This is a genomic window from Frigoribacterium sp. PvP121, from assembly GCF_017833115.1.
Taxonomy (GTDB): domain Bacteria; phylum Actinomycetota; class Actinomycetes; order Actinomycetales; family Microbacteriaceae; genus Frigoribacterium; species Frigoribacterium endophyticum.
On record NZ_JAFIBR010000001.1, the window covers coordinates 3,019,208 to 3,076,451 of the forward strand.

The 57,244-nt window shown below is 73.6% G+C and carries 48 protein-coding genes and 1 tRNA gene (2 of these 49 cut by a window edge); 18 read left to right on the forward strand and 31 right to left on the reverse strand.

Features of this window, described 5'->3' with window-relative positions:
- Nucleotides 1-399 carry the beginning of a S1C family serine protease gene (locus JOE43_RS14095; protein WP_209518572.1) on the reverse strand. Its footprint begins 1,380 nt before the window's first position, so 399 of the gene's 1,779 nt are visible here — the first part of the coding sequence; its start codon is at nt 397-399; its stop codon lies off the left edge, out of view.
- 178 nt (nt 400-577) lie between these two features.
- On the opposite strand from JOE43_RS14095, the gene JOE43_RS14100 reads away from it, so the two are divergent.
- Complete coding sequence (locus JOE43_RS14100) at nt 578-1,777, forward strand: aminotransferase class I/II-fold pyridoxal phosphate-dependent enzyme (protein WP_209518574.1); 1,200 nt, start codon at nt 578-580, stop codon at nt 1,775-1,777.
- Here JOE43_RS14100 and JOE43_RS14105 read toward each other — a convergent pair.
- From JOE43_RS14105 to JOE43_RS14120, 4 genes are all read right to left on the reverse strand, one after another.
- Nucleotides 1,774-2,904, reverse strand: a complete 1,131-nt coding sequence (locus JOE43_RS14105; RefSeq protein WP_209518575.1) for a glycerate kinase — start codon at nt 2,902-2,904, stop codon at nt 1,774-1,776. The two genes, JOE43_RS14100 and JOE43_RS14105, sit on opposite strands and share 4 nt — an antisense overlap.
- Nucleotides 2,905-3,086: 182 nt before the next feature.
- Nucleotides 3,087-3,160 (reverse strand) — tRNA-Met (locus JOE43_RS14110).
- A gap of 140 nt (nt 3,161-3,300) precedes the next feature.
- The gene (locus tag JOE43_RS14115; protein ID WP_245187164.1) at nt 3,301-6,240 is read right to left on the reverse strand and encodes a UPF0182 family protein; all 2,940 of its coding nucleotides are present in this window, start codon (nt 6,238-6,240) and stop codon (nt 3,301-3,303) included.
- A 102-nt stretch (nt 6,241-6,342) separates the two neighbouring features.
- Nucleotides 6,343-7,446 carry a PDZ domain-containing protein gene (locus JOE43_RS14120; RefSeq protein ID WP_209519263.1) on the reverse strand — a complete coding sequence of 368 codons (1,104 nt, stop codon included), beginning with the start codon at nt 7,444-7,446 and terminating at the stop codon, nt 6,343-6,345.
- 105 nt (nt 7,447-7,551) lie between these two features.
- On the opposite strand from JOE43_RS14120, the gene JOE43_RS14125 reads away from it, so the two are divergent.
- Entirely contained in the window at nt 7,552-8,961 is a 1,410-nt protein-coding gene (locus tag JOE43_RS14125; RefSeq protein ID WP_209518577.1) for a zinc-dependent metalloprotease, read from the forward strand.
- Between the two features lie 847 nt (nt 8,962-9,808).
- Here JOE43_RS14125 and JOE43_RS14130 read toward each other — a convergent pair.
- Together JOE43_RS14130 and nudC are read right to left on the reverse strand one after the other, a co-directional pair.
- Nucleotides 9,809-11,521 (reverse strand): ATP-dependent helicase, encoded by a 1,713-nt coding sequence (locus tag JOE43_RS14130; protein ID WP_209518579.1) that lies wholly within the window; start codon nt 11,519-11,521, stop codon nt 9,809-9,811.
- Nucleotides 11,518-12,450: an NAD(+) diphosphatase gene (gene nudC, locus JOE43_RS14135; RefSeq protein ID WP_209518581.1), complete on the reverse strand. Its 933-nt coding sequence runs from the start codon at nt 12,448-12,450 to the stop codon at nt 11,518-11,520. Before nudC ends, JOE43_RS14130 begins: the two co-directional genes overlap by 4 nt.
- A 74-nt stretch (nt 12,451-12,524) precedes the next feature.
- Here nudC and JOE43_RS14140 point away from each other — a divergent pair, with 74 nt between their 5' ends.
- Nucleotides 12,525-13,526 carry a phosphotransferase gene (locus JOE43_RS14140; RefSeq protein ID WP_209518583.1) on the forward strand — a complete coding sequence of 334 codons (1,002 nt, stop codon included), beginning with the start codon at nt 12,525-12,527 and terminating at the stop codon, nt 13,524-13,526.
- A gap of 15 nt (nt 13,527-13,541) precedes the next feature.
- On the opposite strand, the gene JOE43_RS14145 is transcribed toward JOE43_RS14140, so the two are convergent.
- Nucleotides 13,542-16,844, reverse strand: coding sequence for an ATP-dependent DNA helicase (locus JOE43_RS14145; RefSeq protein ID WP_209518585.1), 3,303 nt, complete (start codon nt 16,842-16,844; stop codon nt 13,542-13,544).
- Complete coding sequence (locus tag JOE43_RS14150; RefSeq protein ID WP_209518587.1) at nt 16,841-20,005, reverse strand: ATP-dependent DNA helicase; 3,165 nt, start codon at nt 20,003-20,005, stop codon at nt 16,841-16,843. Before JOE43_RS14150 ends, JOE43_RS14145 begins: the two co-directional genes overlap by 4 nt.
- A gap of 106 nt (nt 20,006-20,111) precedes the next feature.
- Between JOE43_RS14150 and JOE43_RS14155 the strand changes: the two genes are divergently transcribed.
- Complete coding sequence (locus JOE43_RS14155; RefSeq protein ID WP_209518589.1) at nt 20,112-20,336, forward strand: DUF3107 domain-containing protein; 225 nt, start codon at nt 20,112-20,114, stop codon at nt 20,334-20,336.
- Nucleotides 20,337-20,339: 3 nt separating this feature from the next.
- A complete protein-coding gene (locus tag JOE43_RS14160; protein WP_209518591.1) occupies nt 20,340-20,633 on the forward strand; it encodes a hypothetical protein in 294 nt (97 codons plus the stop codon).
- Between the two features lie 46 nt (nt 20,634-20,679).
- Here JOE43_RS14160 and JOE43_RS14165 read toward each other — a convergent pair whose 3' ends face one another.
- A complete protein-coding gene (locus JOE43_RS14165) occupies nt 20,680-21,399 on the reverse strand; it encodes a ferritin-like fold-containing protein (protein ID WP_307803384.1) in 720 nt (239 codons plus the stop codon).
- Nucleotides 21,400-21,483: 84 nt separating this feature from the next.
- Here JOE43_RS14165 and JOE43_RS14170 point away from each other — a divergent pair, with 84 nt between their 5' ends.
- Entirely contained in the window at nt 21,484-22,977 is a 1,494-nt protein-coding gene (locus JOE43_RS14170; RefSeq protein ID WP_209518593.1) for a DEAD/DEAH box helicase, read from the forward strand.
- An 86-nt stretch (nt 22,978-23,063) separates the two neighbouring features.
- On the opposite strand, the gene JOE43_RS14175 is transcribed toward JOE43_RS14170, so the two are convergent.
- Nucleotides 23,064-23,918, reverse strand: a complete 855-nt coding sequence (locus tag JOE43_RS14175) for a PHP domain-containing protein (RefSeq protein ID WP_209518595.1) — start codon at nt 23,916-23,918, stop codon at nt 23,064-23,066.
- Between the two features lie 68 nt (nt 23,919-23,986).
- Here JOE43_RS14175 and JOE43_RS14180 point away from each other — a divergent pair, with 68 nt between their 5' ends.
- Nucleotides 23,987-25,015 carry an endonuclease/exonuclease/phosphatase family protein gene (locus JOE43_RS14180; RefSeq protein WP_245187165.1) on the forward strand — a complete coding sequence of 343 codons (1,029 nt, stop codon included), beginning with the start codon at nt 23,987-23,989 and terminating at the stop codon, nt 25,013-25,015.
- A gap of 41 nt (nt 25,016-25,056) precedes the next feature.
- Nucleotides 25,057-26,544 carry an aminopeptidase P family protein gene (locus tag JOE43_RS14185; RefSeq protein ID WP_209518599.1) on the forward strand — a complete coding sequence of 496 codons (1,488 nt, stop codon included), beginning with the start codon at nt 25,057-25,059 and terminating at the stop codon, nt 26,542-26,544.
- Between the two features lie 97 nt (nt 26,545-26,641).
- On the opposite strand, the gene JOE43_RS14190 is transcribed toward JOE43_RS14185, so the two are convergent.
- The 4 genes from JOE43_RS14190 to JOE43_RS14205 all read right to left on the reverse strand — a co-directional run bounded on the left by JOE43_RS14190 (nt 26,642) and on the right by JOE43_RS14205 (nt 29,638).
- Complete coding sequence (locus JOE43_RS14190; protein ID WP_245187166.1) at nt 26,642-27,439, reverse strand: copper resistance CopC family protein; 798 nt, start codon at nt 27,437-27,439, stop codon at nt 26,642-26,644.
- Complete coding sequence (locus JOE43_RS14195) at nt 27,436-28,242, reverse strand: YcnI family protein (protein WP_209518601.1); 807 nt, start codon at nt 28,240-28,242, stop codon at nt 27,436-27,438. Before JOE43_RS14195 ends, JOE43_RS14190 begins: the two co-directional genes overlap by 4 nt.
- A 114-nt stretch (nt 28,243-28,356) precedes the next feature.
- Nucleotides 28,357-28,986, reverse strand: a complete 630-nt coding sequence (locus tag JOE43_RS14200) for a hypothetical protein (protein ID WP_209518603.1) — start codon at nt 28,984-28,986, stop codon at nt 28,357-28,359.
- 154 nt (nt 28,987-29,140) lie between these two features.
- A complete protein-coding gene (locus JOE43_RS14205; protein WP_056056548.1) occupies nt 29,141-29,638 on the reverse strand; it encodes a general stress protein in 498 nt (165 codons plus the stop codon).
- Nucleotides 29,639-29,686: 48 nt separating this feature from the next.
- On the opposite strand from JOE43_RS14205, the gene JOE43_RS14210 reads away from it, so the two are divergent.
- The 3 genes from JOE43_RS14210 to JOE43_RS14220 are packed head-to-tail and all read left to right on the forward strand — an operon-like array spanning nt 29,687 to nt 32,688.
- On the forward strand, nt 29,687-31,006 hold the full coding sequence (locus JOE43_RS14210; protein ID WP_056056549.1) for a magnesium transporter MgtE N-terminal domain-containing protein: 1,320 nt from the start codon (nt 29,687-29,689) through the stop codon (nt 31,004-31,006).
- Entirely contained in the window at nt 30,993-31,544 is a 552-nt protein-coding gene (locus tag JOE43_RS14215; protein WP_209518605.1) for a DUF1003 domain-containing protein, read from the forward strand. The genes JOE43_RS14210 and JOE43_RS14215 overlap by 14 nt, the downstream gene beginning before the upstream one ends.
- Entirely contained in the window at nt 31,537-32,688 is a 1,152-nt protein-coding gene (locus tag JOE43_RS14220; RefSeq protein ID WP_307803385.1) for a P-loop NTPase, read from the forward strand. The genes JOE43_RS14215 and JOE43_RS14220 overlap by 8 nt, the downstream gene beginning before the upstream one ends.
- Before the next feature lie 154 nt (nt 32,689-32,842).
- On the opposite strand, the gene JOE43_RS16005 is transcribed toward JOE43_RS14220, so the two are convergent.
- Nucleotides 32,843-32,965 (reverse strand): hypothetical protein, encoded by a 123-nt coding sequence (locus JOE43_RS16005; RefSeq protein ID WP_255354162.1) that lies wholly within the window; start codon nt 32,963-32,965, stop codon nt 32,843-32,845.
- A gap of 280 nt (nt 32,966-33,245) precedes the next feature.
- On the opposite strand from JOE43_RS16005, the gene JOE43_RS14225 reads away from it, so the two are divergent.
- Nucleotides 33,246-34,160: a LysR family transcriptional regulator gene (locus JOE43_RS14225; RefSeq protein WP_056056551.1), complete on the forward strand. Its 915-nt coding sequence runs from the start codon at nt 33,246-33,248 to the stop codon at nt 34,158-34,160.
- 45 nt (nt 34,161-34,205) lie between these two features.
- On the opposite strand, the gene JOE43_RS14230 is transcribed toward JOE43_RS14225, so the two are convergent.
- The gene (locus tag JOE43_RS14230) at nt 34,206-34,610 is read right to left on the reverse strand and encodes a Sec-independent protein translocase TatB (RefSeq protein WP_209519267.1); all 405 of its coding nucleotides are present in this window, start codon (nt 34,608-34,610) and stop codon (nt 34,206-34,208) included.
- A 70-nt stretch (nt 34,611-34,680) separates the two neighbouring features.
- On the opposite strand from JOE43_RS14230, the gene JOE43_RS14235 reads away from it, so the two are divergent.
- The gene (locus JOE43_RS14235; protein WP_056056553.1) at nt 34,681-35,307 is read left to right on the forward strand and encodes an O-methyltransferase; all 627 of its coding nucleotides are present in this window, start codon (nt 34,681-34,683) and stop codon (nt 35,305-35,307) included.
- A gap of 205 nt (nt 35,308-35,512) precedes the next feature.
- On the opposite strand, the gene JOE43_RS14240 is transcribed toward JOE43_RS14235, so the two are convergent.
- The 3 genes from JOE43_RS14240 to dapE all read right to left on the reverse strand — a co-directional run bounded on the left by JOE43_RS14240 (nt 35,513) and on the right by dapE (nt 38,110).
- Complete coding sequence (locus JOE43_RS14240) at nt 35,513-35,683, reverse strand: DUF3117 domain-containing protein (RefSeq protein ID WP_082514530.1); 171 nt, start codon at nt 35,681-35,683, stop codon at nt 35,513-35,515.
- An 85-nt stretch (nt 35,684-35,768) separates the two neighbouring features.
- A complete protein-coding gene (locus JOE43_RS14245) occupies nt 35,769-37,049 on the reverse strand; it encodes a hypothetical protein (protein WP_307803386.1) in 1,281 nt (426 codons plus the stop codon).
- The gene (gene dapE, locus JOE43_RS14250; RefSeq protein WP_209518607.1) at nt 37,034-38,110 is read right to left on the reverse strand and encodes a succinyl-diaminopimelate desuccinylase; all 1,077 of its coding nucleotides are present in this window, start codon (nt 38,108-38,110) and stop codon (nt 37,034-37,036) included. Before dapE ends, JOE43_RS14245 begins: the two co-directional genes overlap by 16 nt.
- 49 nt (nt 38,111-38,159) lie before the next feature.
- Here dapE and dapD point away from each other — a divergent pair, with 49 nt between their 5' ends.
- Nucleotides 38,160-39,128: a 2,3,4,5-tetrahydropyridine-2,6-dicarboxylate N-succinyltransferase gene (dapD, locus tag JOE43_RS14255; protein WP_167259754.1), complete on the forward strand. Its 969-nt coding sequence runs from the start codon at nt 38,160-38,162 to the stop codon at nt 39,126-39,128.
- A 103-nt stretch (nt 39,129-39,231) separates the two neighbouring features.
- Here dapD and JOE43_RS14260 read toward each other — a convergent pair whose 3' ends face one another.
- Genes JOE43_RS14260 through JOE43_RS14275 form a run of 4 tightly spaced genes read right to left on the reverse strand, consistent with a single transcriptional unit; the run spans nt 39,232 to nt 43,371 of the window.
- The gene (locus tag JOE43_RS14260) at nt 39,232-40,524 is read right to left on the reverse strand and encodes a citrate synthase (protein WP_082514531.1); all 1,293 of its coding nucleotides are present in this window, start codon (nt 40,522-40,524) and stop codon (nt 39,232-39,234) included.
- 45 nt (nt 40,525-40,569) lie between these two features.
- Entirely contained in the window at nt 40,570-41,670 is a 1,101-nt protein-coding gene (gene dapC, locus JOE43_RS14265) for a succinyldiaminopimelate transaminase (RefSeq protein WP_209518609.1), read from the reverse strand.
- Between the two features lie 10 nt (nt 41,671-41,680).
- Nucleotides 41,681-42,007: a ferredoxin gene (gene fdxA / locus JOE43_RS14270; protein WP_056056561.1), complete on the reverse strand. Its 327-nt coding sequence runs from the start codon at nt 42,005-42,007 to the stop codon at nt 41,681-41,683.
- The gene (locus JOE43_RS14275; RefSeq protein ID WP_209518611.1) at nt 42,004-43,371 is read right to left on the reverse strand and encodes a PIG-L family deacetylase; all 1,368 of its coding nucleotides are present in this window, start codon (nt 43,369-43,371) and stop codon (nt 42,004-42,006) included. Before JOE43_RS14275 ends, fdxA begins: the two co-directional genes overlap by 4 nt.
- Before the next feature lie 166 nt (nt 43,372-43,537).
- Between JOE43_RS14275 and efeU the strand changes: the two genes are divergently transcribed.
- Genes efeU through efeB form a run of 3 tightly spaced genes read left to right on the forward strand, consistent with a single transcriptional unit; the run spans nt 43,538 to nt 47,011 of the window.
- Nucleotides 43,538-44,443: an iron uptake transporter permease EfeU gene (efeU, locus tag JOE43_RS14280; protein WP_209518612.1), complete on the forward strand. Its 906-nt coding sequence runs from the start codon at nt 43,538-43,540 to the stop codon at nt 44,441-44,443.
- Entirely contained in the window at nt 44,440-45,633 is a 1,194-nt protein-coding gene (gene efeO, locus JOE43_RS14285) for an iron uptake system protein EfeO (protein WP_209518615.1), read from the forward strand. Before efeU ends, efeO begins: the two co-directional genes overlap by 4 nt.
- Nucleotides 45,634-45,646: 13 nt before the next feature.
- Nucleotides 45,647-47,011, forward strand: coding sequence for an iron uptake transporter deferrochelatase/peroxidase subunit (gene efeB / locus JOE43_RS14290; protein ID WP_209518617.1), 1,365 nt, complete (start codon nt 45,647-45,649; stop codon nt 47,009-47,011).
- Nucleotides 47,012-47,033: 22 nt separating this feature from the next.
- On the opposite strand, the gene JOE43_RS14295 is transcribed toward efeB, so the two are convergent.
- The 6 genes from JOE43_RS14295 to JOE43_RS14320 form a co-directional block, all read right to left on the reverse strand.
- Nucleotides 47,034-47,549: a hypothetical protein gene (locus JOE43_RS14295; protein WP_209518619.1), complete on the reverse strand. Its 516-nt coding sequence runs from the start codon at nt 47,547-47,549 to the stop codon at nt 47,034-47,036.
- A gap of 131 nt (nt 47,550-47,680) precedes the next feature.
- Nucleotides 47,681-49,591 (reverse strand): translational GTPase TypA, encoded by a 1,911-nt coding sequence (gene typA, locus JOE43_RS14300; protein WP_056056572.1) that lies wholly within the window; start codon nt 49,589-49,591, stop codon nt 47,681-47,683.
- Between the two features lie 142 nt (nt 49,592-49,733).
- On the reverse strand, nt 49,734-51,491 hold the full coding sequence (locus JOE43_RS14305) for an ABC transporter ATP-binding protein (protein WP_209518621.1): 1,758 nt from the start codon (nt 51,489-51,491) through the stop codon (nt 49,734-49,736).
- On the reverse strand, nt 51,488-52,444 hold the full coding sequence (locus tag JOE43_RS14310) for an ABC transporter permease (protein WP_185233319.1): 957 nt from the start codon (nt 52,442-52,444) through the stop codon (nt 51,488-51,490). Before JOE43_RS14310 ends, JOE43_RS14305 begins: the two co-directional genes overlap by 4 nt.
- On the reverse strand, nt 52,434-53,363 hold the full coding sequence (locus JOE43_RS14315; RefSeq protein WP_185233321.1) for an ABC transporter permease: 930 nt from the start codon (nt 53,361-53,363) through the stop codon (nt 52,434-52,436). Before JOE43_RS14315 ends, JOE43_RS14310 begins: the two co-directional genes overlap by 11 nt.
- 149 nt (nt 53,364-53,512) lie before the next feature.
- On the reverse strand, nt 53,513-55,135 hold the full coding sequence (locus JOE43_RS14320) for an ABC transporter substrate-binding protein (protein ID WP_209518624.1): 1,623 nt from the start codon (nt 55,133-55,135) through the stop codon (nt 53,513-53,515).
- A 264-nt stretch (nt 55,136-55,399) separates the two neighbouring features.
- On the opposite strand from JOE43_RS14320, the gene JOE43_RS14325 reads away from it, so the two are divergent.
- Entirely contained in the window at nt 55,400-56,212 is an 813-nt protein-coding gene (locus tag JOE43_RS14325) for a CPBP family intramembrane glutamic endopeptidase (protein ID WP_374073176.1), read from the forward strand.
- A 67-nt stretch (nt 56,213-56,279) separates the two neighbouring features.
- Here JOE43_RS14325 and gcvP read toward each other — a convergent pair whose 3' ends face one another.
- Nucleotides 56,280-57,244: the final stretch of an aminomethyl-transferring glycine dehydrogenase gene (gene gcvP, locus JOE43_RS14330; protein ID WP_245187723.1), read on the reverse strand. Its footprint extends 1,864 nt past the window's final position; the window shows 965 of its 2,829 coding nt (coding positions 1,865-2,829); the start codon falls outside the window, past its right edge — the gene reads right to left on this strand; it ends in the stop codon at nt 56,280-56,282.

Genomic DNA, 57,244 nt, shown 5'->3' on the forward strand with positions numbered 1-57,244 from the left:
GGGCTGCTGGTACGACGCGGGCTGCTGGTACGAGGCCGGCTGCTGGTACGAGGCCGGCTGCTGGTACGACGCGGGCTGCTGGTAGGAGGCCGGCTGCTGGTAGCCGCCGGGCTCCTGGTACGACGCGGGCTGCTGGTACGAGGCCGGCTGCTGATGGGCACCGGCCTGGTCGTGCCCGGCCTGCGGGTACGAGGGCTGCTGCCCGCCTGCCTGCTGCCGTGACGCCTCCTCCTCGGCCAGCGACCTCGGGGCGCTGCCCGGCAGGGGCGGGGCGCCGAAGCTGACGCGCGGCCCGTCGGCCTGCCCGTGCGGGGCCTCGGCCGGGTCGCGCTGCGTGACCGGCTCCGTCGGGCGGGTGGCGTCGTCGGCGTCGTCGGTGCCTCGGGGGGTGTCGTTCATGGTCGCGGTGCTCCTTCCAAGCTCCGTCAGCCTGGTCCCTCTGCCTGTGGGGAACATATGGCGAGCCTGAGCGGGCCCTGCGGCCACGGTATGCGCCTGCCGGGCGTCGGGCCCGCCCCCGTCACGGGACGACCCGGGGCTGGTCGGTCGGGCGGGCGGCGGCTACGGTGTCGGGACCATGACTGCACCAGCCCCCTGGCAGCGCGTCGCCCGCGGCGCCCGGCTGCTCGACGACGACGGCCGCCTCGCCACCACGATCTTCGCCGAGATGTCAGCCCTCGCCGCCGCCACGGGGTCGATCAACCTCGGGCAGGGCTTCCCCGACGAGGACGGCCCGCGCGAGGTGCTCGACGCTGCGCACGCGGCCCTCGACGGCGGCCTCAACCAGTACCCGCCCGGCCGCGGCGTGCCCGTGCTGCTCGAGGCGGTCGCGGCGCACCAGGCGCGGTTCTACGGGCTGCAGCTCGACCCCGCCCGCGAGGTCCTCGTGACGGCCGGTGCGACGGAGGCCCTGGCCGCGACGCTGCTCGCCCTCGTCGACGAGGGCGACGAGGTGCTCACCCTCGAGCCGTTCTACGACGCCTACGGCGCCGTCGTCGGCCTGACCCGGGCCACGCACCGGACGATCCCGCTCCGGGGCGCGGACTTCCGCGTCGACCACGACGAGCTGCGCGCCGCCTTCTCCGACGCCACGGCGGTCGTGCTCGTGAACGACCCGCACAACCCCACGGGCAGCGTGCTCGACGACGAGACCCGTCAGCTCCTGGTCGACCTCGCCGTCCGCCACGACGCGGTGATCGTCACCGACGAGGTCTACGAGCACATGCTCTTCGACGGCCGCCGTCACGTCCCGATCGCGACGCTGCCGGGGGCCGCCGACCGCACGGTGACCATCTCCAGCGCGGGCAAGACGTTCAGCGTCACGGGCTGGAAGATCGGCTGGGCGACCGGCCCCGCCGAGCTGCTGACGCGCATCCTCACCGTCAAGCAGTACCTCACCTACGTCAACGGCTCGGTGTTCCAGCCGGCCGTGGCCGTCGGCCTCGGCCTGCCCGACTCCTACTTCGCCGGCCTCGCCGACAGCCTGCAGCGACGCCGCGACCTCCTCACGGCGGGGCTGACGGCCGCGGGGTTCGGGGTGTCGCCGTCGAGCGGCTCGTACTTCGTCGTGGCCGACTCCCGCCCGCTGGGCTTCGACGACGCGGCGCAGCTCGCGCGTCGGCTGCCCGAGCTCGCCGGCGTCGTCGCCGTGCCCGTGAGCGCCTTCTGCGGCCCGGAGCTCGCCCGCGAGCACTCCTCCCTGTTGCGGTTCGCCTTCTGCAAGACGACCGCGGTGCTGGAGCGCGCCGGCGACCAGCTGGCGCGCCTGAGGACCTAGTCGACCGGAGAGCTCGCGTCTCCCTCCCGGAGGACGGTCTCCCGGCGCGCGAGCTCGCGGCCGGCCTCGCGCAGCCACGGCTCCGGCCGGGCGGACGGCTCGGCTGCTCCGCCGGCGAGCCCGGCGAGCTCCACGACGGCGTCGAACGAGCCGGTCTCCGCGGCCACGGAGCCCGCGACGAGGGCGGTGCGGACCCCGGCGCGTGCGGCCTCCGAGCAGACCCAGGCGACGACCTTGCCCTCGGCGGTCTGGGCGTCGTACCGGCCCTCCCCCGTGACCACGACGTCCGCCGTCTCGACGAAGGAGCGGGCGTCGACGGCCTCTGCGACGGCTTCGGCACCGGACTCGAGCACGGCTCCCCAGACCAGCAGGCCGAAGCCCGTGCCCCCGGCCGCCCCCGCGCCCGGGGCGGCGGGGTCGACGTCGACCAACGACGAGAACGAGGCCAACGCCGCCTCGAGCGCGAGCACGTCGTCGGGGCCGGCGCCCTTCTGCGGCCCGAAGACGGCGGCCGCGCCCCGCGGGCCGAGGAGCGGGCTGCGGACGTCGGTCAGGCCGACGACGCCGTCGACCGGCAGGGGGCGGAGCCCGCTGAGGTCGAGCCGAGACGCCGCGGCGAGGCCGTGGGCCCCGTCGACGACGGGCTCCCCCAGGGAGTCGAGGAGGCGCGCGCCGAGCTCGGTCAGCATCCCCACGCCGCCGTCGGTGGAGGCGCTGCCGCCGAGCGCGACGAGCACACGTCGCGCCCCGGCGTCGAGGGCGGCAGCGATCAGCCGGCCCAGCCCGCGGGTGTGGGCGTCGTATGGCTGCGGACGCGTCAGCAGGCCGAGCCCGCTCGCCGCGGCGAGCTCCACCACGGCCACGGCCCCCGGCAGGAGCAGCCAGGGCGCCGTGACGGGCCGCCCGTCAGGCCCGGGGACGGAGAGCTCGTGCCGCACCGCACCCGGCACGGCCGACTCGAACGCGTCGAGGGTGCCCTCGCCCCCGTCGGCGAGGGGCAGGAGGCGCACGACGTCGTCGGGGCGGACCTCCCGCCAGCCCTCCGCCAGGGCGGCGGCGGCGGGCGCCGCGGCGATCGTGCCCTTGAACGAGTCCGGGGCGACGACGACGGAGAGGGGCGACTGCATGTGGACACAGTGACACGTCGCGGCTTCCTCGGCGAGGGCGGCCCTCGTCCGGACCACGACGAAGGCGACGAAGGGGGGCCGAGATCTGCCCCACCGACCTCCGGCCCGTCGCGTGCCGCACGCCGGGAACGACGAAAGCCCTGGTCAGGAGACCAGGGCTTTCGTGTGTGTCGCGTTCTCTGTTGCGGGGGCAGGATTTGAACCTACGACCTCTGGGTTATGAGCCCAGCGAGCTACCGAACTGCTCCACCCCGCGGCACAAGAAGAAACACTACCAGGCGATCTGCGACCTGTCCAATCGGCACGGCCGTCGACCCCGAGCGGCCTCCCGGACGACCGCCCGCCCCTCGACCTGGGTCGAGGGGCGGGCGGGCGGTGCCGGTGACGCGGTCGGTGCTACTGGCCGGCGGTCGCGGCCTCGCTGGCGGCGACAGCGGCCTCGAGCGCGGTCTGGAGTCGCTCGTCGGCCTCCGCCGCGGCCACCAGGTCGTTCGACTGGTACGCCGCACTGCGGTCCTCGAGGGCCGACTGGGCGTCGGCCAGGGCCTGGTCGAGCTGCGAGTTGCCGGTCGCGCCGGTGCCGGTGCCGGCGTCGGGCGCGTCGCCCGAGCCCGCGTCGCCGGTGTCGCCCGTGCCCGTGTCGCCCTCCGGTACGCCCTCGTCGCCCGCCTGGGCACCCGAGTTGCCGCCGAAGAGCGAGTCGAGGGCTCCGTTCAGGGTGTCCTCGAAGGCGATCTTCTCGCCGAACGAGACGAGCACCTTCTGCAGCACGGGATACGACGTCTCGCTGTTCGACTTCACGTAGATCGGCTGCACGTACAGCAGGCCGCCTCCCACCGGCAGCGTGAGCAGGTTGCCCCGCACGACGCTGGTGTCGCCGCGGGTGAGCAGCGCCAGCTGGTTCGCCACGGCCGTGTCGGTGTTGAAGTTGTTCTGCACCTGGCCCGGGCCGGGCACGGTGTCCGTCTTGGGCAGGGTGAGCAGCGAGAGCTTGCCGTAGTCGGGCGAGATCTCGCCGGGCGTCGTGCCCGCGTCGGCGTTCGCGGCGAGGTACCCGGTCAGCACGTTCCGTGCGTTCTCCCCCGACTGCTGGGGGATGTACGTCGAGTAGATCGAGAACGCCGGGTCCTGGTCGGGCAGCTGCAGGGTCAGGTAGTACGGCGGCTGCAGCGGCGGGTTGGCCGTGTTGCTCGTCGGCTCGTTCGGGGTCACCCACGCGTCGTCGCTCGAGTAGAACGAGTCGGCGTCGGTCACGTGGTACGTCCCGAGGATGGCGCGCTGCACCTTGAACATGTCCTGCGGGTACCGGACGTGCTGCATGAGGTCGACGGACATGTCGCTCAGCGGCTTCGTCGTGGACGGGAAGATCTTCTGCCACGTCTTGAGGATCGGGTCCTCGGTGTCCCACGCGAAGAGGTCGACCGACCCGTCGTAGGCGTCGACGGTCGCCTTGACCGAGTTGCGGATGTAGTTGATCTCGTTCGACGCGTACACCGGTCGCTCGGTGTACGTGTCGGCGATGGCGTCCGACAGGGCCTGCGGCTTCGAGTAGGGGTACTCCGGGGTCGTCGTGTAGGCGTCGACGATCCACTTCACCCGCCCGTCGACGACGGCCGGGTACGGCGCGCTGTCGATCGTGAGGTACGGAGCGACCTTCTGCACACGCTCGGCCGGGTCGCGGTCGTAGAGGATCTGCGACTGGTCGTTGACCGCGTCGGAGAGGAACACCTGCTCCGACTGGAACTTGATCGCGTAGATGAGCTTCTTGAAGGCGCTGTCGAGCTTCGGCCCGCCGTCGCCCTCGAAGGTCGTGGTCTGGTTCGTGCCGTTGTCGTTCGCGCCCGAGGGGTAGTCGAGCTCGACGTCGTCGCCGCCGTCACCGCCGACGATCGAGTACGCGGGCGACTCCTGGCCGAAGTAGATGCGCGGCTCGTAGGTGTCGGAGTCGCCGAGGGCGCCCGTCACCGGGATGCCCGACTCGAGGAAGACGGGCTGGCCGTCGGCGGAGCGCTGGTTGCCGTAGGCCGCGACGACGCCGTAGCCGTGCGTGTAGACGAAGGTCGTGTTGTACGGGGTCGCCGAGTTGCCGAGCTGGTCCGTGTTGAGCTCACGGACCGCGATGACGGTGTCCTGCTGCTGGCCGTCGATCGTGTAGCGGTCGACGGAGAGCTGCTCGGGGAAGCTGTAGTACTGGCGGTACTGCTGCAGCTGCGCGAAGGCGTCGGTGACGAGCGCCGGGTCGATGATGCGGATGTTCGCGGTCGTGACCGCGTCGCCGGCGAGCGCCCCGGCCTCGGCGTCGCTCTGGGCGTCGTAGGACTGCTCCTCGACGTCGGCCACGCCGTACGCCTCCCGGGTCGCGTCGATGTTCCGCTCGATGTAGGTCGACTCGACCGTCCGCTCGCTCGGCTCGACCTGGAACCGCTGGACGATCCAGGGGTAGATGCCGCCGACGATGATGCTGATGATGATCAGCGCCGCGGTGCCGATGACGGAGAGGCGCCACTTGCCCACGACCGCCGTGACGATGAAGAGGATCGCCACGACCGCCGCGGCGAGCGCGAGGATCTGCTTGCCGGGGATGCCAGCGGCGACGTCGGTGTAGGTGGCGCCGGTGACGAGCTTGTTCGTGCCGTCGGTCAGGGTCGCGTACTGGTCGAGCCACAGGCTGAGGCCCTGGAGGGCGAGGTAGAGCGCGGCGGTGACGGCCAGCTGGATGCGCGCCACGCGCGAGATGCGCACGTCGCGGCCCGAGAAGCGCAGCGCCCCGTACAGGTAGCTCGTGGCGAGGGCCGCGAGGCCCGCGATGAGGACGACGGCCGACGCGAAGCCGACGGCGCCCTGGTAGAAGGGCAGCTCGAAGACGTAGAAGCCCACGTCGAGGCCGAACTGGGGGTCGGTCTCACCGAAGGAGGTGCGGTTCAGCCACTGCAGGGTGACCTGCCAGCGCGTCGAGGTCGCGATGCCCGCGAACAGCCCGAGCACGATCGGCACGCCGAGCACCACGACGCGGCGGAGGGGCTCGATGACCTGCTGGTAGCGGTCGAGCTGCGAGTTGAGCTTCGCGTAGACGGGGCGGAACCGGAACGCCACGTCGATGCTGACCCAGACAGGGACGGCCATGGCGACGAAGCCCACGAGGAACATCACCGCGCCCGCGATCCACTGCGTCGTCAGCACGTTCGCGAACCCGAGCTGGTCGTACCAGAGGTAGTCCGTCAGCAGCGACGAGAAGATGAAGAACGCGATGACGAGGGCGGCGAGGATCGCCACCGTCACGAGGACCGGCGCTCGGGGCGAACGTCGCGGGGTGCGCGACGATGCAGGTGACGTCAAGAGGGTGCTCCTGGCTCAGGGGACGTGGACGGCCATCCTACGTGTCGAGCCTGACCGTTCCACCGTGCCCGCGCCTCCTCGCAGGGAGCTGTGCAGGGGCCCTCAGCCGGCCGTGCAGGTGGGCAGCGACGCGGTGTCTCCGCCGTCGGCGACGGCCTCGAGCGCGGTCACCGCGTCGTCGAGGGTGGCGACCGCGTAGACGTCGAGGCCGGAGGGCACATGGCCGACGACCTCGTCGCAGTTGCTGGCCGGCGCGAGGAAGACGGACGCCCCGGCGTCTCGGGCGCCGTACAGCTTCTGGCGGATGCCCCCGATCGGCCCGACGGTGCCCGAGGCCGTGATGGTGCCCGTGCCCGCGACCGCCTCGCCGCCGTTGAGCTCGCCGGGCGTCGTCTTGTCGATGATCCCGAGGGCGAACATCATGCCCGCGCTCGGGCCGCCGACCTTGTCGAGGCGGAGGGTCACGTCGAACGGGAACTCGTAGTCGACGCTCACGCCGACGCCCAGGAGCGGCGTGCCCTGCACCTCCTTCGGGGTGACCTGCTCGGTCACCTGCTGCCCGTCGCGCTCGACGACGACGTCGGCGGGGCCGTCGGCCCCGTGGTCGGCGACCACGGCGCGCAGGGCATCGACGTCGCCGTTGGTGGTGAGGTCGACGCCGTCCACGCTGACGACGACGTCGCCCTCGCGGAGCACGCCCGCCGAGGGGCCGTCGTCGGAGACCTGGCTGACCGTGACGGTGCTGGGCACCTGGTACCCCTCGTGCACGAGGGCGGCCGCGACGGCGGACTTCTGGGAGTTCTGCATGTCGACGGCGTTCTGCTCGTCGACCTGCTCGTTCGAGACGCCGGAGGGGTAGATGGCCTCGACCGGCACGACGGCCCGGCTCGGCGAGAACCAGGCCTGGACGACGTCGAGCCAGCTGGGCCGGTTCGCGACGTCGCCGCGCACGCTGACGGTCAGCAGGTCGAGCGACCCGGCCGTGGGGTAGGTCTCCGCGCCCTCGACGGTGATGAGCGGCTCGCTCTCGCCCTCGTAGTCGGCGCTGCCGAGGGTGTCGAAGACGGGGCCCGGCTGCTCGATCAGGTAGGGCGACGGGAGGAAGGTGAGCGCGAGCCCGGCGACCAGGGCCACGACCAGCAGCCACCACCCGAGGGCGGCACGGCGACGGGGCTGCTCGACGGGTCGAGCCGGGGGCGTGAACATGGCCACGGACGGTCCTTTCGGTGTTCGCCACGGGCGCAGCGGCGGACCGGGAGGCGTCGGCCGGAACCCAGGCTGTTCCTGCGGCCAGCAGCTAGCGTAGTCAGCATGACTGATGAACCGCAGCGCGGCCCGGAGGACGAGTTCCGAGAGATGCTGCGCCAGTTCCTGGCGGGCGGCTCCGACATCGATCCGTCGAAGCTCGCGGGCGCCGCGGGGCTGCCGTCCGACCCGGCCTTCGTCGCCCGGCTGATGAGCCAGCTGCAGGACGCCGTTAGCCGCAGCGGCGACGGCATCGACTGGAGCGTCGCGACCCAGCAGGCGACCGCCGTCGGCACGGCGTCCGCCGTCGCCGCCGACCCGGCCGCCACCGCGGCCCTCGAGCAGGCCTTCACCCTCGCGGCGCTCTGGCTCGACGAGGTCACCTACGTCGCCGAGCTCACCGTCCCCCCGAGGCTCGTCAGCCGGGCCGAGTGGGCGCGCCTGACCATGCCGGTCTGGACGCAGCTGGCGGAGCCCGTCGCCGAGTCCATCGCCGACTCCCTCACCCGCGTGCTCTCCGAGCAGGCCCCCGACGAGATGCAGGCCCTCCTGGCCGGCGCCGGCCAGGTCATGCGCAGCGTGGGCGGCACCCTCTTCGCGCTCCAGCTCGGCCAGGTCGTCGGCCAGCTCTCGACCGAGGTCGTCTCCGGGGGCGACGTCGGCATCCCCCTCCTCGACGACCAGCAGGCCGCGATCGTGCCGCAGAACGTCGACGCCTTCGGCGAGGGCCTCGACATCGAGCGCGACCAGGTGCAGCTCTACCTCGCCGTCCGCGAGCTCGCCCACGCACGCTTGTTCCGGCACGCACGCTGGCTGCGCCTCCACCTCATCTCGTCCATCCGCGAGTTCGCCCAGGGCATCCGCATCGACACGAGCCGCCTCGAGGAGCTCGCGGTCGACTTCGACCCCGAGTCGCCCGAGCAGCTGCAGGACGCCCTCGCGAGCGGCGCGCTGATCCCGCCGAAGACCGACGAGCAGCTGGCCGCGCTGGCCCGCCTCGAGACGACGCTCGCCCTCATCGAGGGCTGGGTCGACGTCGTCACCGCCGAGGCGACCGCGCGCCTGCCGAAGGCCGGCGCGATCGCCGAGACCGTCCGCCGGCGCCGTGCGGCCGGCGGGCCCGCCGAGTCCGCGTTCTCGACGCTCGTCGGGCTCGAGCTCCGCCCGCGACGCCTCCGTGAGGCCGCGGCGATGTGGTCGGCCGTCAGCGCTGCCGTCGGGGCCGAGCAGCGCGACGCGCTGTGGGCGCACCCCGACATCGTCCCCACCGACGCCGACATCGACGACCCCCAGGCCCTCGTCGCCCGGCTGACCGCCTCGGAGCCCGCCTTCGACGACGTCGACCAGGCCATCGCTGACCTCCTCGCCGACACCGGCGACGACCGCCCCCGCGAGTCCACGGACGGCAGCGCGGTCGAGGCCGACGGCGACGACGGCGACGGTTCTCCCGACGCCGGTCCCTCCCCCGCTCGCTGACCTCGCGCCCGCCCGGGCGCTCCTGTGGACAACGCGGGGCGCACGTCCCCGCTGCAGCAAGCTCGGGGCGTGCCCGCTCCTCGCTCCCTCCGCCTGCCCGACCACGTGCCCGTCGTCTGGCGTGACCCCGACACCCTCCAGATCGGGGTCGAACGCGCGCTCGTCGTGCTCCGCGGGGTGAGCCGGGTCGAGGAGGCGGTGGTCGCCGCCCTCGTGGCCGGTCGCGGCGACGGCGGGGTCACCGCGCTCGCCGCTCAGCTCGGCGCCGACGCCGGGTCCGTCGCCGCCGCGGTGCAGCGGCTCGAGCCGGCCCTGCTCGACCGCGGGCCCCGGTCGGCGGCTCCTCTCCTGCGCCTCGCGGGGGCGGGGCCCCTCGCCGACGCCGTCGGGCGGCTCGCCCAGGCGGAGGGCCTCGGGGTGCTGCGGGTCGACGCCGAGAGCGTCGCGGGCTCCCCCGGCGACCCGCGGAGCGCCTCCTCGACGCCCGCCGGGCTCGGCCTGGTCGTCTCGGGGCTCGTGCCCGACCCGTGCGTGACGGCGGAGTGGGTGCGGCACGACGTCGTCCACCTCGTCGTCCGCTCGGGCGACCGCTCGGTGCGGGTGGGGCCGGTCGTCGTGCCGGGCGTGACGGCCTGCGTCCGGTGCCTGCACCTCCACGACGGAGAGACGGACCCGGCGTGGCCCGCCCTCGCGGGTCAGCTCGTGACGGCCTCGCCGGCGCCCCTCTCGTCGCTGGTGGTGCACGAGGCGGCCGCGGCGGCGGTGCGACGGCTGCTCCGCCTGGCCGACCACGGCCCCGGCGACGACGCCGCGGCCGTCGACCGGATCGACCGGGCGACCGGCGAGGTCACGCGGTCGTGGACGACGCCGCGTCGCGACTGCGGATGCGGAGCTCCTCCAGGAACCTGCTCGGTCGACGCTCGCCGCCCCGGCCCTGGCCCGCCGCGCCCCACGACAGCCGGAGGCGCTCCCGGGCCCGCGTGACGCCGACGTAGAGCAGTCGCCGTTCTTCGTCGATCGCCTCGAGGCCCTGCGCGTAGCTGATCGGCACGAGGCCCTCGCTCAGGCCGACCAGGTAGACGCTCCGCCACTCGAGGCCCTTGGCCGAGTGCAGGGTCGCGAGGGTGACGGCGGCCATCGTCGGCTCGTGCTGCCCCTGCTGCCGGGCGAAGAGCTCGTCGACGAACTGCCGCAGCGTGGTGTCCGGGGGCGAGGCCTCCGCGAGTCCCATCAGCGCGTTCAGCGACTCCCACCGGTCACGCACGGCGCCCCGCTGCTCAGGCGCCTCCTGCGTCCAGCCCAGGGAGCGCAGAACGTCGCTGACCGTCTTGAAGAGCGGCTCGCCCACGATGCTGACGGCTGCTCCCTTGAGCATCATCAGCGCCTCCTTGACCTCGCGCAGCTCGAAGAACCGCGTCGCGCCCTGCACCCGCGTCGAGACGCCGACGTCGGAGAGCGCGCGCTCGAGCGCCGCCGCCTGGACGTTGACGCGGTAGAGCACGGCGATCTCCTCCGGCGCGACCCCCGACGCGATCTCGTCGGCGATCGTCTGGGCCACGCCCCGCGCCTCCGCCATGTCGGTCGGGTACTGCGTCACCGGGGGCACCGGCCCGGTCGTCTCGACCGCGGGGTGCAGGTGCAGGGCGCCGGGCCGGCCCCGCATGAGCTGGTTGGCGGTGTCGACGATCTGCCGCGACGAGCGGTAGTTCTGCTCGAGGCGCACCACCGTCGCGTCGTCGTACCGGGAGCCGAACCCCAGCAGGTAGTCGGCGGAGGCCCCGGCGAACGAGTAGATCGTCTGGCTGGCGTCACCGACCACGCAGAGGTCGTTGCGGTCGCCGAGCCACAGCTCGAGGAGGTGCTGCTGCAGGGGCGAGACGTCCTGGTACTCGTCGACGACGAAGAAGCGGTACTGCTCACGGACCTGCTGCGCGACCCGGGGCTCGAGCTCGAGCATGCCCACCGTGGCCAGCAGGACGTCCTCGAAGTCGAGCTGGCGCCGCTCGTCCTTGATGTCCTCGTAGGCGGCGTGCAGGTCGAGCGCGGCCTCCACCGACACCGACTGCGGCAGCGAGCGCGACGGCACCTTCAGGGCGTACTCGTCCATCGTGAGCCGGGAGACCTTGCGCCACTCGATCTCGCCGGCCATGTCGCGCAGCGAGGCGGTGTCGAGCTTGAGCCGGAGCCGCTCGGCGGCGTGCGCCAGCAGCTTGCCCTTGCCGTCGAGGAGGCGCGGCATCTGCCCGCCCATGGTCTGCGGCCAGAAGTACGACAGCTGCGAGAGGGCGGAGGCGTGGAAGGTACGCGCCGAGACGCCCCCGGCCCCGAGGTGGCGGAGGCGCCCGCGGAGCTCCGCCGCCGCCCGGGAGGTGAAGGTGAGGGCCATCACGCGGTTCGGGGCGTACACGCCGGTCGCGACGCCGTAGGCGATCCGGTGCGTGATGGCCCGGGTCTTGCCGGTGCCCGCCCCGGCGAGCAGGCAGACGGGGCCGAGCAGCCGACGAGCCGCCTCGCGCTGCTGCTCGTCGAGCCCGGCGATGAGCTCAGCGGCCTCCGTCACTGGTCGAGCTCGCCGCCGAACCAGTCCTCGATGATGGCGCGGGCGATCGACGTGCGGCCGGGCAGGAGGACGTCGCCGAGGCTCGCCGCGAGCTCGTCGCGGCTGAACCAGCGCAGGTCGAGGATCTCGGCGCCGTCGGGCTCGAGCACCCCCGGGTCGGCGACGTCGACGACGGCCCGGAAGCCGAGCATGAGGCTCGCGGGGAAGGGCCAGGGCTGCGAACCGAGGTACTGCGGGTCGACGACCTTCACCCCGCTCTCCTCGAAGACCTCGCGCTGCACGGCCTGCTCGAGCGACTCGCCGGGCTCGACGAAGCCCGCGAGGAGCGACCACCGGTTGGACTCCCACAGGGCGTTCGAGCCGAGGAGCAGCCGGTCGTCGGCGTCGGTGACGCCGACGATGATCGCGGGGTCGGTGCGCGGGAACACCTCGTGGCCGTCGTCGGGGTCGCGCCGGACCCAGCCGGCCTTGTCGCTGACGAGCTCTCGGCCGGTGCGCGGGGCGAAGCGGTGCGAGTCGTGCCAGTTCGCGAGGGCGACGGCCTCGACGGCCAGGCCGACGTCGCGGGCGCTGAGCGTCGAGCCCGTGGCGCGGGGGCTGCTCCACGCGTCGTCGTCGGGCTCGAGGGCGGCCGCCTGGTCGTCGTCGAGCAGCGCTGCCACGACGGGGGTGCCGACGGGCTCGGCGGCGGCGGGGTCGAGCGAGCGGCCGAGGTAGAGGTGGTCGCGAGCCTCGCCGAGGGCGTCGGGCTCGAGCAGGGCCAGCGCCGACGGCGTCGCCATCAGGGTGCGGCCGCGCCAGACGGGCAGCACCCTCGTGTCGGCCGACGACAGCAGCTCGGCGACGACGCCCGGACGCTCGCGGGTGAGGTAGTCACGGTCGACCTGCTGTCGAGACAGCGGGAGGCGGGGCGTGAGCGGCGAGGGCATCGGACGACCAATCATCGCGAGTTGACAGCGTGGCGCGCGGAGTGGCACCGGGCGCGGCGGCCTACCCTGAGGGCATGGCCAGATCTCATCTCACTCTAGCCGCGTTGGCCACGGCCGCCGTCGCCGAGCTCGACGTCGTGACGGCGTCGCCGCACGGCTCCTCGCAGGGCGGCGACTACGACTCCGCGGTCGTCGGCAGCAGCGACGGCGAGCAGCTGATCGTGCGGGTGCCCCGCAGCCAGCGCGCCGAGGCCACCCAGTCCGCCGACCTCGTCGCGCTCCGCGCCCTGAGCGCCGGGGTCCGCGGCCGCCTCCCCTTCGCCGTGCCGCAGTACCGGGGCCAGGCCCCCATCGGCCGCACGCGCGGCATCGTCTACGACTTCGTGCCCGGGCGTCACCTCCGCAGCAGCGAGGTCACCTCCGGCTCCGGCCTGCCCACGGCCCTCGGCCGCGGCATCGCCGCGATCCACTCGCTCCCGACGAGCTTCGTCACCGACGCCGGGCTCACGAGCCACACCCCCTTCGAGGCGATGCGGTCGTCGGCGGCCCTCGTCGACCGGGCCGCGTCGACCAGGCTGCTCCCGGCCGCGCTGCTGGAGCGGTGGGAGGCGGCGATCCAGGACAGCGTGCTCTGGCAGTTCCAGCCCACGGTCGTCAACGCCTCGCTCGAGGCGTCGTCGGTGCTGGTCGTCGACGACGCCGTCAGCGGGGTGCTCGGCTGGCACGACCTCCAGGTCGGCGACCCGGCGCGCGACCTCGCCTGGCTGCTCGGCGCCCCCGGGCGCGAGGCGATCGACTCCGCCTTCGACGCCTACAACGCCGCCCGCGGCACGAGCGACCACCAGCTGCGCCACCGGGCCACGCTGTACCGCGAGCTCGACCTCGCCAAGTGGCTGCTGCACGGCACGAGCACGAAGAGCACCGCGGTCGTCGACGACGCCGTGGGCATGATGACCGACCTCGTCGACCGGCTGCAGGCCGGGTCGCAGGGCGGCATCGGCGCCGGCGGCACCGCCGCCCTCGACCTCGACGGCGTCGAGGAGCTGCTCGCCTCGACGGAGCGCCGACACTCCTAGGCCGACGCCGGCGCCCTACCGCGCGCTCGACGTCGGCCGCCCGGCCTCGACCGCCTCCCAGAGGGCGACGAGCTCGGCGCGGTCGGCCACGTGCCGCGGCTCGACGACCACGTCGTCGGCGACGAAGTAGAAGACGGCGTCGACGCTCTCGGCCGGCACGCCCCGGAAGCTCGCCCAGGCCTCGCGGTACAGGGCGAGCTGCAGCTGGCGGAGCTCGAGGTCGGCGGCGTCGACGGGCGCGGCGCCCGTCTTCCAGTCGACGACCTGCCAGCGCCCGTCGCGCTCGAAGACGGCGTCGATCTTGCAGATGACGGTGCGGCGCCCGAGCGGCAGGTGCACCTCGAGCTCGACCTCGGCCGGCTCGACGCCCGCCCACGGCGAGCGCTCGAAGGTGCGCTGCAGCTCCACGAGGCGCCGGGCGTCGTCGGGGTCGACCAGGCCCGCCGTGCCGCCGACGCGCTCGTCGTCGAGGTCGATCTCGGTGGCCCACGCGTCGAGGACCTCCGCGCGCCCCGTCGGCCGGTACCGCTCCTCCACCCACTCGTGGAAGAGCGTGCCGAGCCGGGTCGCCCGGTAGGGCCTCTCGGGCAGGGGGCGGCGCAGCGACGCCGCCACGGCGGCCGGGTCGCTGACGTAGTCCTTGAAGCGCGAGGCGGGGATGCGCTGTGGCAGGTCGATCGACCCCGCCCGCTCCCGGATGGCGTCGCGCTCGCGGAGCAGCAGGTCGATGTCGGCCGACCACGGCCTGTCGACGACGTCGGGTCGGTCGGGATCGGCGGCGCGGGCGGCGAGCTCGCGGCCGACCCGGGCCGCCGCTCCCTGGACCGCGGCCCGGCGCGGGCCGAGCGGGTCGATCGGCCAGGCGAGCTCCCGGGTCGTGTCGGCCAGGGGGTTCTCGTCGTCGTCGGGCAGCTCGGGCAGCGCGCCCGGCGGCAGGACCCCCGCGTCGACGAGCTCGCGGAGGTAGCGGCTGGCAGCCCGGGGCTTGACCGTGGTCGACCAGAACGACCCGCTGAGCAGCACGGCGTCGCGGGCCCGCGTGAGGGCCACGTAGGCGAGGCGCCTCTCCTCGGCGAGGTGCCGCTCGACGAGCTCGGCCCGGAACGCGGCGAGGCCCTGGTCGAACTCCTTCTGGTCGTCGACGCCCCGCCAGGCGAGCTGGGGCAGCTCGGCGGCGTCGCCGCGGAACTCGAACGGCAGCTCGCCGAAGCCGAGCCAGCCGACGCCCTCCCGGGAGGTGCCGGGCAGCTCCCCCTCGACGAGGCGGGGCACGGCCACGACGTCCCACTCGAGGCCCTTGGAGCCGTGGACGGTCAGCAGCTGCACCGTGCCGGGCTCGCCGTCCTCCGAGCGCGGGCCCATGTCGTCGCGTCGCTCGGCCGCGGCGAGCCAGGAGAGGAAGCCCCCGAGGGTCGCCGACTCGTCGGTGGCGACGTAGCCGGCCAGCTCGTCCTCCAGGGCCTGCAACCAGGCTCCGCCGTGCCCCTGGCCGGTCGCGGCGCCGACCTCGACGTCGAGGAGCATCTCCTGCTGCACGAGGGTCACGAGGTCGACGAGGTCGAGCCCGACGCGGCCGCGGAGGAAGGCGAGCTGCGAGCCGAGGCGCCGGAGACGCGCGAGCCCCTCGGGGCTGAAGTCGGCGAGCTGGCGGTGGCCGTCGGGAGCGGTCGTCACGAAGTCGAGGGCGTCGACGATCGAGCCGTGCTCGCCCGCGGCGACCGAGGCGCGGAAGCCCGCCGCGACCTCGTCGTCGAGCTGCTGCTGGGCGTGGTCGTGGGAGAAGAGCCACGACGAGACCGACCGCAGCACGGCGATGTCGTGCAGGCCGACTCGCCACCGCGCGCCCGCCATGAGGCGGATGAGCTCGGAGCCCGCCGCGGGGTCGTGCAGCACGCGCAGGCACGACACCAGGTCGACGACCTCGGGCCGCTGGAGCAGGCCCCCGACGCCGAGCACGTGGTACGGCACGCCGCGCGCGGCGAGCGCCTCGACGAACGCCGGCACGGTCTTCTTCGACCGGAAGAGGATCGCCGCCGTCCGCGGCTCGGCACCCCCGTGCCGTGCCGGGTCGAGCTCGCGCTGCAGCCAGGCGGCCACGCGCTCCGCCTCGGCGGGCAGGGTCTGCTCGAAGACGACCTCGACCCGGCCCTCGGGGGCAGCGGGGCGCGGGCTGAGCTCGGCGACCGCGCCCTCGGCCGCCGCGGCCAGCTCGGCGACGACGGCGTTGGCCGCGTCGAGCACCCGCGAGGCGTTCCGCCAGCTCGTCGACAGGCTGTACAGGGCGCCCGGCGCGGCCTCGAAGTCGACCGGGAACCGCCCCAGGTTGGCGGCGGAGGCGCCGCGGAAGCCGTAGATCGACTGGTGCGGGTCGCCCACCGCCATCACGCCCGTGCCAGCGAAGAGGCGCGACAGGAGGGTCGTCTGCACCACGCTGGTGTCCTGGTACTCGTCGAGCAGCACCACCCGGAAGCGTGCGCGCAGCTCGGTCACCACGTCGGGCGCCGTCTGGCAGACCTCGAGCGCGAGCGCGACCTGGTCGGAGTACTCCACGAAGCCGCGGCGCGCCTTCTCGTCCGAGAACGCCCTCGCCAGCTCGAGCAGCGGAGGGAGGGCGGCGACGGCCGCCACGGCGTCGACCACCGACTTGTACGGCGTGCCCTTCGTCGACGGCAGGCCGGCGAGGTCGAGGAACCGCTCGGCGAGGTCGGCCACGTCGGCCGCGTCGGCGACGTTCTCGCTCAGCGCGTGACTGAGGCGCAGCACGGCCTCGGTCAGCGAGTCGACGCTGCGGCCGAGCCCGGCGAGCCGGTCGTCGGTGCTGGCGACGACCAGCGAGCGCGCCAGCTGCCAGGACGACGCCTCGCCGAGCACCTGGGCCTCGCTCTCGCGCCCGACCCGGAGGGCGTTGTCGCGGAAGATGCCGTTGGCGAAGGCGTTGTAGGTCGACACGGTCGGGGCGTCGAACGGGTCGACGTCGTCGCCGAGCAGCCCCGCGGCCCCGAGCTGCTGCACGCGGCGCTCGATCCGTTCGCCGAGCTCGCCCGCGGCCTTCCGGGTGAAGGTGAGGCCGAGCACCTCGGAGACGCCGACCAGGCCGTTGGCCAGCAGCCAGACGACACGGTTCGCCATGGTCTCGGTCTTGCCGCTGCCGGCACCCGCCACCACGAGGGCCGGCTCGAGGGGGGCCTCGATGACGGCCTGCTGCTCAGCGGTCGGGCGGGGCAAGCCGAGCACCTCGGCGATCTCGACGGCCGAGCGGAGGCCTCGGGCGGGGGCGTCGGAGAGCCCCGTCGTCGGGCCTGGCGTCGCGACGCTCACGAGCTGACCTCCCCGACGACGTGGATGCGGCAGGTGCCGCCGTTGCGCCCCTCGCAGTGCTCGTCGAGCCGGGCCATGAACACGCGCCCGGCCATGCCCTCCGCGGCGTCGGTCACCCGGTCGCGGAAGCCCTGGAGGGTCTCGGCGTCGAACGGTGCCTGGGCGGGCTCGCGGTACAGCTTGCCGCGCACCCCCGACGAGACGATGACGAGCTTAGCGCCGCCGGGTGCCGTGCCCTCGGGCACCTCCTCGATCGCCCCGTCGGCGAGCGCGACCTGGTAGCTGCCGAGCTGCGGGTGCTCCGCCACGGCGCGCGGCGAGGTGGGCACGGCTCGACCGGTCTTGAGGTCGACGATGACGGCCGCGCCCTGTGCGGTGCGCTCGACGCGGTCGATCGCCCCGCGGAGCCGGGCCGGGCCGATGTCGAGGGTGAACGACGACTCGGCGGCGAGCAGCTCCGCCCCGGAGGCCTCGAAGTCGCGCAGGTACGACGAGAGGCTCTCGGTCATCTGCCGCGCTCGTCTCTTCTCGGCCTCGGCGATCCACGGCGACTCGAACTCGAGCTCGCCCCAGCGCTCCTCGACCGCGGCCCAGAGCGACTCGACGTCGGTCGCCGTGGCGTGCTCCATCACGTCGTGCAGCACCGTGCCGAGCCCCATCGCCGCGCTCGGGGCGGAGCCGCCGAAGCGGTCGACGAACCAGTGCAGGGGGCACTCCTCGAACGAGCCGAGCTGCGACGGCGAGACGGGCACGTGCGTCTCGGGCACCGCGAGGTCGACGAGCGGGGCCGTCGTCGTGGGCTCGGCCAGGCCGTACCACTGCCCCGGGTGGGCCCCCGCGACGCCGGCCTCGGCGAGCTGGGCCAAGCCCCGGGCCGCCGCGTCGCCGCGGACGCCCCTCGGCGTCGTCACGAGCGCGTGGCGCAGGTGGCCCACGAGCCCCCGCAGCGACAGCGGGTGACCGCCGGAGGCGCGGGGCACGTCGGCGGGCAGCAGGCGGGAGAAGACGGAGGGCCCCTCGGCGTCGTCGGCCGTCCACGACACGACGACCTGGCGGCGTGCCCGCGAGACCGTCAGGGCGAACATGCGGAGCTCGTCGCTGAGGACGCCGGCGCGCGCGTCGGTCGGCGCGGCCGGGGCGGGGCCGACCAGCTCGCCCGCGCGCAGCCGCTCGGCGGCGTCGACGAGCTCGTCGGGCCCGAGGAGGGCGCCCCGCACGCGGAGGTTCGGCCAGACGCCCTCCTGCACCCGGGCCGCGACGACCACGTCGACCTCGACGCCCACGGCGGAGGCGGGGGTGCAGACGAGGACGGAGTCGGCCGGGGCCTGGGGAGACAGGGTGTCCTCCGGCACCTCGGCGTCGAGCAGGGCGTCGAGGAACCCCACGGCGGGCGCCTCGGGCGTGCGCTCGACGTACCGCTTGGCGGCGGTGAAGAGGGCGACGACGCCGTCGAGGTGGCGATCGGCCTCGGCGGCGACGATCCCGCGCCCGGCCGACCGGGTCGACCACTCGGCCGCGAGACCGGAGCGCTCCCACAGCCCCCAGAGGACCTCCTCGATGCTCGCCCCCTCGTCGGCGGCCCGACGGGCGGCGTCGAGGCTGGCCGCGACCCGCCCGGCGCGGGCCGCCGGCCTCGAGTCGATCGTCACGAAGCGCCCGGGAGCGCCGAGGGCCTCCACCAGCAGGGCGTCGGCCGATCGCGTGCCGCCGCCCGCGAGCTCCTCGGCCCGGAGGGCGAGGCGGAGGCGCCGGAGCGAGAGCGGGTCGAACCCGCCGAGCGGGCCGAGCAGCAGGTCGGCGGCCACGTCGGCCGTGAGCGGGTCACGACCGACCGCCACCGAGGCGGCGAGGAGGAGATGCCGAGCCCCGTGCTCGTCGCGCACGGCCCGGCCCGCCACCGGGGTCCGCGTGGGCACCTCGGCGAGCTGGAGGCTGCGCGCGACCGTGGTCACCTGGCCGCCGCTGCGGACGACGACCATCATGCGCGCCCACGGGACGCCGCGCAGGAGGTGGTGCTCGCGGAGCAGCCGGGCCACGCCCGACACCTCGTGAGCGGGGCTGTCGGCCTGCACGGTGACCACCGGCGGCACGTCGCGCCAGGGCCCCTCCTCCGTCGTCGGACCGGCGGCGTCGGCCGCGTGCTGCCGCCCGGCGGCGGCCGTGCCGATGCGGGCCGTGACCCGGCCGACGAGCTCGCGCAGGGCGTCGTCGTGCCGGTGCACCCGGGTCAGCCAGAGGGTCTCGACCCGGTCGAGGCCGAGCCGCGGCGCGAGACGGCCGAGCACGTCGGGGCTGCCGCCGCGGAACGCCGTCGTCGCGAGGTCGGGGTCGCCGAGGGCGACGACCGCGACGCCGCGCCGCACCAGGGCGCGGAGGAGGGCGACCGTCGACCGGGTGGCCTCCTGGGCGTCGTCGACGAGCACGACGCGGAGGCCGTCGACGGCGGGGGCCGTCTCGCCGCGGTCGAGGGCCGCCACGGCGAAGTCGACGAGCTCGGCCGAGTCGAGGCGGCGGCCGGCCAGGCCGTCGACGACCGCGTGGTACTCGTCGGCGAAGTCGGCCACGGCCCGCCAGGCGGGCCGGTCGAACCGGTCGCCCAGCAGGCGGAGGTCGTCGCCCGACAGACCCTGCTCGGTGGTGCGCATCAGGACCTCGCGCAGCTCGGTGCGGAAGCCGCGGAGCGCCCGGACGCGCGGGCCGAGCTCGTCGGGCCAGGCCGGCCCGCCGCCGTCGGCGAGGTGCCCCTCCAGCACGGCACGCACGACGCTGTCCTGGTCGCCGCCGGTGAGCAGCGTCGGCGGCGCCTGCCCCGCGAGGCGCGCCGAGTGGCCGACGACGTCGAAGGCGAGCGAGGCGACGGTGCGCGCCAGCGGGCCCGGCGTCGGCACCTCGACGCGCGCGGCCAGGACGTCGCGGAGGCGCGTGGCGGTCGTGCGCGTCGGCGACAGCGCCAGCACGGAGCCGGGGGCCCAGCCCCGCCGCTGCAGGCGGTCGACGACGAACTCGACGAGGGTGGTGGTCTTGCCGCTGCCGGGGGCGCCGATGACCGCGGCGGACGCGCCGTCGGGCAGGTCGAGCACGGCGCGCTGGGACGCGTCGAGCTCGACGACGCGCGCCACGCGCTCATCGTCGGTCACCGGTCGGAACGCCGTCGCCACCATGGGGTCGACGCTACCGGCCGCCACCGACGGAGCGCGTCGGGCGGACTGCTTGCGCCCACAGTGAACGGGGCACGCCCGACCCGGCGTCGTCGGATATCGTGACGTCGTGGACATCAGAATCGGCATCGCCAACAGCCCCCGTGAGATCAGCTTCGAGACGTCGCAGAGCGCCTCCGACGTCGAGGCCGTGGTCGCCCAGGCCCTCGACGGCGGCAAGTCGTACGTCACCCTCTCCGACTCGAAGGGCAAGACCTACCTCGTCCCGACCGCGTCGCTCTCGTACGTCGAGGTCGGCACGGAGGAGAGCCGTCGGGTCGGCTTCGTCGGCTGACCCGTGGAGCTCCTCTTCGTCTGCCTCGGCGGCGCCCTGATCGGCTTCGTGCTGCACGCCGTCCTGCCCGCCCGCGAGACGCGCGGCGTGCTGCTCGTGCCCGGCGTCGCGACGATCGTCGCGGCGGTCGTGTGGGAGCTCCTGCTCCAGGTGGGCTGGCGGGCCGACGGCGGCTGGATCTGGGTCGTCTCCCTGGCCCTCCCGGCGGTCGCCGGGCTGCTCGTCGCCCGGGGCCTCGTGACCCGGCGACGCCGAGCCGACGCCGAGCTCTACGAGCGGGTGGCCGCGGGCGCCTGACCGGCGAGGGCGGCCGGGGCCGTCAGGCCGTCAGGCCGTCAGGCCGTCAGGCCGTCAGGCCGAGCGCGTCCATCCGGCGCGTGTGGGCGGCGATCAGCTCCGTGAAGACGGGCTCGAGGCGCTCGTCGTCGGCCGAGACGTGCGAGGCGGCGATCGCCGCGCGCGCCACGAGCAGGGTGTCGCCGACGAGCCGCCGGCCCCACAGCGCCAGCCGCGAGGCCAGGGCCGGGTCGTCGCCGATGGCCCGGGAGAGCTCGTCGACGATGACGGCCTGGTCGTCGCCGGCCTCGAGCACTCGCACGATGCGGTCGCGGGGGTCGCCGTCGAGGCCCGCCGCGAGCCGGACGAAGACGTCGTTGAGCAGGCCGGCTCCGACGTACGCGCCGAGCACGGCCTCCGACCAGTCGGTGCCCGCGATGCGTCGGCCGAAGTCGTCGACGGGCGCCACGTGCGGCTCCATCAGCTCGGTCGGGTCGTCGCCGCGTCGGCGGATCTCGGCCACGAGCCCGCGGTGACGGTCGAGGGTGCTGGCGGCCACGTGGCCGGTGACCTCCCGGGCGCGGACGCTCGGGGCGACGGCGGACGCCCGGGCCAGCGACTCGAAGAGCGCGAGCTGGAGGTACGCGGCCTGCCCCAGGTAGACGGCGAGGTCGGGCGTGAAGTCGCCGAGCTCGACCCGGTTGACGGCGACCGGACGCGACGCGGGTCGCGGCCACTGGAGGGTCGGGACGCCGCGCTGTGACCTACGGCCCATCCATGACACCACGCCGTCATCCTACGGGGTCCGGAGGGGCGCTCGCCCCGACCGGCTAAACTCCTCGCATCCCCCTATATGAGACAGGGCAACACTTTGACATTCACAGACCTCGCGATCGACCCCGACATGGTCGACGCTCTGGCGTCGAAGGGGATCCTCGAACCTTTCCCCATCCAGACCCAGACGATCCCCCTCGCCCTCAGCGGCCAGGACATCATCGGCCAGGCCAAGACCGGCACCGGCAAGACCTTCGGCTTCGGCCTCCCCATCATCCAGCGCATCGGGCTCGACCCGGCCCCGGGCGTCAAGGTCCTCGTGGTCGTCCCGACCCGTGAGCTCTGCGTCCAGGTGGCCGACGACCTCGAGGTCGCCACGGCCAACCGCGCCACCAAGGTCGTGAGCATCTACGGCGGCAAGGCCTACGAGGGCCAGGTCGAGCAGCTCAAGGCCGGCGCGCAGATCGTGGTGGGCACCCCCGGGCGCCTCCTCGACCTGGCCGGCCAGCGCCTCCTCGACCTCAAGAACGTGCAGGAGGTCGTCCTCGACGAGGCCGACAAGATGCTCGACCTGGGGTTCCTCAGCGACATCGAGAAGATCTTCCAGCAGGTCCCGGCGACGCGCCACACGATGCTGTTCTCGGCGACGATGCCCGGGCCGATCGTGGCGCTCGCCCGCCGCTTCATGACGAAGCCGATCCACATCCGGGCGACCGACCCCGACGAGGGCCTGACGCAGGCGAACATCAAGCACGTCGTCTACCGGGCGCACTCGCTCGACAAGGACGAGGTCATCGCGCGCATCCTCCAGGCCGAGGGCCGCGGCAAGACCGTCGTCTTCACCCGCACGAAGCGCGCCGCCGCCAAGCTCGTGGAGGAGCTCACCGACCGCGGCTTCAACGCCGCCGCCGTGCACGGCGACCTCAACCAGGAGCAGCGCGAGCGCGCCATGGCCGCGTTCAAGGCCGGCAAGAAGGACATCCTGATCGCCACCGACGTCGCCGCCCGCGGCATCGACGTCAACGACGTCACGCACGTCATCAACCACACCGTGCCCGACGACCACGACACCTACCTGCACCGCGCCGGCCGCACCGGCCGCGCGGGCAAGACCGGCATCGCGGTGACCTTCGTCGACTGGGCCGACATGCACAAGTGGGCGCTCATCAACCGTGCGCTCGACATGGGCCAGCCCGAGCCGGTCGAGACGTACTCGTCGAGCCCGCACCTGTTCACCGACCTCGACATCCCGGCCGGCACCAAGGGCCGGCTCGCGTCCGCCCCGAAGGCGGCCGTCGACGGCGGCTCCACCGCTCCTCGAGAGCGTGCCGCGGGTGCGTCGCGCTCGCGTGGTCGCGGCGGCGACCCGAGCCGTGCCTCCGACGGCCAGGGCCGTGACGGCCAGGGGCGCTCCGGCGGCCGGGGCGGCCAGGCCCGCGACGGCCAGGCCCGCGCCGAGGCCCCCCGCGAGCAGGCTCCCGTCGACGGCGGCCCGGCCTCCGCGACGGCCGAGGGCGACGCCCCTCGTCGTCGCAGCCGCGCCCGTCGTCGCCGCCCCGCGGGCGACGGCTCGGCGCCCGCCGCGCAGTAGCGCTCCGCTCGATCACCGAGAGCCCCCGTCGAGTTCGACGGGGGCTCTCGGTGCACCCGGGGGCCGTGCGGGAGTCGCGGGCCGGGTCAGCCGCGGACGGGCGCCCAGCCGGTGGCCGCCTCGACGATGCGCTCCAGCTGCTCGGGCGCCGTGCTGTTCTCGCCGAGCCGGTTCGGCTTGCCCTCGCCGTGGTAGTCGCTGGAGCCGGTGACGATGAGGTCGTGCCGGCGGGCCAGGGCGCGGAGGCGCTCCGCCCCCGCGTCGGTGTTCTCGCGGTGCGCGATCTCGACGCCCATCAGCCCGGCGTCGACGAGCTCGTCGAAGGCTCGCTCGGGGATGTTGGTACCGCGGCCGCGGGTGGCGGGGTGCGCGATGACGGGCACTCCCCCGGCCTCACGGACGAGGCGGACGCCGAGCAGGGGGCTCGGCGCCTCGTGCGGCTCGTAGTAGCCCGAGCGCCAGTGCAGGATCCCGGCGAAGGCGGCGCTGCGGTCGGGGGCGAACCCCTTCGCGACGAGGGCGTCCGCGATGTGGGGGCGCCCGAGCGTCGCGCCGCTCGTCGACTGGGCGAGCACGTCGCCCCAGGAGATGTCGTAGTCGGCCGCGATGCGCTCGACGATGCGCTCGGCCCGGTGGAGGCGGCTGTCGCGGAGCCTCGCCGTCTCGGCCACGAGGGCCGGGTCGGTGGGGTCGAAGAGGTAGGCGAGCATGTGCACGCTGTCGAGCCCCAGGCGGGTGCTGAGCTCCATGCCGGGGACGAGCGTGAGGCCGGTGCCCGCGACGGCCCGGGTCGCCTCCGACCAGCCGGCCGTGGAGTCGTGGTCGGTGAGGGCCACGGTGCCGAGCCCCGCCCGCACGGCGGCCGCGACGAGCTCGGCCGGGGTCTCGGTGCCGTCGGAGACGCTGCTGTGGGTGTGCAGGTCGATCGGGCGGGAGGGCATCCCCCCATCGTAGGCGTCGCCCCCGCGCGTCGCCGTGGAGGGCCCCGTCACCTATGCTCGGCAGGGCCATGATCCGTCGTCTCGTCGCCCTCCTCCTCGTCCTCGCGGTCGCCGCCGCCCTGCTCGTCGCGCTCTGGCCCCAGGTGCTCGACCTCCAGCGCACCTGGCCGGCGACGCAGCTCGTCTCCTTCCGCGGCGCCGCCGCGGTCGTGGCCGCCGGGGCCGCCGTCGTGCTCTTCGTCGTGGCCCTCGTCGCCCGGCCGGTGCGCTCGCTCGCGTCGTCGGTCGCGGTGCTGCTGCTGGTCTTCGGGGCCGTCTCCGCCGGGTTCGTCGGCGCCCGGGGCCTCGGGCGCGACGACTTCGTCGAGGCGCAGCCGACCGACGTCACCGTGCTCGCCTGGAACACCCTCGGCGGCGCCCCGGGCGCCGACCGGATCGCCGCCCTGGCGGTCGAGGAGGGCGCGGAGGTCGTGAGCCTGCCCGAGACCGACGCCGAGACCGCGGCCGCCGTCGCTGCGGCCATGGAGGCGGCGGGCCTCCCCATGAGCGTGCTGACCGTCGCGTACGACGACGTGGCGAGCGCGAAGCCCACCTCGCTCCTCATCTCCACCGCGCTCGGTCAGTACGCCGTCGCCGTCGACGAGGCGGGCGTCGCCGTCGAGACGACCCCGCAGATGCCGTCCGTGGTCGCGACGCCCGTGTCGGGCACCGGCCCCACGATCGTGGCCGCCCACCCACAGGCACCGACGCGCGACGACATGCCGGCCTGGCGCGACGGGCTCACCGCCCTCGCCGAGGCCTGCCGCACCGGCGACGTCATCATGGCCGGCGACTTCAACGCGACGGTCGACCACATGGCGGGCCTCGGCCGGGCCGGAGGTGCCCTGGGGCGCTGCCGCGACGCCGCCGTCTCGACCGCGAACGGCGGCCTCGGCACCTGGCCCGCCGACGTGGCCCCCCTGCTGGGCGCCCCGATCGACCACGTCATGGCCACGCGCCAGTGGTACACGACCGGCTTCAAGGTCGTCACCGACCTCGACGACGCCGGCAGCGACCACCGCCCGGTCGTCGCGCAGCTGAGCTCGACGGGCGCCTGAGGGGCTGACGGCGCCGGGCCCGATCGGGGAGAATGGCGGGCATGGCTGACGACACGGCGCCCCGCGCGACCACCAACCGATCCACCACCCCCGGGTCGGACCTCTTCCGCGACTACATCTCGTCGCAGTGGGCCGAGCACCCCGAGGTCCTCCCCGAGCCCCGCGAGGAGGCTCCCTGGGCCGCCGCCCGCCGGGCCCGGCTCTCGGCCCTGCACCGCGGGCAGCGCCTCGTCGTGCCAGCCGGGCAGGCGAAGGTCCGGTCGAACGACTGCGACTACCCCTTCCGCGCCCACTCGGGGTTCTCGCACCTGACCGGCTGGGGCGCCGACACCGTCCCCGGCTCGGTGCTCGTGCTCGAGCCCGCCGGCGACGGCCACGACGCGACCCTGTACTTCCGGGCCAGCGCCGGCCGCGACTCCGACGAGTTCTACGCGAACCCGGAGATCGGCGAGTTCTGGATCGGCCCGCGCCCGACGCTCGCCCAGGTCGGGGCCGACCTCGGCCTCGCCACCCGTGACCTGGCCGACTTCGAGGCCGTCGTCGGGCAGGTCGACGCCGACACCCTGCTCGTGCGCGAGGCCGACCCCGACCTCACGCGCCGTATCGACGCCGTCCGCGACGAGGCCGACCTGGAGGCCCCCGCCTCCGAGCTGGCAGACCGCGTCGAGCGCACCGACGACCTGGCCCGCGACCTCAGCGAGCTGCGGCTCGTCAAGGACGAGTGGGAGATCGCCCAGATGCGCCGGGCCGTCGCCGTGACCGGCGCCGGATTCACCGACGTGATCGCCGACCTCGACGAGATCGTCGCGCACCCCCGCGGCGAGCGCCTGGTCGAGGGCACCTTCAACCGCCGGGCCCGCGCCGACGGCAACACGGTCGGCTACGACACGATCGCCGCCTCGGGCGAGCACGCGTGCGTGCTGCACTGGACGCGCAACGACGGCGTCGTGCGCCCCGGCGACCTCATCCTGATCGACGCCGGCATCGAGCTCGAGAGCCTCTACACGGCCGACATCACCCGCACCCTGCCGGTCAGCGGCCGCTTCACCGACGTGCAGCGCCTGGTCTACGAGGCAGTGCTCGAGGCCGCCGACGCGGCGTTCGCGATCGTCCGCCCCGGCATCCGGTTCCGCGAGATCCACCAGGCCGCGATGCGGGTCATCGCCGAGCGCACGGCGGAGTGGGGCTTCCTGCCCGTCACCGCCGAGGAGGCGCTGCAGCCCGACGCCCAGCACCACCGTCGCTACATGGTGCACGGCACGAGCCACCACCTCGGCATCGACGTGCACGACTGCGCCGCCGCCCGCCGCGAGCTCTACCTCGACGGCGTGCTCGAGGCCGGCATGGTCTTCACGATCGAGCCGGGCCTGTACTTCCAGTCCGACGACCTGACCGTCCCGGCGGAGTTCCGCGGCGTCGGCGTCCGCATCGAGGACGACATCGTGGTCACGGCCGACGGCGCCGAGAACCTCTCCGTCGGCATCCCGCGCACGGTCGCCGAGGTCGAGGCCTGGGTCGCCCGCGACTGACGACGCCCTGACGCCCCGCTCCGCCCCGCGGGTCGGAGCACGACGGCCCCGGCCCCGAGAGGGACCGGGGCCGTCGTGCGTCGGGGCGCGGCGGAGGCTACTCCCCGCCGTCGCCGTCGTGGGCGGTGCCGGTTCCCGACACCGCGCCTCCGGCCGGTCGTCGGCGCGCGGTGAGCAGCACGACCGCGACGGCGACGAGCGCCAGCACGACGATGCCCACGGCGATGCCGATCACGACGCCGAGGTTCGCCCGGTCGTCGTCGGCCCCGTCGGAGGCACCGGCGTCGGCGGCCGCCGTCGACGCGCCCGCCTCGGGCTCGCCGGACGTCGTGGGCTGCTCCGCGGTCGGGGTCGCGGCCGCCTCGGGGGCGTCCGCCGACCCGGTCGCCTCGCCCGCGCCTCCCGACGTGTCGCAGGCGGGCCGCTCGGCGGCCCCCTGGGCGGCCGTCGACCCGGCGGCCGGCTCGTAGCGGAACGGCACGGTGTCGGAGACCGTGTGGCCGTCCGCCGACACGGCCTGGTACGTCAGCGTGTAGTCGCCGGCCCCGCCGAGGGCGACCCCGGTCGAGAGCACGGGGCCCGCCGACGTCGAGCAGCCGTCCTCGTAGTGCAGGCCGGAGGCGTCCGTCACCTCGAGGACGTTCGACGAGCCCGTGCCCGAGAGGTCGAGCACGACGTCGCTGAACGTGATCGACGCCGTCTCGATCGGCGTCGTCAAGGTCGACCCTGCGGCGGGGTCGCTGGTCAGGACGTAGTCGTGCGCCTGCGCCGCGGCCGGGGCCAGGGCCAGGGCCAGGGCGAGCGCGGCCACCGCGCCGACGGCGGCCAGGAGCGCACCACGGCGGGCGAGCCTCGAGGAGGCGCGGGGCGCGGTCGGCGCGGTGGCCCGGGTCATCGCCCGGTCACCGTGCCCTGGGCCGAGGTGCGCGGGCGGCGCGTCAGCGCGACCACGCTCAGCACCAGGGCGACCGCCCCGAGCGCGAGCCCCCCGATGCCGAGCGCCAGCGCGACGGTGCCGCTGTCGCCGTCGCCCGAGGAGGACGTCGTGGTCACGGCGGCCTCGTCGGAGGCCGTGTCGGTGCCGGCGCCGTGCGACGAGCCGTGCTCGTCGGCGGGCGGCGCGTCGTTGACGTAGAGGACGGGGGCCGGGTGCTCCGGCTCCTCGCCCGAGTCGGGCGTCTCGTCGGCCCAGTCGACGACCGTTCCGTCGGAGTAGTGCTGGTGCGCCGGCAGCAGCACCGAGCCGGTGTCGGGCACGGCGCCCGCCGAGATCACGAATCGCTCGAACTGGCCGGGCGCGACCTGCACGCCGGGTGCGGCCGTCCAGGTCACCGAGGTCGGCGCCTCGGTGACGGTCGCGTCGCCGACCTCGACCGGCGAGGGCAGCGTCGACGTGGTGACCTCGGTCGTCCAGCCGGGCAGCGGCTCGTACGAGACCGAGGTGAACGGCGTGTCGGTCGGGAGGTCGACCACGAGCTGGACGGTGCCGGCCGTCGCCGACTCGTTCGGCACCTTGAAGGTGAGCGTGGCGTACGAGCCGGCGTCGGCCTGGCCGGGGTCGACGCGGACGTGCGCGGAGGCCGACAGCGGGGCGGCGAGTGCCAGCAGCGCGGCCGCTCCGAGCGCGGCGGCCCCGCGGGCGGCGACGGCGCCGCGGCGCGACGTGCGGGTGGTGCGGGCGGTGGTGCGGTGGGTCACGAGGGTGTCCTGTCTCGGTGCGCGGTGCGCGACCGGGTCGTCGAGGTGCACGAGGGGCCCGCCGGGGGCAGGGCGTCGTGCGGCTCCGTCGACGGGCGTCGAGGGAGCGCGGGCTCAGGCGACGACGGGCGGACCGCGGCGGGGACGCGCGGTGAGGAAGACCAGGGGCGCGGGGCGCCGGGTGGCGACCTCCGTGATCGGCACGACCCGCGACTCCGGCACGGAGGCCGTGCCCGCGAGCAGCAGCCTCACGACCGTGAGACGGCGCGCGGCGAGCCGCACGAGGCGGTCGGCGCACCGGGCCCCGTGGCGGAGGCCGAGGACGGTGAGGAGGGCGGCGAGGCCGTGCGCGAGCCACATCGTCGACGACGACATCGCCATGACGTGGTCGGCGCCGGCCGAGGTCGCGACGCGGGAGGCGCCGTCGACGGCGGCCGTGAGCATGAGCGGGCCGTGGTGGCCCCCGGAGGCCGTCGGCCCCTGGCCCGCCGCCGGGGCCCCGACGGTGAAGAGCAGGTGGAAGGCGAGCTGGCTGAGGGCGACGGCCGGCAGGAGGCGCGTGGTCGACACCCGCCCGCGGGCCAGCGCGACGCAGAGGGGCACGCTGAAGGCCAGGGCGAGCACGACGCCGAGGAGCCCGGGTCGTTCGCCCCCGCCGGCGACGTGGGAGAAGGCGGCGACCACGACGGAGAAGCCGGCGGTGAGCCAGCCGCGGAGGAACCGCGTCCATCGGGTCGTCGTCACGTCGGTCTCTCGCTCGGGGGCGTGCGGGGCTGCGCCGGGGCGGGTGCCCGCGCGGCGCAGGGCCCAGGATACAGAGCCCCGCCGGGAGCGGCGCCGAGGGAGGCGGGAGGAGGATGCCTGCGCCGAGGGCGGGAGGCCGGAGGCCCGGCTCGCCTCAGCGCCCGGCGTCGGGCCGGGAGAGGATCTCGCGCGCGCGGTGGCTGACGCCCGGGTCGACGACGATCTGGTAGCTGCGGGCCAGCACCTGGTGGGTGGAGGTGAAGTCGCGGCGACGGCGGCTCACGGCGAAGCTGGCGAGGCCGTAGAGCATGCCGAAGCCGGCGCCGATCAGGGCGGCGGCCACGACGGTGGTCACGGTCGCGGTCTCGGGCGAGAAGAGCAGCATCACGAGGCCGAAGAACACCCCGAGCCAGAGCCCGGTCACCGCGCCGGCGAGCGCGGCGCGGCCGTAGCTCATGCGGCCCGTCACCCGCTCGACGGTCGTGAGCTCGTTGCCGATGATGGCGAGCTGCTTGATCGGGAACTCGGCGTGCGACAGCTTCTCGACGACCGCCTGGGCCTCGGGGTAGCTGTCGTAGGTGCCGAGCACGTCGCCCCGGGGGACGGTCGGCGGACCGGCCGAGCGGCGGGCCAGGGGGCTCTGGTTCGTCATGCCTGGATTACATCACGGGCCCGACCGGCGAGCGGCTAACGTGGACGGGTGAGCGCCACCAGAGTCTTCGTCGCCCGTCTCGCCGGGTGCTCCGTCTTCGACCCCGCCGGCGACAAGGTGGGCAAGGTCCGCGACGTGCTCGTCGTCTACCGCGGCTCGGGCGCGCCCCGCGTCGTCGGGCTGATCGTCGAGGTGCCCGGCAAGCGGCGCGTCTTCGTCAGCATCGGCCGGGTGACGAGCATCGGCTCGGGCCAGATCATCACGAACGGCGTGATCACGCTGCGCCGGTTCGAGCAGCGCGGCGGCGAGACGCGCGTCATCGCCGAGATGCTCGGCCGCAAGGTCACGCTGCTCCGCGACGGCGGCCACGCCACCGTCGAGGACGTCGCGATCGACGAGGTCTCCGAGGGCGACTGGGAGATCGGCCAGCTCTTCCTCCGCAAGCCCAAGGCGACGCCGTCGCCCTTCGGCAAGGGCCCCACCGTGTTCGCCGCCTGGGACGAGGTGTCGGAGGACGCCGAGACCGGCGAGGCCCAGAGCGCCGAGCACCTCATCGCCGCGTACTCCGACCTGCTGCCCGCCGACCTCGCCAACACCCTGCTCGACCTCACGGCCGAGCGCCGCCTCGAGGTGGCCTCCGAGCTCTCCGACGACCGCCTGGCCGACGTGCTGGAGGAGCTGCCCGAGAACGAGCAGGTCGAGATCTTCGCGCAGCTCGACGACCAGCGCGCGGCCGGCGTGCTCGACCACATGCAGCCCGACGACGCCGCCGACCTCATGTCGCAGCTCGGCGAGCAGCGCAAGGAGCACCTGCTCGGGCTGATGGAGCCCGACGAGGCCGACGACGTCCGCATGCTCCTGAGCTACGACGCCGACACGGCCGGCGGCCTGATGACCACCGAGCCCGTGATCGTGTCGGCCGACGCGACGGTCGCCGAGGGGCTCGCCCTCATCCGCCGCCACGAGCTCGCCCCCGCGCTCGGCGCGGCGGTCTGCGTCACGCTGCCGCCCTACGAGCCGCCCACCGGCCGGTTCCTCGGCATGGTGCACTTCCAGCGCATGCTCCGCTACCCGCCGAACGAACGGCTCGGCACGCTGCTCGACCAGCAGCTCGAGCCGGTCAGGGTCGACGCGACCGCCCTCGAGGTGACGCGCGTCATGGCGACGTACAACCTCGTCTCCGTGCCCGTCGTCGACGCCGCCCACCGTCTGGTCGGGGTGGTGACCATCGACGACGTCCTCGACCACGTGCTGCCCGACGACTGGCGCAGCCAGGATCCCGACCAGCCCCTCGGCAGGTCACGCCCCCGCGCCCGACGAGCACCGCTGACCACGACCACGAGGAGGACACCCGGTGGCACGCGATAACCGCAGCACGGTCCGCCTCGACTCCCCCAAGGGCCTCCGCACCCGGGTGCTGCCCGGTCGCCAGCGCGTCAGCCGCGACCGGTTCGGCCGCGCCACCGAGGCGATCGCCCGGGCGATGGGCACGCCCCAGTTCCTGATCGCGCTCACGCTCTTCTGCGTGGCGTGGATGGGCTACAACGTGCTGGCCCCCGAGAGCTGGCGCTTCGACAGCGCCGCCATCGGCTTCACGGCGCTCACCCTCATCCTGTCGCTGCAGGCCTCGTACGCGGCGCCGCTCATCCTGCTCGCGCAGAACCGGCAGGACGACCGCGACCGCGTGCAGTTCGAGCAGGACCGCCAGCGGGCCGAGCGCAACCTCGCCGACACGGAGTACCTCGCCCGCGAGGTGGTCGCGCTCCGCATCGCCATCCGCGACATGGCCAGCAAGGACTTCATCCGTGCCGAGCTGCGCTCGCTGCTCGAGGAGCTCGACCGGCGCGACGCCGACGAGCACGCGGCCGACCGCGCCGGCGACCGCCCGGCCGACGCCCGTGGCTGACGCCGCCGGCCTCGTCGAGCGCGTGCACGGCGCGCTCGGCCGCGTGCTCGACCCCGAGATCCGCCGGCCCGTGACGGAGCTCGACATGATCGGCGACGTCGTGGTCGACGAGGGAGGCGCGGCGAGGGTCTCCGTGAAGCTCACGATCGTGGGCTGCCCCGCCGCCGACACCATCGAGCGCGACGTCCGCGAGGCGACCGCCTCCGTCGAGGGCGTGACGGCGGTGACCGTCGACGTGACGGTGATGACCGCGACCGAGCGCCACGCCCTCACCGAGAAGCTCCGGGCGGGCCGCGCCGCCAGGGGCATGCAGTTCGGCCCCGAGACCCTCACGCGCGTCTACGCCGTCACGAGCGGCAAGGGCGGCGTCGGCAAGTCGACGCTCACCGCCAACCTCGCCGTCGCCCTCGCCGCCCGCGGCCTCGCCGTCGGCATCGTCGACGCCGACGTGTACGGCTTCAGCATCCCGGGCCTGCTCGGCCTCGTCGACGCCGACGGCGCCTCCGTGAAGCCCACCCGCGTCGACGACATGATCCTGCCGCCCGTGGCGCACGGGGTGAAGGTGATCTCGATCGGCATGTTCGTCGACGACACCTCGACGGCAGTCGCCTGGCGCGGGCCGATGCTGCACCGGACCATCCAGCAGTTCCTCACCGACGTCTTCTTCGGCGACCTCGACGTCCTGCTGCTCGACCTCCCGCCGGGCACCGGCGACGTCGCCATCTCGGTCGGCCAGCTGCTCCCGCACGCCGAGGTGCTCGTCGTGACGACGCCGCAGCCCGCGGCGGCCGACGTCGCCGAGCGCAGCGGCCTCGTGGCCCGGCAGACCGGCCAGCGCCTCCTCGGCGTCGTCGAGAACATGGCGGGCCTGCCCCAGCCCGACGGATCGGTGCTCGAGCTCTTCGGCTCCGGCGGCGGCGCGGAGACCGCCCGGCGCCTGTCGGCCGGCCAGGAGGCCGAGGTGCCGCTGCTCGTCAGCGTTCCCCTCAGCCTCGAGCTGCGGCAGGGCGGCGACGACGGACGGCCGGTGGTGCTGTCGAGCCCCGACGACCCCGCGGCACGGGCCGTCGATGCCCTCGCCGCTCAGCTGGCCGTGCGCGGCCGGGGGCTCGCGGGCCGCAAGCTCGGCCTCAGCGTCAGCTGACCGGGCTGAGCCCGTGTCAGCCGTCCGGGCGCGGCCGGCGCCGGCTGACCGGGCCCGGACGCACGACAGGGGCGCCCCGCTCGTGCGGGACGCCCCTGCGGGGCGGTGGGCGTCGACGCGCCCCTCGGGGCGGCGCCTCGGCGCCCGGCGCGGGCTAGGACCAGCGCTGGTAGGTCTTGGTGGGGATGGCGCGGAAGCCGTCGCGGGCGACCGAGACGACCGACCCGACGATGCCGACGAGGGCGGCGGCGGCGAGCACGATGATTCCGATGAACATGACTACTTCTTTCTCGGCGCGGTTCGTCGCGCGGTTCTGGGGAGGTGCGGGCCGACGACGGCAGGGCCGTCGTCGGGTGCTGACGCAGGCTGGACACCCACGGGCCCGGACCGTTCTTGCGCGGCTCGGGAGCGGGTGGCCCACCTGCGTCGATGCCGGCACTCGGGACCAGGTCGACCGAGTGGGGAGCGCATGGGGTCGCTCCGGACTCTTCTATGATGCGCCCGGAGATGCCTAAGCACAATCACTCTTTGCTACCGGAACAGCGTAGTCTCGCTACATGGACGTCAAGCGCCTCGAACTGCTCCGCGAGCTCGCCGAGCGCGGCAGCATCGCCGCCGTCGCCAAGGCGACCCACCGCACCCCGTCGGCCGTCTCGCAGCAGCTCAAGGTGCTCGAGAAGGAGGCCGGCGTCGCCCTGACCGAGCGCGTGGGCCGCGGCGTCGTGCTGACCGGCTCCGGCCGGGTGCTGGCGCAGACGGCCACCGACGTCGCCGTCGCCCTCGAGCGGGCCCAGGCCGTCTGGACGGACTTCGTCGCGACCCCGCAGGGCGAGGTCACGCTCGCGACCTTCCCCACCGGGGGGCAGATGCTGCTGCCCGGCCTGCTGCGCACGGTCGCCGAGACCCCCGGCCTCGTCGTCGTGGCGACCGACCACGACCCGTCCATCCTCGAGTTCGCCGACCTCGCGGCCGACCACGACGTGGTCGTCGCGCACTCCCCCGACGGGCGGGCCTGGCGGGGTCGTGGCCTCGTGACCGTGCCGCTGCTCACCGAGCCCCTCGACATCGCGCTGCCGGCCGACCACCGGCTCGCGCAGCGCGCCTCCCTCTCGCCCGGCGACCTCGAGGGCGAGGCCTGGATCGGCGTGCCCACCGACTTCCCGTTCGAGTGGGTCTACCGCGAGATCGAGCGGGTCACGGGCAGCCCCGTCCGCGTCACGCAGCGCTTCAGCGACACGAAGGTGACGGAGGCCCTGGTCGGCGCGGGCCTCGGCATCGCCGTCCTGCCCCGGTTCACCGCGAAGGAGGCGCGGGACGACATGGTCCTGCTGCCCCTGGAGAGCATCCGGGCCGTCCGCTACGTCTCGGTGCTGATGCGTCGCGACCGAGCCGAGCGGCCGTCCGTCCGTCGCGTCGTGGACGCGCTGCGGGCGGAGGCGTCCCGGGTCGCGGCGCTGCACGGCGGCGTCTGACGACGCCGGAGCGGGTCGGGCAGGGCCGGGGGCGGCGCCGAGCGGCTAGGTCGCCTCGGAGTCGTACGGCGGCGCCTCGCCCACGGCGAGCGGCACCACCGGCGTGCGCGTGCCGCCGGGCAGGCCCACCGACACCGCCGCCGCCGTCGCGCCGGCCATGGCCGCCGAGACGGGCTTGGTCGTGCTCCCGCCCGCCGGGGGGTCGAGGAGGGCGTCGCGGATGATGCGGCGCGGGTCGTACTGGCGCGGGTCGAGCTTCTGCCACTCGACGTCGTCGAACTCGGGGCCCATCTCGCTGCGCATCCGGTCCTTCGCGCCGTCGGCCATCGCGCGCACCGAGCGGACGAGCTGGGCCAGCTTCGAGGCGTAGTGCGGCAGCCGCTCCGGGCCCAGCAGGAAGACCGCGAGCACCCCGATGACGAGGAGCTTGTCGAAGGTCAGACCGAACATGGACATGCATGCACGATAACGTCATCGCCCCGAGGGCCAGCCCCTAGACTCGTCAGTCGAAGGAGGCGGTGTGTCGCAGATCGAGTCGAGCTGGAAGTTCGCGGAGGAGCTCGTCTCCGAGAGCGACCCCGTCGCCGCCGCACGACAGCACTCCCTCGAGCTCGGGGTCGAGCCGGTCTCCCCCGCCGTCGGCGCGCAGCTCGCCGTCGCCGCCGCCAGCTCGTCGGCGACGAGCATCATCGAGATCGGCACCGGCGTCGGCGTCAGCGGCCTCTGGCTGCTCGAGGGCGCCCCGCGCGCGACCCTGACGTCGATCGACCGCGAGGTCGACCACCAGCAGGCCGCCCGCGACGCCTACCTCTCCGCCGGCGTGCCCGCGGCCCGGTTCCGCCTGATCACGGGGCGCACGGCCGACGTGCTGCCGCGGATGAACGAGAACTCGTACGACATCGTCTTCGTCGACGCCGACCCCGCGGCCGTCATCGAGAACGTCGAGCACGGCCTCCGCCTCGCCCGGCCGGGCGGCCTCGTGCTGGTGGCGCACGCGCTCTGGCACGGCGCCGTGGCGAACCCGGCGCGACGCGACCCGGTGACCACCGGCTTCCGCACGCTGCTCACCGAGGTCTCCACCTCCCCCGCCGTGATCAGCTCGCTGTCGACGGCGGGCGACGGCCTCCTGCAGCTCGTCAAGCGCTGACGCGACCCGCTCCGTCGACCCGGCCGGCGCCTCCCGGGGTCGGCTGCACCGCCGACGGCTTCACCCTCCGCGTCGCCCGCCCGCCGAGAGCCGGGTCAGGGCCGGGACGGCTGCCGGGGCCCGGGCGCACGACGACGCCCCGGCGGTCGGGTGACCACCGGGGCGTCGTGCGCGGTGCAGCCCGCGGGCTGCAGGACGTCGCTGACTAGGCGTCCACGACGCTGGCGAGGGCGTCGTGCAGCTCTTTGGCTTCGTCGTCGTTGACCGACACCACGAGACGGCCGCCACCCTCGAGCGGAACCCGCACGATGATGAGGCGGCCCTCTTTCACAGCTTCCATAGGGCCGTCGCCGGTCCTCGGCTTCATGGCTGCCATCAGATAGTCCCCTTTCGCGAAGATGCAACTGCCATTATCCGTGCATTCGCGGCCCAGACCTAAACAGCCGTGCCGGAGGCGCGGATCACGGCGGCGTCCAGTCGTACCCGTCCACCCACCAGCAGAGGTCGAGCCACACCCACTGGCCCACCACGCAGGCCACCACGAGGCCCACCCGGTACGCCCGGGAGCGCGGGAGGGCGAGCACCCCGACGAGCGGGAAGAACGGCATGAGCAGGCGGAACGTGCTCGATTGGGGGAAGAACACGGCCAGCAGGTAGAGCGCGTACGCCACCGACCAGAGGCGCAGGTCGACCCCGAGCCGTCGACCGGCCGGGCTCAGCAGCAGCACGGCCAGGGCGACGACGGAGATCACCAGCACGACCACCCCCGCACCACCCGGCAGCCACCAGTTCGCGCCCTCGATCCACGGGGCGAACGGCACCAGCGGGCCGTAGCCGACGTAGGGCGCGCGCCAGGCGAGCTCCGTCTCGGCGTACGCGTTCGGCACGCCGGTGACGAGGCCGGCGACGACCGGCCACGCGACGCCGAGCAGCGCCGTGACGACGGCCGTGACCGAGGCCTCGACAGCCTCCCGGCGGGGGAACGGCTCGCGCCGGCGCACCCACCAGCGGTGCACGACGTGGAGGCCCACCGCGAAGGCCAGGGCGAGGGCGCCCGGCCGGGTGAACGACAGGACGGCGACGACCGGGAGCATCGCCAGGTAGCGCCGCTCGACGAGCAGCAGCAGCGACGCGCAGAGCAGCAGCAGGAAGAGGGGCTCGGCGTACGCGACCTGGAGCAGCGGCGACAGCGGCGCGACGCAGAAGACAACGACGCCGAAGAGCGCGGTGCCCTCGGGCAGGACCCGGCGCAGCAGCCGGTGCAGCAGGAGGGCGGTGCCCGCCGCGGCGAGCACCGAGACCGCGACGGCCGTCGGCGCGAAGCCCGCGCCGGTCAGCTCGGTGAGCCCCCGCACGAGCAGCGGGTACACGGGCATGAAGGCCCACGCGCTCTCACCCACGTGGCCGTCGGCCGTGACGGGCACCGTCGACGGGTAGCCGACGGCCGAGATGATGTAGTACCAGTGGCCGTCCCAGATGGAGGCGAAGCTCGCGTAGTCGGGGCTCGCCAGCGTCCACGCGTTGGCGCCCTGGCGGGCCGCGAACGAGAGCAGCAGCGCCGTGCTGACGACGCGGGAGAGCACGAAGACGACCAGCACCTTCGCCCACCACGGCAGCAGCCGCCAGCGCACGAGCACCTGCCGGGGCGTCGTCGGGAGGCGACCGCGGGGCGTGCGACGGGCCGCGGCGTCCACCGCGGCCGAGCCGTGGGCCCTGCCCGAGGTCGTCAGGCCGTCAGCCACGCCCGCAGTCCGCGCTCGTTGTCGAGGATCTGCTGCACGGGCACGCGCTCGTCGTCGTGGTGGGCGAGCAGGGGGTCGCCCGGGCCGTAGTTGACGGCGGGCACGCCGAGCGCCGAGAACCGCGCGACGTCGGTCCAGCCGAACTTCGGCGTCGCCTCGCCGCCGACCGCGGCGAGGAACTGCTGGGCGAGGGGCGCGTCGAGGCCGGGGCGCGCACCGGGGGCGAGGTCGACGATCGTCACGTCGAAGACGGCGAAGAGCTCCGTGACGTGGGCCACGGCCTCGTCGGCGCTGCGGCTCGGCGCGAAGCGGTAGTTGACGTGCACCATGCACTCGTCGGGGATGACGTTGCCGGCCACCCCGCCGGTGATGCCGACGGCGTTGAGGCCCTCGCGGTACACCAGCCCGTCGACCTCGACCTCGCGCGCCTCGTAGGCGGCGAGCACGTCGAGGATCGGCGCGGCGGCGTGGATGGCGTTCGAGCCGACCCACGAGCGGGCGCTGTGCGACCGCCGCCCGAAGGTGCGGACCTCCGCCCGGAGGTTGCCGTTGCAGCCACCCTCGACCTTGCTCGCGGTCGGCTCGCCGAGCACGGCGAAGTCGGCCTCGAGCAGCTCGGGGCGCCGGCGGGCCAGCCGGCCGAGGCCGTTCAGGGCGTCCGAGACCTCCTCGTGGTCGTACCAGACCCAGGTCACGTCGACCGAGGGCTCGGTGAGCTCGACCGCGAGCCGGAGGTGCACGGCGCTGCCGGCCTTCATGTCGACGGTGCCGCGGCCCCAGAGGTGCTCGACGCCGTCGTCGTCGGTCTCGTAGCGCGTGGGCAGGTTGTCGTTGAGGGGCACGGTGTCGATGTGGCCGGCGATCACGACGCGGTGCTCACGCCCGAGCTGCGTGCGGGCGACGATCGCGTCGCCGTCGCGGGTCAGCTCGAGGTGGTCGAGCCCCTCGAGGGTGGCCCAGATCGCGTCGACGACGGTCTTCTCGTCGCCCGAGACGGACTCGATGTCGCAGAGCTGACGGGTGACGTCCACGGGCGAGACGCTGAGGTCGATCTTCGGCATGACGCCGAGTGTACGGGGCCCGCCCTGCGGCTCGTCCTACGATCGGTGCATGACCAACGACGCCTCCGCGCCCACGCACGCCCACGGCTACGGGCTGGCCACCGTCTCGTCCGACGGCACCACCCTCGACACGTGGTTCCCCTCCCCCTCCCTCGGGCGCCTCCCCGCCGACCGCGACCCCGAGATCGTGCCCGCCGAGATCTCGGCCGCCGCGGGGCCGGACGCCCGGCGGGCCGTCGACCTCGTGCCGGCGACCGTCGAGATCGACCTGAGCGCGCCTCCCGCGTCCACCCCCGACGCGTACCTCCGCCTGCACCTGCTCAGCCACCTGCTCGTCGAGCCGAACACGATCTCGCTCGAGGGCCTCTTCGCGCACCTGCCGATCGTCGTCTGGACGAACGCCGGCCCCGTGCACCCCGACGACTTCTCGCGCCTGCGGCCCACGCTGCAGCGGGCCGGCATCGTCACGACGGGCATCGACAAGTTCCCGCGCATGCTCGACTACGTCATGCCCGACCGCGTGCGCATCGCCGACGCCTCGCGCGTGCGCCTCGGCGCGCACCTCGCCCCGGGCACCACCGTGATGCACGAGGGCTTCGTCAACTTCAACGCCGGCACCCTCGGCGCCTCGATGGTCGAGGGCCGCATCTCGCAGGGCGTCGTCGTCGGCGACGGGTCGGACATCGGAGGCGGCGCCTCCATCATGGGGACGCTCTCGGGCGGCGGCACCCAGCGCGTCACCATCGGCCAGCGCGCGCTGCTCGGCGCGAACGCCGGCATCGGCATCGCCATCGGCGACGACACCGTCGTCGAGGCCGGCCTCTACGTCACGGCCGGCACGAAGGTCGTCGTCGTCGGCGGCACCCCCACGTCGGACGGCCGCCCGCAGACGGTCAAGGCCGTCGAGCTCTCGGGCCGCCCCGGGCTGCTCTTCCGCCGCAACTCGGTCACGGGCGCGGTCGAGGTGCTGGCGCGCAAGGGCCACGGCGTGACCCTCAACTCGCAGTTGCACGCGTAGCGCCGGCCGGCGCCCCGGCACCGGGGCGTCGCCGGGCGACGCGACGACGGCCGGTCACCTCGAGGGGTGACCGGCCGTCGTCGTGCCGGGCGGGAGGCGCGGGCTAGCGGGCGGGCCAGTCGCGCTGGGTCTCGCCCAGGTACAGCTGCTGCGGGCGGCCGATCTTCGTGGTCGGGTCGCCGTTCATCTCGCGCCAGTGCGCGATCCAGCCCGGCAGGCGGCCGATGGCGAACAGCACCGTGAACATGCGGGGCGGGAAGCCCATCGCCTTGTAGATGACGCCGGTGTAGAAGTCGACGTTCGGGTAGAGCTTCCGCTCGACGAAGTAGTCGTCGGCGAGGGCGATCGCCTCGAGCTCCATCGCGATGTCGAGCAGGTCGTCCTTCACGCCGAGGGCCTCGAGCACCTCGGTGGCGCTCTCCTTCACGAGCTTGGCGCGCGGGTCGTAGTTCTTGTAGACCCGGTGGCCGAAGCCCATCAGCTTGACGCCCTCCTCCTTGTTCTTCACCCGCTCGACGAAGCGCTCGACGCCCTGGCCGCTGGCCTTGATCTCGGCGAGCATCGTCAGCACGGCCTCGTTGGCGCCGCCGTGCAGCGGCCCGTAGAGGGCGCTGATGCCGGCCGAGATCGACGAGAACATGTTCGCCTGCGTCGAGCCGACGAGGCGGACGGTCGACGTCGACGCGTTCTGCTCGTGGTCCTCGTGGAGGATGAGGAGGCGCTCCAGGGCCTTCGAGAGGACGGGGTTCACCTGGTACGGCTCGGCCATCGTGCCGAAGTTGAGCTTGAGGAAGTTGTCGACGAAGCTCAGCGAGTTGTCGGGGTAGAGGAACGCCTGGCCGAGGCTCTTCTTGTGCGCGTAGGCCGCGATGACGGGCAGCTTCGCGAGCAGGCGCACGGTCTGCAGCTCGATCTGCACCGGGTCGGTCACGCTCATCGACCCCTCGTAGAAGGTGCCGAGGGCACCCACGGCGCTCGAGAGCACCGACATGGGGTGCGCGTTGTGCGGCAGGGCGTCGAAGAAGCGCCGCAGGTCTTCGTGCAGCAGCGTGTGGCGGCGGATGCGGGCGTCGAAGTCGGCCAGCTCGTCGGGGGTGGGCAGCTCGCCGTAGATCAGCAGCCAGGCCGTCTCGAGGTAGGTCGAGTGCTCGGCGACCTGCTCGATCGGGTAGCCCCGGTAGCGCAGGATGCCCTGGTCACCGTCGATGTAGGTGATCTTCGAGCGGGCGTTGCTGGTGTTCACGAAGCCCGTGTCGAGCGTCGTGTAGCCGGTCTGCTTGGTGAACGTCGAGATGTCGATCGACGAGGCACCCTCGGTGCTCGGCACGATCGGGAACTCGGCTGTTCCCCCGGGGAACTGCAGCGTGGCCTTCTGGGCGTCGTTGGCAGTAGTCACCCTGTCACCCTAGCGGTCGGGCCGTCGGGCGTCAGGTCGTCGGCGTCAGGCGGTGAGGCGCTCGACCGCGGCGTCGATGCGCTCGTCGGTCGTCGTCAGGGCCACGCGCACGTGCCGCCCGCCGTCGACGCCGTAGAACGTGCCCGGCGCGACGAGCACGCCCCGCTCGGCCAGCCAGGCGACGCTGGCCTCCGCCGGCTCGTCGCGGGTGGCCCAGAGGTACAGGCCCGCCTCGCTGCGGTCGATGCGGAAGCCAGCCGCCCGCAGCGCGGGGGCGAGACGGTCGCGGCGAGAACGGTAGAGCTCCTTCTGCGCCGCGACGTGGGCCTCGTCGCCGAGCGCCGTGCGCATGGCCTCCTGCACGGGGGCCGGCGGCATCAGCCCGGCGTGCTTGCGCACGGAGAGCAGCTGCTGCACGACGGCGGCGTCGCCGGCCACGAACCCCGCGCGGTACCCCGCGAGGTTCGACTGCTTGCTGAGGCTGTAGACGCTGAGCACGCCCTCGCGGCTCTCGCCGACGACGCGGGGGTCGAGGATGCTCGGCGTGGGGCGGTCCGCCCACTCGCCCTCCCAGCCCAGCTCGGCGTAGCACTCGTCGCCGGCGATCACGGCGCCGAGCTCACGGGCGCGCTCGACCGCGGCGCGGAGCTGCTCGACGTCGAGCACGGCGCCGTCGGGGTTGCCGGGGCTGTTCAGCCAGACGAGCCGCGTCGACCCGGGCCACTCGGCCGGGTCGTCGGAGGCGAGCACGTCGGCGCCGACGAGCGCGGCGCCGAGGGCGTAGGTCGGGTAGGCGGCCCGCGGGTGCACGATCGTGTCGCCGCGGCCGAGGCCCAGCCACAGGGCGAGGCCCGCGATGAGCTCCTTCGAGCCGATGGTCGGCAGCACCTCGGCGTCGGTGAGGCCGGGCACGCCGCGGCGACGCTCGTACCACTCCGCGATGGCGGCGCGGAGGGCGGGGGTGCCGGCCACCTGCGGGTACGCGTGCGCGTCGGTGGCGGCGACCAGCGCCTCCCTCACGACCTCGGGGGTCGGGTCGACCGGCGAGCCGACGGAGAGGTCGACGATGCCGCCCTCGTGGGCCCTGGCCGTCGCGGCGTGCGCGGCGAGGGAGTCCCAGGGGAAGTCGGGCAGGTCGAGCGCCACGGCCGGGCGCCTACTCGGCGGAGCCCTGGGGCGGCAGCACGGCGATCACGGGGTGGTCCTTCGCGATGACGCCGACCTTGGCCGCGCCGCCGGGCGAGCCGATCTCGTCGAAGAACTCGACGTTGGCCTTGTAGTAGTCGGCCCACTTGTCGGGCAGGTCGTCTTCGTAGTAGATGGCCTCGACGGGGCACACCGGCTCGCAGGCGCCGCAGTCGACGCACTCGTCGGGGTGGATGTAGAGCGAGCGTTCGCCCTCGTAGATGCAGTCGACGGGGCATTCGTCGATGCAGGCACGGTCCTTGACATCGACACAGGGGAGGGCGATCACGTACGTCACGTCTGGGGGGGTCCCTTCGCGTCGGGCAGAGGTTCCATCCTATCCCCGAGCGGGCTGGACGCCGGAGGCGCGGGGGGCGTCGGCGCGCGCGTCGCGTCGCGGGGCGGCAGGGTCGGCCACGCGATCACGACCATGGCGATCAGCAGGGGCCCGAACGACCAGACGAGGCCGGCGAGGTTCGCCGGCACGAGCGCGGAGCCGCCGGCCCCGGGCTGGGAGAAGACGCCCGCCGTCAGCAGCAGCCCGAGCGCCGTCATCGTCGTGACCAGTCGGGAGCGGAAGACGAGGCGGAAGCCCACCAGCAGGGCGGCGGCCATCACGAGCGACAGGACGAGGCCGACGGGCGCGTCGACCCCCGCGACCGAGGTCGTGCCCTGGTGGGCGACCGTGCCGATCGCGCCGAAGACGACGCCCGCCGCGAGGGCGAGGGCGAGGGTGCCGAGGCGGCCGCCGACGGTCATCTCGGCGAGCTCGGAGGTGGTGCCGGCCGCGTCGACCGTGCGCACCGGCTCGGGCACGGAGCGGAACGACTCGGTGTCGGGCAGCGGGTCGACGGCGCCGTGCGGGTACCGCACGCCCGCCCGGCCGCCGGGCAGGTCGACGACCTCGAGCTGCGTGCGGTAGTGGCGCAGCGCGGCCACGCGGCGCGGCGTCGTCGCCCGCACGTCGACCGTGGTCACCGTCGCGTCGGCCGCGAGCGCCTCGGCCTCGGCGCCCGTGGCCTGGTCGGCCCCGGCGACGACGGCGAAGAAGGGCACCTCGGCCAGGCGCGCGACGCGGACGGCGGCACGGTTGGCGCGCACGTGGTCGGGGTGGTGGTAGCCGCCGTCCTCGTCGTAGCTGATGATCGCGGTGGGCCGCACGCTGTCGACGACGGCCTGCAGGTCGGAGACGATCTCGCCGAACTCGGCGGCGCAGAACGCCTGCGGGTGCAGGTCGGGCGTCGGCCCCGCGACGCCGTCGGAGCGCCACACCATGCCGCTGTCGCGGTACGCCCGCGAGGGCAGGCCGGCGGTGCGGGCGGCGGGGTCGCCGAGGAACCGGTGGTCGCGCACGCCCAGCTCGCGGAGGGCCTCCGCGATCTCGCCCTCGCGGTGCACGGCCAGCCCGGCCTCGTCGCCGCGGAGGCGGGCGAGGTCGTCGGGCAGGACCTCGCCGAGCTCGCCGCGGGTGCAGGTCACGACCGTCACCTGGGCGCCGGAGTCGAGCAGGGAGGCGATGGTGCCGCCGGTCGTGATCGTCTCGTCGTCGGGGTGGGCGTGCACGAGCAGCACGCGCTCGCGGGCCGCGGCGCCGAGCGCGGCCGGGGAGGAGGCTCCGGGAGCCGGGCGGGGGTCGGCCGGGGCCGTGCCGGGAGAAGTCATCACTGGACAGGATAGGCCGAGCGACACTAGGGTCGGTTCGCGCTGAGGCTCACCTTAGTTAGGCAAGCCTCACCATACCGGTTCGTCCGGTCGGACCCGCATCGACGCGACGGCCCCCGTCGCCCCGACGGACCGGCCCGCCGTCCCCCACCCGAAAGCCGCACCCGTGCTCGCGAACTACCTCATCGGACTCCGTGAGGGCCTCGAGGCCGCCCTCGTCGTCGGCATCCTCGTCGCCTACCTCGTCAAGGTCGACCGTCGGGACGTCCTCCCCCGGCTCTGGGCCGGCGTCGCCGCCGCCGTCGTCCTCTCGCTCGGGTTCGGCGCCCTCCTCACCTTCGGCGCCTACGGGCTGACCTTCCAGGCCCAGGAGATCATCGGAGGCGGCCTGTCGGTCGTCGCCGTGGCCTTCGTCACCTGGATGGTGTTCTGGATGGCGCGCACCGCCCGCAGCATGCGCGGCGAGCTGGAGTCCGGCCTCGACCGCGCGCTCGCGGGCGGCGCCTGGGCCGTCGTCGTGCTCGGCGTCGTCTCGGTCGGCCGGGAGGGGCTCGAGACGGCCCTGTTCGTCTGGGCGACCGTCCAGTCGACCGGCGGCGGCGACGCCCCGGTGCTCGGCGCCCTCCTCGGCATCCTCACCGCCGTCGCGATCGAGGTGCTGATCTTCCGCGGCGTCGTCCGCGTCGACCTCCGCCGCTTCTTCGCCGTCACCGGCTACCTGCTCGTCGTCGTGGCCGCCGGGGTGCTCGCCTACGGCGTCGGCGACCTCCAGGAGGCCGGCGTGCTGCCCGGCCGCACGGCCCTGGCCTTCGACGTCAGCGCCGCCGTGCCGCCGACCAGCTGGTGGGGCACCCTGCTGCAGGGCCTCGTGAACTTCACCGCGACTCCCAGCTGGCTGCAGGTGGCCGCCTGGCTCGCCTACCTCACCGTGGTGCTGCCGCTCTTCACCGCCGCCACCCGCGGGCCCCGCCGCGCGCCCCGCGCCCCCGGCACCGCCGACGCCGCGGCCGGCGACGCCGCGGCCACCGACCCCTCGACCACCGCCCCCACCACCGCAGGAGCCCCCCGATGACCGCTCGCCCCCTCGCCCTCGGAGCCGGAGCGCTGCTCACCGCCCTCGCCCTCACCGGCTGCGTCGCCAACTCCCCCGGCGGGTCGGCCACGGCCGGGGCCACGACCGTCTCCGTCCAGGGCGACGGCGACCGCTGCGAGGTCTCGGCGACCTCGGTGCCGAGCGGCCCCGTGACCTTCACCATGACCAACGCGGGCAGCGACGAGACCGAGTTCGAGCTGCTCGGCGACGACGGCCTCCGCATCGTCAGCGAGAAGGAGAACATCGGCCCGGGCACGACGGCCTCGATCACCGTCGCCGTCCAGCCGGGCGACTACTACACCGCCTGCATCCCGGGCCTCGTCGGCGAGGGCGTCCGCGCGCCGTTCACCGTCACCGACTCGGGCACGGCCGTGACGCCGGTCGGCACCGAGAAGGAGCAGGTCGACGCGGCCGCCGCCGCCTACGTCGCGTACGTCGACGACCAGGTCGGCCAGCTCGTGCCGGCGACCCAGGCCTTCCTCGACGCTTACCGCGCCGGCGACGACGCGACGGCCCGGTCGCTCTACCCCTCGGCGCGCGCCCACTACGAGCGCATCGAGCCCGTGGCCGAGTCGTTCGGCGACCTCGACCCGAAGATCGACTTCCGCGAGGCGGACGTCGAGCCGGGCACCGAGTGGACGGGCTGGCACCGCATCGAGAAGGACCTCTGGCAGCCGACCCCCGACGAGGACGGCGGCGAGGCGTACGTGCCCCTGACGCCCGAGGAGCGAGGGCGCTTCGCCGACCTGCTCACCGCCGACACGGCCGACCTGCAGGCCGCCGTCACCGCCCCGGACTTCACCGTCGGCATCGACACGATCAGCAACGGCGCCGTCGGCCTGATGGACGAGGTGGCGACCGGGAAGATCACCGGCGAGGAGGAGATCTGGTCGCACACCGACCTCTACGACTTCCAGGCGAACCTCGAGGGGGCCCGCGTCGCCTACGAGGGCGTCCGCGACATCGTCGCCGAGAAGGACCCTCAGCTCACCGACCGCATCGACGGCAAGCTCGCCGCGCTCGAGGAGCTGCTCGCCTCGTACGGCAGCCTCGACGCCGGCTTCCCGAGCTACACGGAGCTCACCACGGCCGACACCAAGTCGCTCAGCGACGCCGTCAACGCGCTCAGCGAGCCCCTCAGCGAGCTCACCGCCGCGCTGGTGAACTGACGGGCGGCCGGGCGTGACGGACGACGAGCGGCGCGACGAGCAGCACGACGAGCAGCACGACGGCGCGGCCCCGGGCTCGGGCGAGGGCGAGGCACGCGCCCCAGGGGGCGGCATCTCGCGGCGGGGGCTGCTCGGCCTGCTGGGCACGGGAGTGGGCGCGGGGGTCCTCGGCGCGGGGGTCGGGGTCGGGGCCGACCGCGCCGTCCAGGCCCACGCGACGGGCGCCTCCGGCGCGTCCGCCCGCTACCCCTTCGCCGGCCGGCACCAGTCGGGCATCGTCACCGCCGCCCAGGACCGCCTGCACTTCGCCTCGTTCGACATGGCCGGGGGCACGACGCGCGACGACCTCGTCTCGCTGCTCCGCGACTGGAGCGCGGCGGCGGCCCGCCTGACCCAGGGCCTCGACGTCAGCGAGGCCGGCTCCGTCGGCGGGTCGCCGCTCGCTCCGCCGGACGACACCGGGGAGGCGCTGGGCCTGCCCGCGGCCGGGCTCACCGTAACCATCGGGTTCGGCCCGACCCTCTTCACCGATGCCACCGGCGTCGACCGCTACGGCATCGCCTCCCGGCGACCCGCCGCCCTCGTCGACCTGCCGCACTTCTCGGGCGACCAGCTCGTCGAGGCCCTGACCGGCGGCGACCTCTGCGTGCAGGCGTGCAGCGACGACCCGCAGGTGGCCGTGCACGCGATCCGCAACCTCTCGCGCATCGCCTTCGGCCGCGCCTCCCTCCGGTGGTCGCAGCTCGGCTTCGGCCGCACCTCCTCGACGACCCGCGGCCAGAGCACGCCCCGCAACCTGTTCGGCTTCAAGGACGGCACGGCGAACCTCAAGGCCGAGGACACCGCGGCGGTCGAGGAGGGCGTCTGGGCCGCCGGCTCGGACGGCAGCGCGTGGATGGACGGCGGCTCGTACCTCGTCGCCCGCAAGATCCGCATGACGATCGAGACGTGGGACCACGCCTCGCTGGCCGAGCAGCAGACCGTGGTCGGCCGCGACAAGCGCGACGGGGCGCCGCTCTCCGGCGGCGACGAGTTCACCGCGCCCGACTTCTCGGCCGCGGCGACGGACGGCTCGGGGCCCGCCATCGCTCGGGACTCGCACGTCGCCCTCGCCCACCCCGACCAGAACGGCGGCGCGACCCTGCTGCGCCGCGGCTACAACTTCGTCGACGGCAACGACCAGCTCGGGCGGCTCGACGCCGGGCTGTTCTTCCTGTGCTTCCAGCGCGACCCGCGGCGCCAGTTCGTGCCGATCCAGACGGCCCTCTCGCGGAACGACCGGATGAACGAGTACCTCAAGCACGTCGGCTCGGCGATCTTCGCGGTGCCGCCGGGCGCCTCGGAGGGCGGCTGGGTCGGCGAGACCCTGCTCGGCTGAGCGGGGCGGCCTCCGGCTGCGACTAGACGGGCGTGACGACGTAGGTCGCCAGCACCGCTCCGTCGGAGGCCTGGGTCGTGATCGTGAGCACCACGCGGTACGTCGGGCCGGTGAACGTGCCGAGCGCGGTGTCGGCGTCGACGTTCACCCCCGCGGCGGAGTACCCGGCCGCCTCGAGCGTCGCCTGGGCCGTCGCGAAGTCGTCGAGGCTCGTCACGGCGAGCTGCGCGACCCAGCCCGAGCCCTCCGGGCCCGCGCCTCCCCCGCGCACCGTGCCGTCGAGCAGCGGCACCTCGGCCGGGAACGACTCGGGCAGGGTGCCGTCGGTCGAGACGCTGGCGCCGCCGAGGGCCTCGCTGACGGCGTCGCCGACCGCGCCCTCGACCGTGCCGCGCACGCTCTCGACGCCCTGGTCGACGGCGCTGCCCACGACGTTGTCGAGCGAGCTGCAGGCGGTGAGCCCGCCGACGAGACCTGTGGCGAGCAGCAGGCCGGTGGCGGAGCGGACGAGGCGGGTGCGGGCGGGTGTCGGGGTCACGCGACGACCGTAGCGGCCGCGACTGGGCGACGTCGCAGAACGTGCGGCGGGTGCACCCACCGGGCCCCCGGACGACGGGAGGCGCCCCACCGGCCGGTGGGGCGCCTCCTGACGGCGTTCGGTGCGGAGCGCTACGCGTTCTGCTTCTTGAGGCGAGCGGTGCTGCGCTGGCGGGCGCTGGCGTCGAGCTCGACCTTGCGGATGCGGATCGCGTCGGGGGTGACCTCGACGCACTCGTCGTCACCGGCGAACTCGAGGGCCTCCTCGAGCGAGAGCACCTTGGAGGGCGTCATCGACTCGAAGTTGTCGGCCGTCGACTGACGCATGTTGGTCAGCTTCTTCTCCTTGGTGATGTTGACGTCCATGTCGTCGGCGCGCGAGTTCTCGCCCACGACCATGCCCTCGTAGACCTCTTCGGTCGGCTGCACGAAGAACGACATGCGCTCCTGCAGGTTGATGATCGCGAAGGGGGTGACGACGCCGGAGCGGTCGGCGATGATCGAGCCGTTGGTGCGGGTCGAGATCTCGCCGGCCCAGGGGCCGTAGCCGTGGCTGATGCCGTTGGCGATGCCGGTGCCGCGCGTGTCGGTGAGGAACTGCGTGCGGAAGCCGATCAGGCCGCGCGAGGGGACGATGAACTCCATGCGGACCCAGCCCGAGCCGTGGTTCGCCATGTTCTCCATGCGGCCCTTGCGGGCGGCCATCAGCTGCGTGACGGCGCCGAGGTACTCGTCGGGCACGTCGATGGTCATGTGCTCGAAGGGCTCCTGCAGCTTGCCGTTCTCGTCACGGCGGGTGACGACCTGCGGCTTGCCGACGGTGAGCTCGAAGCCCTCGCGGCGCATCTGCTCGACGAGGATGGCCAGCGCGAGCTCGCCGCGGCCCTGGACCTCCCACGCGTCGGGGCGTCCGATGTCGACGACCTTGAGCGAGACGTTGCCGACCAGCTCGCGGTCGAGGCGGTCCTTGACCATGCGGGCGGTCAGCTTGTGGCCCTTGACCTTGCCGATGATCGGCGAGGTGTTCGTGCCGATGGTCATCGAGATGGCCGGGTCGTCGACCGTGATGGTCGGCAGCGGGCGGACGTCTTCAGGGTCGGAGAGGGTCTCGCCGATGGTGATGGTGTCGAAGCCGGCGACGGCGACGATGTCGCCGGGGCCCGCGCTCTCGGCCGGGTAGCGGCTGAGGGCCTTCGTCACCAGGAGCTCGGTGATGCGCGCGTTCTGGACGGTGCCGTCGGACTTGACCCAGGCGACGGTCTGGCCCTTCTGCAGCGTGCCGTGGAACACGCGGAGGAGCGCGAGGCGGCCGAGGAACGGCGAGGCGTCGAGGTTGGTGACGTGCGCCTGCAGCGGGTGCTCGTCGTCGTAGCGCGGCGCCGGCACGTGGGTGAGGATCGCGTCGAAGAGCGGCTCGAGGTCGTCGTTGTCGGGCAGCGAGCCGTCGGCGGGCTTGTTCGTCGACGCGGCGCCGTTGCGGCCCGAGGCGTAGACGACGGGCACGTTGAGGATGGCGTCGAGGTCGAGGTCTTCGACCTCTTCGCTCAGGTCGCTGGCGAGGCCGAGGAGGAGGTCCTGGCTCTCGGCCACGACCTCGTCGATGCGCGCGTCGGGGCGGTCGGTCTTGTTGACCAGCAGGATGACGGGCAGCTTGGCCGCGAGGGCCTTGCGGAGCACGAAGCGCGTCTGGGGCAGCGGGCCCTCGGACGCGTCGACGAGCAGCACGACGCCGTCGACCATCGAGAGGCCGCGCTCGACCTCGCCGCCGAAGTCGGCGTGGCCGGGGGTGTCGATGACGTTGATCGTGATCGGGCCGTCGGTCGCGTGGGCACCGTTGTAGAGCACCGAGGTGTTCTTCGCGAGGATCGTGATGCCCTTCTCGCGCTCGAGCTCGTTGCCGTCCATCATGCGGTCTTCGGTGTCGAAGTGCGCGTCGAACGAGTTGGTCTGCTTGAGCATGGCGTCGACGAGGGTCGTCTTGCCGTGGTCGACGTGGGCCACGATCGCCACGTTGCGCAGGTCGCTGCGGATGGCAGTCGCCATGGATGTATTCCTTACGAAAGAGTGAGGGGGGAAGTGGTCGGGACGAAGCCCGGCCCGATCAGTCTACGGCACGTGGTAAAGGGCCCCTCCCGCCGTGCGCGAACACGGCGTGAGGGGCCCTCTCCCGGCGGGCGGGCTCGGCTCAGCGGCCGAACTCGAAGGCGGCGCCGGGGATCGCCTCGAGCAGCTCCCGCGTGTACTGCTGCGACGGGTCCGCGAAGATCTCGTCGGTCGTGCCGGACTCGACGATGCGGCCCTTCTGCATCACGCAGACGTTGTCGGCGATCAGCCGGACGACCGCGAGGTCGTGCGTGATGAACAGGTAGGTCAGGCCGAGCTCGGTCTGCAGGTCGGTGAGCAGGTCGAGCACCTGGCCCTGCACGAGCACGTCGAGGGCCGAGACGGCCTCGTCGAGCACGATCACGTCGGGCTTGAGCGCGAGCGCCCGCGCGACGGCGATGCGCTGGCGCTGGCCGCCGGAGAGCTCGCCCGGGTAGCGGTTGACCATGGAGACCGGCAGCGAGACCTGGTTCAGCAGCTCGTGCACGCGTGCCTGACGGCTCTTGCGGTCGCCGATCCCGTGCGTGACGAGGGGCTCGGCGATCGTGTTGCCGACGCTGTACATCGGGTCGAGGGAGCCGTACGGGTCCTGGAAGACCGGCTGCACCCGACGACGGAAGTCGAAGAGGTCCTTGCCGCGGAGGGCCCCGACGCTCTTGCCGTCGATCGAGACCGTGCCCGAGGTGATGCTCTCCAGCTGCAGGACGAGCTTGGCGACGGTGGACTTGCCCGACCCCGACTCGCCCACGAGGGCCGTCGTCGTGCCGCGCGGGATGCTGAACGACACGTCGTCCACCGCCCGCAGCTCGGTCGTCTTGAAGCCGCCCTGGCGGATCGAGTAGACCTTCGACAGGTTCTCGACACGGATGTAGTCCGCGTCGGCCTTGCCCGCCTCCTCGCGCTGCCGTGCCCGAGCCATCAGCTCGGCGTCGTCGGCGCCCTCGTCGGAGATCTCGAGGCCGTGGGAGTGGCTCGGTGCGATGCTCGACTGGATGCGCTGGCTCGCGAGGCTCGGCGCGGCCGCCACCAGGCGCTGCGTGTAGGGGTGCTGCGGGTTGGCCAGGATCTCCTTCGAGGGCCCGGACTCGACGACGCGGCCCTTGTACATGACGACCAGCTTCTCGGCACGCTCGGCGGCGAGGCCGAGGTCGTGCGTGATGAAGAGCACCGAGGTGCCGTAGTCGCGGGTCAGGCTCTCGAGGTGGTCGAGGATGCGTCGCTGCACGGTCACGTCGAGGGCCGAGGTCGGCTCGTCGGCGATGAGCAGCTTCGGGCGCGACGACAGGCCGATGCCGATCAGCACGCGCTGGCGCATGCCGCCGGAGAACTGGTGCGGGAACTGCTTGAGGCGCTGGTCGGCGTCGCCGAGCCCGGCCTCCTTCAGCACCTCGATCGCCCGCTCGCGGACGGCCTGCTTGCCCGTCGCGACGCCGTTGGCCCGGATGGCCTCCTCGACCTGGAAGCCGATGCTCCAGACCGGGTTGAGGTTCGACATCGGGTCTTGCGGGACGTAGCCGATGTCGCGACCGCGGATGGCCTGCATCTCGGCCGCACTGGCCTTCGTGAGGTCCTTGCCCTCGAACAGGATCTGCCCGCCGGTGACCTCGCCGGCGCCGGGGAGCAGGTCGATGATCGACGTCGCCGTGGTCGACTTGCCCGAGCCCGACTCGCCGACGATGGCCAGGCGCTCGCCCGGCATCATCGTGAAGTCGACGCCGCGCACGGCGTCGACGTAGCCCGACTGGGTCTTGAAGCCGATCTTGAGGCCCTTGATCTCGAGCAGGGGGGTCGTCGAGGAAGCGGCGCGGGCCGGCTCGGGACGGGTGGAGGTGTCGGTCATCGACGAGCCCTCGCCTTCGGGTCGAGGGCGTCGCGCACGACGTCGCCCATCATGAGGAACGACAGGACCGTCACCGACAGCGCGGCGGCGGGCCAGATCAGGGGCATCGGGGCGACGCGGAGCGACGAGCGGGCCGCGTCGATGTCGTTGCCCCACGACATGACGCCGCTGGGCAGGCCGATGCCGAGGAAGCTCAGCGTCGCCTCGGCCACGATGAACGTGCCGAGCGAGACGGTGGCGACGACGATCACCGGGGTGATGGCGTTCGGCACGACGTGGCGCAGCAGGATGCGGAAGCGCGAGACGCCGAGGGCCGTCGAGGCCATGACGTAGTCGCTGCTCTTCGCGCCGAGCACGGAACCGCGCATGATGCGCGCGATCTGCGGCCAGGCGAACAGCGACAGCACGAGGGCGACCGTCAACGGAGTGCGCGAGGGCAGCACCGACATGAGCACGATGGCGCCGAGCACGGTGGGGATGGCGAAGAAGATGTCGCCGATGCGCGACACGACGGCGTCGAGCCACCCGCCGTAGTAGCCGGCGAGCGAGCCGATGACGATGCCCACGACGGTGACGATCACCGTGGCCAGGAGACCCACGGTGAGGGAGGCGCGGGTGCCGTAGATGACGCGGGCGTAGACGTCGAGCCCCTGGAGCGTGAATCCCATGGGGTGCCCGGACTCCGGGCCCCCGTTGCTGTCGGGCAGGCTCGCCCCGCTGGTGGGCGAGGTCGACGTGAACAGCTGCGGGAACACGGCGACGACGATGACCAGGAGGATCAGCACCGCGGAGATCCAGAACAGGGGCCGGGTCTTCATCGCGTCCCACGCGTCGTCCCAGCTGGAGCGGGGCTTCTCCGACTCGTCGACGGCGTCGACGGCGCGGAGCGGCGTGTCCTCGAGCGGCGCGACGAAGTGGTCGGGCGAGAGGCCGGGGGTCGTGTTACTTGGCATAGCGGATCCTCGGGTCGAGAACGGCGTAGAGCAGGTCGACGAGCAGGTTGGCCAGCATGAAGATGATGACCATGACGGCCACGAACGACACGACGGTCGGGCCCTCGCCGAGCTGGATGGCCCGGTAGACCGTGCCTCCCACGCCCTGGATGTTGAAGATGCCCTCCGTCACGATCGCCCCGACCATCAGCGAGCCGATGTCGACGCCGAGGTACGTGACCACGGGCACGAGCGAGTTGCGGAGGATGTGCACGCCGACGACGCGACGACGCGTGAGGCCCTTGGCCGTCGCCGTGCGGACGAAGTCGGCGCTCATGTTCTCCGAGACGGAGGCACGGGTGAGCCGGACGATGTACGCGAACGACACCGAGGCCAGCACGATCGCCGGCAGGACGAGCTCGCTCCACGGGGCCTGCGAGCTGACGGTCGTCCGGAACAGGCCGAGCTGGATGCCGAAGACGTACTGCAGCACGAAGCCGATGACGAACGTGGGCACGGAGATCAGCAGCAGGGAGACCACGAGGGCACTGTTGTCGAACACCTTGCCCTTGCGCAGGCCCGCGACGAGGCCGACCAGGATGCCGGCGACGGCCTCGAAGAGGAGGGCGAGCATCGCGAGGCGGAACGTGATCGGGAAGGCGCGGATCAGCTCGGAGACGACGGGGCGCCCGGAGAAGGTCGTGCCGAGGTCTCCGGTGAACAGCCCGCCCACGTAGAGCAGGTACTGCACGATGAAGGGCTGGTCGAGGTTGTACTCGGCGCGGATCGCGGCGATCACCTGGGGCGACGGCTGCTTGTCGCCGAAGAGGGCCGCCACGGGGTCGCCGGGGAGGGCGAAGACCATGAAGTAGATGAGGAACGTCGCCCCGAAGAAGACGGGGATCAGCTGGAGGAGGCGCCGGCCGGTGTACCAGAGCATCAGGCCGCCTCGGATTTCTGCGCGTGCATTGATCGATGTCGCAATCGTGTGGAGGTGGGGGTGGACGCCCGCCGGGGGGCCCGAGGCAGGATCATCCTGCCCCGGACCCCCCGGGAGCGCTGTGGGGAGCGGGCTCCCCGGTGTGCGACCTAGCTCTTGGTGACCTCGTAGAAGAGGGGCACCGAGTTCCAGCCGAACTCCACGTTGTCGACGGTGTCGGCCCAGACGCCGGTCACGTTCGAGTACCAGAGCGGCACGACGGGCAGGTCCTGGAAGAGGACCTCCTGCGCCTTCTGGAAGTCGGCCGTGGCGTCGTCGGCGCTCGTCGCGGCGGCACCCTGCTCGAGCAGGCCGTCGAACTCGGTGCTGGTGTAGCGGCCGTAGTTCGAGCCGGCACCGGTCTGGTACAGCGGCGACAGGAAGTTGTACAGCGACGGGTAGTCGGCCTGCCAGCCGGAGCGGAAGGCACCGTCCATGGCGTCGTTGTCCTCGTCGTCGAGCAGCTCGGCGAAGGTGGCGTACGACTTGCCCTCGGCCTTGATGCCGAGCGTGTCGGCGATGCTGTTCGTCGCGGCGTCGACCCAGTTCTGGTGGCCGCCGTCGGCGTTGTAGGCGAGCGTGAAGGTGGTGTCGCCGTAGGGGGCGATCGCCTCGGCCTGGGCCCAGAGGTCCTTGGCCTCCTCAGCGTCGTAGGTCAGGACGTCGGAGCCCTCGAGGTCGTCCGAGTAGCCGTCGATGACCGGCGAGGTGAAGTCCTTCGCGGGGGTGCGGGTGTCCTGGAAGATCACCTTCGTGATGTCGTCGCGGTTGATCGCCTTGGAGATCGCCGCGCGACGCAGCTTGCCCTCCTCCGTCGTGCCGTCGAAGTGCTCGAGGTACTGGGGGATGGTGAACGACTGGAAGATCGCCGCGGGCTGGTTGGCGAAGCGGTCCGGGAAGTCGCTCTGGTAGGAGGCGAACTGCGAGTCCGGCACCTGGTCGAGGATGTCGAGGTTGCCCGAGAGCACGTCGGCGTACGCCGCGTCCTGCGTCGTGTAGAACGTGATCGTCAGGCCGCCGTTGACGGGCTTGCGCGGGCCGTCGTAGTCGGAGTTGGTGACGAGCTTGATGTCCTGGTTGTGCGTCCAGGCGTCGGCGCTGGCCAGCTTGTACGGGCCGTTGCCGATCGGGTTCTCGCCGAAGGCCTCGGTGTCGTCGTAGAACGACTCGGGGAGGGGCGAGAAGGCGCTGTAGCCGAGGCGCAGCGGCCAGTCGGCGGCGGGGGCGGCGAGCTCGGCCGTGAACTCGGTGTCGCTGACCACGGTCAGGGCGAGGTCGCTGTCGGCCTCGGCGCTGTAGCCCGCGATGTTGTCGAAGAAGTAGCTGGCGCTCTGCGCGTTCGAGAACTGGGCGGCCCAGTTCCAGGCCTTCGTGAACGACTCGGCCGTGACGGGGGTGCCGTCGGTGAACGTCTGGCCCTCCTTGAGCTTGATCGTCCAGAGCTTGTTGTCGTCCGACTCGATCGACTCGGCCGCGTCCATCTCGGTCGCGCCCTTCGCGTTGTACGACACGAGGCCGGCGAAGACGGAGTCGATGATCTTGCCGCCACCGGTCTCGGTGGTGTTCGACGGGATCAGCGGGTTCTGCGGCTCGCTGCCGTTGGTGGTGATGATGGCGCTGGAGTCGCCCGAGGCGGAGTCGCCCGAGTCCCCACCGCTGGCGCAGCCCGTGAGGACGAGTGCTGCCGTCCCCACGACGGCGATGGCCCCGAGGCCCATGCGCGTCTTCTTCAATGTTCCTCCTGATGCAAGAAAGGACGCAGCGCAGCCCCCATGAGCCGTGCCGCGTTGGATGCAAGTACCCTAAGCACCGCTCGGAGGCATCACCAAACCTCACGGAGAACGGTTACACGACGGAAACCAACTCGCCGATTCGTTGCGTCGACGCACAGTTCGTTGCGCGTGGGGCCTGCATCTCGCATGGATCTGCTGCGAGGAATCCCCGAGGCTGCCGCTATCATCCCCGCCCCCGCACGACAGGTGTGGCCGTCCCGTACGATCAGCGGCGTGAGCGACGTGACGAGGGCCCGGCCGGCGGACGACGGCGGGGTGCCCTCCCGAGGGCGGGTGCGGGCCGAGATCGCTATCGTCCTCGCCCTGTCGCTCGGCGCCTCCGCGGTGTACTCGCTCCTGTCGCTGGCGAACCGGCTGACGCGTGACGTCGCCCTCTCGCAGCAGACCGCGACGCTGAACTCGTCGCTCAGCGACCGGCCGGTCTTCGACCTGCTCTACCAGTTGATGAGCATCGCCGTCGACCTCGTGCCGGTGCTGCTGGTGGCCTTCCTGCTCTGGCGGGAGGCCCGGCCGCACCTCGGTCGCCTCGGGGTCGACTTCTCGCGCGCGGGCCGCGACGTCGCGGGCGGAGCCGGCATCGCCCTCGCGATCGGCGTGCCGGGCATCGGCCTCTACCTCGTCGGGAAGGCCCTCGACCTCACGGTGACCGTGGTGCCCACCGACCTCGCGCAGCAGTGGTGGACCGTGCCGGTGCTGCTGCTCTCGGCCCTGCGCGCCGGGGTGACGGAGGAGGTCATCGTCGTCGCCTACCTCTTCGCGCGACTCCGCGACCTCGGCTGGCGGACCTGGCCGATCATCGTCACGGCGGCCCTGCTCCGGGGCACGTACCACCTGTACCAGGGGTTCGGCGCGTTCGTCGGCAACCTCGTGATGGGGCTGGCCTTCGGCTGGCTGTACGCGCGCACCGGGCGCGTGCTGCCGCTCGTCGTCGCGCACGTGCTGATGGACGCGGCCGTCTTCGTGGGCTACCCGTGGGCCGCCGCGACCTTCCCCGCGTTCTTCGGCCTGCCGAGCTGACGACGGCGCCCCGGCCGCTCCGCTCTCGCGGGGCGGCCGGGGCGCCGTCGGCGGGGACGCACGCCGACTAGGCGAACGCCTCCACGGGCGGGCAGGCGCAGAACAGGTTGCGGTCGCCCCAGGCCTGGTCGATGCGGCGCACCGGCGGCCAGTACTTGCCGCGCACGAGCGACCGGACGGGGTAGACGGCCTCGTCGCGGGTGTAGTCGCGCGACCACTCCCCCGAGATGACCGACTCGGCCGTGTGCGGCGCGCCGCGCAGCGGGCTCTCCTCCACCGACCAGCGACCGGCGGCGACCTGGTCGGCCTCCGCCTTGATCGCGATCATCGCGTCGACGAAGCGGTCGATCTCGGCGAGGTCCTCGCTCTCGGTCGGCTCGACCATGAGGGTGCCGGCGACCGGGAACGACATCGTCGGCGAGTGGAAGCCGTAGTCGACCAGGCGCTTCGCGACGTCGTCGACCGTCACGCCGGTGGCGTCGCGGAGCGGGCGCAGGTCGAGGATGCACTCGTGCGCCACGAGGCCGTTCTCGCCCGAGTAGAGCACCGGGTAGTGCTCGCGCAGGCGGGCGGCGACGTAGTTCGCGGCGAGCACGGCGGCGCCCGTGGCGGCCGTGAGGCCCTCGGTGCCCATCATCCGGACGTAGGTCCAGCTGATCGGCAGGATGCTCGGCGACCCGTAGGGAGCGCTCGAGACGGGGACTCCCGCGTGCGCGAGACGCTCTCCCTCCCCGGCGGCGGAGGCGCCGGTGCGGCGGTCGGCGTGCTGCGCGAGCGGGTGGCCGGGCAGGAAGGGCGCGAGGTGCGCCTTCGCCGCGACCGGTCCGACCCCCGGGCCGCCGCCTCCGTGGGGGATGCAGAAGGTCTTGTGCAGGTTCAGGTGGGAGACGTCGCCGCCGAACTCGCCGAAGCGCGCCACGCCGAGCAGGGCGTTGAGGTTCGCCCCGTCGACGTAGACCTGGCCGCCGGCCGCGTGCACGGCGTCGGTGACCTCGCGGATGTCGTGCTCGTAGACGCCGTGCGTCGACGGGT

What these genes read in the sequence shown, in the direction of transcription:
- JOE43_RS14180 (WP_245187165.1), top strand. Translation starts at nt 23,987, where the DNA reads ATGATCCGTCGTCTCGTCGCCCTCCTCCTCGTCCTCGCGGTCGCCGCC.
- dapE (WP_209518607.1), bottom strand. Translation starts at nt 38,110, where the DNA reads ATGCCGAAGATCGACCTCAGCGTCTCGCCCGTGGACGTCACCCGTCAG.
- nudC (WP_209518581.1), bottom strand. Translation starts at nt 12,450, where the DNA reads ATGCCCTCGCCGCTCACGCCCCGCCTCCCGCTGTCTCGACAGCAGGTC.
- JOE43_RS14310 (WP_185233319.1), bottom strand. Translation starts at nt 52,444, where the DNA reads ATGCCAAGTAACACGACCCCCGGCCTCTCGCCCGACCACTTCGTCGCG.
- JOE43_RS14105 (WP_209518575.1), bottom strand. Translation starts at nt 2,904, where the DNA reads ATGCAGTCGCCCCTCTCCGTCGTCGTCGCCCCGGACTCGTTCAAGGGC.
- JOE43_RS14120 (WP_209519263.1), bottom strand. Translation starts at nt 7,446, where the DNA reads ATGTTCACGCCCCCGGCTCGACCCGTCGAGCAGCCCCGTCGCCGTGCC.
- JOE43_RS14205 (WP_056056548.1), bottom strand. Translation starts at nt 29,638, where the DNA reads ATGACGAACCAGAGCCCCCTGGCCCGCCGCTCGGCCGGTCCGCCGACC.
- dapD (WP_167259754.1), top strand. Translation starts at nt 38,160, where the DNA reads ATGACCAACGACGCCTCCGCGCCCACGCACGCCCACGGCTACGGGCTG.
- JOE43_RS14185 (WP_209518599.1), top strand. Translation starts at nt 25,057, where the DNA reads ATGGCTGACGACACGGCGCCCCGCGCGACCACCAACCGATCCACCACC.
- JOE43_RS14275 (WP_209518611.1), bottom strand. Translation starts at nt 43,371, where the DNA reads ATGACTTCTCCCGGCACGGCCCCGGCCGACCCCCGCCCGGCTCCCGGA.
- JOE43_RS16005 (WP_255354162.1), bottom strand. Translation starts at nt 32,965, where the DNA reads ATGTTCATCGGAATCATCGTGCTCGCCGCCGCCGCCCTCGTCGGCATC.
- JOE43_RS14305 (WP_209518621.1), bottom strand. Translation starts at nt 51,491, where the DNA reads ATGACCGACACCTCCACCCGTCCCGAGCCGGCCCGCGCCGCTTCCTCG.
- JOE43_RS14100 (WP_209518574.1), top strand. Translation starts at nt 578, where the DNA reads ATGACTGCACCAGCCCCCTGGCAGCGCGTCGCCCGCGGCGCCCGGCTG.
- JOE43_RS14125 (WP_209518577.1), top strand. Translation starts at nt 7,552, where the DNA reads ATGACTGATGAACCGCAGCGCGGCCCGGAGGACGAGTTCCGAGAGATG.
- JOE43_RS14240 (WP_082514530.1), bottom strand. Translation starts at nt 35,683, where the DNA reads ATGGCAGCCATGAAGCCGAGGACCGGCGACGGCCCTATGGAAGCTGTG.
- JOE43_RS14150 (WP_209518587.1), bottom strand. Translation starts at nt 20,005, where the DNA reads ATGGTGGCGACGGCGTTCCGACCGGTGACCGACGATGAGCGCGTGGCG.
- efeO (WP_209518615.1), top strand. Translation starts at nt 44,440, where the DNA reads ATGACCGCTCGCCCCCTCGCCCTCGGAGCCGGAGCGCTGCTCACCGCC.
- JOE43_RS14315 (WP_185233321.1), bottom strand. Translation starts at nt 53,363, where the DNA reads ATGCTCTGGTACACCGGCCGGCGCCTCCTCCAGCTGATCCCCGTCTTC.
- JOE43_RS14230 (WP_209519267.1), bottom strand. Translation starts at nt 34,610, where the DNA reads ATGTTCGGTCTGACCTTCGACAAGCTCCTCGTCATCGGGGTGCTCGCG.
- JOE43_RS14225 (WP_056056551.1), top strand. Translation starts at nt 33,246, where the DNA reads ATGGACGTCAAGCGCCTCGAACTGCTCCGCGAGCTCGCCGAGCGCGGC.
- JOE43_RS14190 (WP_245187166.1), bottom strand. Translation starts at nt 27,439, where the DNA reads ATGACCCGGGCCACCGCGCCGACCGCGCCCCGCGCCTCCTCGAGGCTC.
- JOE43_RS14175 (WP_209518595.1), bottom strand. Translation starts at nt 23,918, where the DNA reads ATGCCCTCCCGCCCGATCGACCTGCACACCCACAGCAGCGTCTCCGAC.
- JOE43_RS14140 (WP_209518583.1), top strand. Translation starts at nt 12,525, where the DNA reads ATGGCCAGATCTCATCTCACTCTAGCCGCGTTGGCCACGGCCGCCGTC.
- typA (WP_056056572.1), bottom strand. Translation starts at nt 49,591, where the DNA reads ATGGCGACTGCCATCCGCAGCGACCTGCGCAACGTGGCGATCGTGGCC.